The 57671-nt window shown below is 47.7% G+C and carries 51 protein-coding genes and 1 tRNA gene (2 of these 52 cut by a window edge); 28 read left to right on the plus strand and 24 right to left on the minus strand.

Translation table 11 applies throughout. The features are described from left to right. Nucleotides 1-49, plus strand: the final stretch of a protein-coding gene (locus ACE6F3_RS00310) for an iron ABC transporter permease (protein ID WP_279115471.1). 1031 nt of this gene lie to the left of the window's left edge; the window shows 49 of its 1080 coding nt (coding positions 1032-1080); its start codon lies off the left edge, out of view; the stop codon is at nt 47-49. Further along, nucleotides 42-860, plus strand: a complete 819-nt coding sequence (locus ACE6F3_RS00315) for an ABC transporter ATP-binding protein (RefSeq protein ID WP_041342549.1) — start codon at nt 42-44, stop codon at nt 858-860. The genes ACE6F3_RS00310 and ACE6F3_RS00315 overlap by 8 nt, the downstream gene beginning before the upstream one ends. 97 nt (nt 861-957) lie before the next feature. Here ACE6F3_RS00315 and ACE6F3_RS00320 read toward each other — a convergent pair whose 3' ends face one another. After that, nucleotides 958-1749 carry an alpha/beta fold hydrolase gene (locus ACE6F3_RS00320; RefSeq protein ID WP_279115469.1) on the minus strand — a complete coding sequence of 264 codons (792 nt, stop codon included), beginning with the start codon at nt 1747-1749 and terminating at the stop codon, nt 958-960. Between the two features lie 133 nt (nt 1750-1882). Here ACE6F3_RS00320 and ACE6F3_RS00325 point away from each other — a divergent pair, with 133 nt between their 5' ends. From ACE6F3_RS00325 to ACE6F3_RS00350, 6 genes are all read left to right on the plus strand, one after another. Continuing rightward, complete coding sequence (locus ACE6F3_RS00325) at nt 1883-2362, plus strand: MarR family winged helix-turn-helix transcriptional regulator (protein ID WP_324664406.1); 480 nt, start codon at nt 1883-1885, stop codon at nt 2360-2362. A 43-nt stretch (nt 2363-2405) separates the two neighbouring features. Continuing rightward, on the plus strand, nt 2406-4631 hold the full coding sequence (locus ACE6F3_RS00330; RefSeq protein WP_279115467.1) for an ABC transporter ATP-binding protein: 2226 nt from the start codon (nt 2406-2408) through the stop codon (nt 4629-4631). Further along, nucleotides 4628-6541 (plus strand): ABC transporter ATP-binding protein, encoded by a 1914-nt coding sequence (locus tag ACE6F3_RS00335; RefSeq protein WP_096476806.1) that lies wholly within the window; start codon nt 4628-4630, stop codon nt 6539-6541. Before ACE6F3_RS00330 ends, ACE6F3_RS00335 begins: the two co-directional genes overlap by 4 nt. Before the next feature lie 420 nt (nt 6542-6961). Continuing rightward, nucleotides 6962-7882, plus strand: a complete 921-nt coding sequence (locus tag ACE6F3_RS00340; protein WP_279115465.1) for an ABC transporter ATP-binding protein — start codon at nt 6962-6964, stop codon at nt 7880-7882. Then, nucleotides 7879-8619 carry an ABC transporter permease subunit gene (locus ACE6F3_RS00345; RefSeq protein WP_279115464.1) on the plus strand — a complete coding sequence of 247 codons (741 nt, stop codon included), beginning with the start codon at nt 7879-7881 and terminating at the stop codon, nt 8617-8619. The genes ACE6F3_RS00340 and ACE6F3_RS00345 overlap by 4 nt, the downstream gene beginning before the upstream one ends. 328 nt (nt 8620-8947) lie before the next feature. Continuing rightward, nucleotides 8948-9808: an EamA family transporter gene (locus ACE6F3_RS00350; protein ID WP_279115462.1), complete on the plus strand. Its 861-nt coding sequence runs from the start codon at nt 8948-8950 to the stop codon at nt 9806-9808. Between the two features lie 325 nt (nt 9809-10133). Here the strand turns inward: ACE6F3_RS00350 and ACE6F3_RS00355 are convergent, their stop codons facing one another. From ACE6F3_RS00355 to ACE6F3_RS00370, 4 genes are all read right to left on the minus strand, one after another. Continuing rightward, nucleotides 10134-11618, minus strand: coding sequence for a hypothetical protein (locus tag ACE6F3_RS00355; protein ID WP_324664411.1), 1485 nt, complete (start codon nt 11616-11618; stop codon nt 10134-10136). 70 nt (nt 11619-11688) lie between these two features. Beyond that, entirely contained in the window at nt 11689-12384 is a 696-nt protein-coding gene (locus ACE6F3_RS00360) for a hypothetical protein (RefSeq protein WP_279115459.1), read from the minus strand. 114 nt (nt 12385-12498) lie between these two features. Continuing rightward, the gene (locus ACE6F3_RS00365; protein ID WP_279115458.1) at nt 12499-14058 is read right to left on the minus strand and encodes a hypothetical protein; all 1560 of its coding nucleotides are present in this window, start codon (nt 14056-14058) and stop codon (nt 12499-12501) included. Between the two features lie 293 nt (nt 14059-14351). Beyond that, entirely contained in the window at nt 14352-15386 is a 1035-nt protein-coding gene (locus tag ACE6F3_RS00370; protein ID WP_279115457.1) for a hypothetical protein, read from the minus strand. A gap of 834 nt (nt 15387-16220) precedes the next feature. Between ACE6F3_RS00370 and ACE6F3_RS00375 the strand changes: the two genes are divergently transcribed. From ACE6F3_RS00375 to ACE6F3_RS00385, 3 genes are all read left to right on the plus strand, one after another. Next, on the plus strand, nt 16221-17234 hold the full coding sequence (locus ACE6F3_RS00375) for a hypothetical protein (RefSeq protein ID WP_279115456.1): 1014 nt from the start codon (nt 16221-16223) through the stop codon (nt 17232-17234). An 860-nt stretch (nt 17235-18094) separates the two neighbouring features. Then, nucleotides 18095-18409 (plus strand): hypothetical protein, encoded by a 315-nt coding sequence (locus tag ACE6F3_RS00380; protein ID WP_392654725.1) that lies wholly within the window; start codon nt 18095-18097, stop codon nt 18407-18409. Between the two features lie 20 nt (nt 18410-18429). Further along, nucleotides 18430-19965, plus strand: a complete 1536-nt coding sequence (locus ACE6F3_RS00385) for a recombinase family protein (protein WP_279115451.1) — start codon at nt 18430-18432, stop codon at nt 19963-19965. Here the strand turns inward: ACE6F3_RS00385 and ACE6F3_RS00390 are convergent. The 3 genes from ACE6F3_RS00390 to ACE6F3_RS00400 all read right to left on the minus strand — a co-directional run bounded on the left by ACE6F3_RS00390 (nt 19953) and on the right by ACE6F3_RS00400 (nt 21009). Beyond that, a tRNA-Val gene (locus ACE6F3_RS00390) sits at nt 19953-20029 on the minus strand. The two genes, ACE6F3_RS00385 and ACE6F3_RS00390, sit on opposite strands and share 13 nt — an antisense overlap. Before the next feature lie 47 nt (nt 20030-20076). After that, nucleotides 20077-20724 carry a biotin transporter BioY gene (locus ACE6F3_RS00395; RefSeq protein ID WP_279115450.1) on the minus strand — a complete coding sequence of 216 codons (648 nt, stop codon included), beginning with the start codon at nt 20722-20724 and terminating at the stop codon, nt 20077-20079. A gap of 48 nt (nt 20725-20772) precedes the next feature. Further along, a complete protein-coding gene (locus ACE6F3_RS00400; RefSeq protein WP_010936875.1) occupies nt 20773-21009 on the minus strand; it encodes a hypothetical protein in 237 nt (78 codons plus the stop codon). Between the two features lie 143 nt (nt 21010-21152). On the opposite strand from ACE6F3_RS00400, the gene ACE6F3_RS00405 reads away from it, so the two are divergent. Continuing rightward, entirely contained in the window at nt 21153-21404 is a 252-nt protein-coding gene (locus ACE6F3_RS00405) for an EF-Tu/IF-2/RF-3 family GTPase (protein WP_011929242.1), read from the plus strand. Here ACE6F3_RS00405 and ribE read toward each other — a convergent pair. The 5 genes from ribE to ACE6F3_RS00430 form a co-directional block, all read right to left on the minus strand. Further along, nucleotides 21401-21868 carry a 6,7-dimethyl-8-ribityllumazine synthase gene (gene ribE / locus ACE6F3_RS00410; RefSeq protein WP_023652493.1) on the minus strand — a complete coding sequence of 156 codons (468 nt, stop codon included), beginning with the start codon at nt 21866-21868 and terminating at the stop codon, nt 21401-21403. The two genes, ACE6F3_RS00405 and ribE, sit on opposite strands and share 4 nt — an antisense overlap. Nucleotides 21869-21894: 26 nt before the next feature. Continuing rightward, complete coding sequence (locus ACE6F3_RS00415; protein ID WP_279115449.1) at nt 21895-23106, minus strand: bifunctional 3,4-dihydroxy-2-butanone-4-phosphate synthase/GTP cyclohydrolase II; 1212 nt, start codon at nt 23104-23106, stop codon at nt 21895-21897. 32 nt (nt 23107-23138) lie between these two features. Then, the gene (locus ACE6F3_RS00420) at nt 23139-23756 is read right to left on the minus strand and encodes a riboflavin synthase (RefSeq protein WP_096476808.1); all 618 of its coding nucleotides are present in this window, start codon (nt 23754-23756) and stop codon (nt 23139-23141) included. 2 nt (nt 23757-23758) lie between these two features. After that, entirely contained in the window at nt 23759-24856 is a 1098-nt protein-coding gene (ribD, locus tag ACE6F3_RS00425) for a bifunctional diaminohydroxyphosphoribosylaminopyrimidine deaminase/5-amino-6-(5-phosphoribosylamino)uracil reductase RibD (RefSeq protein ID WP_010936880.1), read from the minus strand. Between the two features lie 147 nt (nt 24857-25003). Continuing rightward, nucleotides 25004-25768 carry an SIMPL domain-containing protein gene (locus tag ACE6F3_RS00430; RefSeq protein WP_041342567.1) on the minus strand — a complete coding sequence of 255 codons (765 nt, stop codon included), beginning with the start codon at nt 25766-25768 and terminating at the stop codon, nt 25004-25006. A 122-nt stretch (nt 25769-25890) separates the two neighbouring features. On the opposite strand from ACE6F3_RS00430, the gene lepB reads away from it, so the two are divergent. From lepB to ACE6F3_RS00445, 3 genes are read left to right on the plus strand one after another with little or no spacing between them, the layout of a single operon-like run. After that, on the plus strand, nt 25891-26451 hold the full coding sequence (gene lepB / locus ACE6F3_RS00435; RefSeq protein WP_171973453.1) for a signal peptidase I: 561 nt from the start codon (nt 25891-25893) through the stop codon (nt 26449-26451). A gap of 2 nt (nt 26452-26453) precedes the next feature. Further along, nucleotides 26454-27017: an orotate phosphoribosyltransferase gene (gene pyrE / locus ACE6F3_RS00440; protein ID WP_010936883.1), complete on the plus strand. Its 564-nt coding sequence runs from the start codon at nt 26454-26456 to the stop codon at nt 27015-27017. Between the two features lie 27 nt (nt 27018-27044). After that, nucleotides 27045-27572 carry a Holliday junction resolvase-like protein gene (locus ACE6F3_RS00445; protein ID WP_279115448.1) on the plus strand — a complete coding sequence of 176 codons (528 nt, stop codon included), beginning with the start codon at nt 27045-27047 and terminating at the stop codon, nt 27570-27572. Here ACE6F3_RS00445 and mutL read toward each other — a convergent pair. Continuing rightward, a complete protein-coding gene (gene mutL, locus ACE6F3_RS00450; RefSeq protein ID WP_279115447.1) occupies nt 27569-29269 on the minus strand; it encodes a DNA mismatch repair endonuclease MutL in 1701 nt (566 codons plus the stop codon). The two genes, ACE6F3_RS00445 and mutL, sit on opposite strands and share 4 nt — an antisense overlap. Before the next feature lie 92 nt (nt 29270-29361). Then, entirely contained in the window at nt 29362-31578 is a 2217-nt protein-coding gene (locus ACE6F3_RS00455; protein ID WP_279115446.1) for an ATP-dependent helicase, read from the minus strand. Nucleotides 31579-31844: 266 nt separating this feature from the next. On the opposite strand from ACE6F3_RS00455, the gene pyrR reads away from it, so the two are divergent. The 7 genes from pyrR to ACE6F3_RS00490 all read left to right on the plus strand — a co-directional run bounded on the left by pyrR (nt 31845) and on the right by ACE6F3_RS00490 (nt 40563). Beyond that, nucleotides 31845-32393 carry a bifunctional pyr operon transcriptional regulator/uracil phosphoribosyltransferase PyrR gene (pyrR, locus tag ACE6F3_RS00460; RefSeq protein ID WP_010936888.1) on the plus strand — a complete coding sequence of 183 codons (549 nt, stop codon included), beginning with the start codon at nt 31845-31847 and terminating at the stop codon, nt 32391-32393. 2 nt (nt 32394-32395) lie between these two features. Further along, nucleotides 32396-33391 (plus strand): aspartate carbamoyltransferase catalytic subunit, encoded by a 996-nt coding sequence (locus tag ACE6F3_RS00465; RefSeq protein WP_279115445.1) that lies wholly within the window; start codon nt 32396-32398, stop codon nt 33389-33391. Nucleotides 33392-33393: 2 nt separating this feature from the next. Continuing rightward, complete coding sequence (locus ACE6F3_RS00470) at nt 33394-34677, plus strand: dihydroorotase (RefSeq protein ID WP_279115444.1); 1284 nt, start codon at nt 33394-33396, stop codon at nt 34675-34677. A 38-nt stretch (nt 34678-34715) separates the two neighbouring features. After that, entirely contained in the window at nt 34716-35810 is a 1095-nt protein-coding gene (gene carA / locus ACE6F3_RS00475; protein WP_279115443.1) for a glutamine-hydrolyzing carbamoyl-phosphate synthase small subunit, read from the plus strand. 55 nt (nt 35811-35865) lie between these two features. Continuing rightward, entirely contained in the window at nt 35866-39105 is a 3240-nt protein-coding gene (gene carB, locus ACE6F3_RS00480) for a carbamoyl-phosphate synthase large subunit (RefSeq protein ID WP_392655073.1), read from the plus strand. A gap of 9 nt (nt 39106-39114) precedes the next feature. Beyond that, a complete protein-coding gene (locus tag ACE6F3_RS00485) occupies nt 39115-39900 on the plus strand; it encodes a dihydroorotate dehydrogenase electron transfer subunit (RefSeq protein WP_392654726.1) in 786 nt (261 codons plus the stop codon). A gap of 177 nt (nt 39901-40077) precedes the next feature. Beyond that, a complete protein-coding gene (locus tag ACE6F3_RS00490; RefSeq protein ID WP_392654727.1) occupies nt 40078-40563 on the plus strand; it encodes a hypothetical protein in 486 nt (161 codons plus the stop codon). Between the two features lie 3 nt (nt 40564-40566). On the opposite strand, the gene folE is transcribed toward ACE6F3_RS00490, so the two are convergent. Genes folE through ACE6F3_RS00510 form a run of 4 tightly spaced genes read right to left on the minus strand, consistent with a single transcriptional unit; the run spans nt 40567 to nt 44812 of the window. After that, complete coding sequence (gene folE, locus ACE6F3_RS00495; protein WP_340713320.1) at nt 40567-41136, minus strand: GTP cyclohydrolase I FolE; 570 nt, start codon at nt 41134-41136, stop codon at nt 40567-40569. A 33-nt stretch (nt 41137-41169) separates the two neighbouring features. Continuing rightward, nucleotides 41170-42216, minus strand: coding sequence for a threonine synthase (gene thrC, locus ACE6F3_RS00500; RefSeq protein ID WP_324664431.1), 1047 nt, complete (start codon nt 42214-42216; stop codon nt 41170-41172). A gap of 8 nt (nt 42217-42224) precedes the next feature. Continuing rightward, complete coding sequence (locus ACE6F3_RS00505; RefSeq protein WP_324664433.1) at nt 42225-43526, minus strand: homoserine dehydrogenase; 1302 nt, start codon at nt 43524-43526, stop codon at nt 42225-42227. Nucleotides 43527-43546: 20 nt separating this feature from the next. Further along, nucleotides 43547-44812: a peptidylprolyl isomerase gene (locus ACE6F3_RS00510; RefSeq protein WP_010936897.1), complete on the minus strand. Its 1266-nt coding sequence runs from the start codon at nt 44810-44812 to the stop codon at nt 43547-43549. Nucleotides 44813-45117: 305 nt separating this feature from the next. Here ACE6F3_RS00510 and ACE6F3_RS00515 point away from each other — a divergent pair, with 305 nt between their 5' ends. The 4 genes from ACE6F3_RS00515 to prmC all read left to right on the plus strand — a co-directional run bounded on the left by ACE6F3_RS00515 (nt 45118) and on the right by prmC (nt 50207). Then, complete coding sequence (locus ACE6F3_RS00515) at nt 45118-46203, plus strand: NDP-sugar synthase (protein ID WP_041342604.1); 1086 nt, start codon at nt 45118-45120, stop codon at nt 46201-46203. Nucleotides 46204-46227: 24 nt separating this feature from the next. Next, complete coding sequence (gene acs / locus ACE6F3_RS00520; protein WP_324664436.1) at nt 46228-48186, plus strand: acetate--CoA ligase; 1959 nt, start codon at nt 46228-46230, stop codon at nt 48184-48186. Between the two features lie 120 nt (nt 48187-48306). Further along, entirely contained in the window at nt 48307-49374 is a 1068-nt protein-coding gene (gene prfA / locus ACE6F3_RS00525; RefSeq protein ID WP_278532729.1) for a peptide chain release factor 1, read from the plus strand. Continuing rightward, nucleotides 49374-50207 (plus strand): peptide chain release factor N(5)-glutamine methyltransferase, encoded by an 834-nt coding sequence (gene prmC, locus ACE6F3_RS00530; protein ID WP_279115435.1) that lies wholly within the window; start codon nt 49374-49376, stop codon nt 50205-50207. The genes prfA and prmC overlap by 1 nt, the downstream gene beginning before the upstream one ends. Before the next feature lie 78 nt (nt 50208-50285). On the opposite strand, the gene fusA is transcribed toward prmC, so the two are convergent. The 4 genes from fusA to xerD form a co-directional block, all read right to left on the minus strand. Beyond that, nucleotides 50286-52337, minus strand: a complete 2052-nt coding sequence (gene fusA, locus ACE6F3_RS00535) for an elongation factor G (protein ID WP_279115434.1) — start codon at nt 52335-52337, stop codon at nt 50286-50288. A gap of 79 nt (nt 52338-52416) precedes the next feature. Beyond that, the gene (locus ACE6F3_RS00540; protein WP_279115432.1) at nt 52417-52974 is read right to left on the minus strand and encodes a stage II sporulation protein M; all 558 of its coding nucleotides are present in this window, start codon (nt 52972-52974) and stop codon (nt 52417-52419) included. Between the two features lie 112 nt (nt 52975-53086). Then, entirely contained in the window at nt 53087-53353 is a 267-nt protein-coding gene (locus ACE6F3_RS00545; RefSeq protein WP_278532727.1) for a hypothetical protein, read from the minus strand. A gap of 33 nt (nt 53354-53386) precedes the next feature. After that, entirely contained in the window at nt 53387-54295 is a 909-nt protein-coding gene (gene xerD, locus ACE6F3_RS00550) for a site-specific tyrosine recombinase XerD (RefSeq protein ID WP_010936905.1), read from the minus strand. A gap of 166 nt (nt 54296-54461) precedes the next feature. On the opposite strand from xerD, the gene uvrC reads away from it, so the two are divergent. Further along, nucleotides 54462-56285: an excinuclease ABC subunit UvrC gene (gene uvrC / locus ACE6F3_RS00555; protein WP_023652520.1), complete on the plus strand. Its 1824-nt coding sequence runs from the start codon at nt 54462-54464 to the stop codon at nt 56283-56285. A 77-nt stretch (nt 56286-56362) separates the two neighbouring features. Next, entirely contained in the window at nt 56363-56854 is a 492-nt protein-coding gene (locus ACE6F3_RS00560; RefSeq protein ID WP_023652521.1) for a GNAT family N-acetyltransferase, read from the plus strand. An 11-nt stretch (nt 56855-56865) separates the two neighbouring features. Here the strand turns inward: ACE6F3_RS00560 and ACE6F3_RS00565 are convergent, their stop codons facing one another. After that, nucleotides 56866-57671, minus strand: the 3' portion of a protein-coding gene (locus tag ACE6F3_RS00565) for a Cof-type HAD-IIB family hydrolase (protein WP_278532725.1). It continues 10 nt past the right edge of the window; the window shows 806 of its 816 coding nt (coding positions 11-816); its start codon lies beyond the right edge, outside the window; its stop codon occupies nt 56866-56868.

Consider the following 57671-nt stretch of genomic DNA (forward strand, 5'->3'; position numbering starts at 1 on the left):
TCCGCTATTTCTGTTCCTTTTATTCAGGGGGTTTAAGAGCAATGATTGAAATAAATGATGTCAGCTTTGCCTATAACAAGGCCGGCAAAAACGTGCTGGAGGATATCAGCTTTGACATTCAGGATAACCGCTGTATTGCCATTCTGGGCACCAACGGGGCAGGTAAAAGCACTCTGCTAAAGTGTATAAACCGTATTTGCCCCGCCCAGAAGGGGGTGGTAATGGTTAACAGTCAAAGTATTTTTGATATGAGCAGTAACGCTATAGCCCAGAATATTGCTTATGTGCCCCAGAACAACCGGGCTATAAACATGACCGTATTTGACACTATTCTGCTGGGGCGTAAACCCTACATCAAGTGGGATGCATCTTTAGAAGACCGGCGGATTGTATACGATATAATGCAGAAAATGAAACTGGAAGACTTTGCCCTGCGTAATGTCTCCAGCCTTTCGGGCGGTGAGGCTCAGAAGGTCATGCTGGCAAGGGCATTGGCTCAAGAGCCGAAACTGCTGCTGCTTGACGAACCTACCAGCAACCTTGACCCGCGTAACCAGCACGAAGTACTACGGATAGTAAAAAGCATTGCAAAAGAACATAATACCTGTGTTGCCATAATTCTGCATGACCTTAATCTGGCTATCCGCTACTGTGACCGTTTTATCTTCCTGAAAAACTCCCGCATATTCTCTTACGGCGGGCTGGAGACCATGACACCCGAAAATATTGAATCGGTTTACCGTATTCATGTCCATATCATGGAATACATGAATATCCCGGTCATAGTACCCTTTCCAGATGAGAAAGTAGCACCGGAACTGCCCAGCCAAACTCTGCCTGAACCAGTCAGCGAAGCCTGATTGGAATAACTATCCTGGTTGCTCTGTCTGTTTTTACAGGGTTTTTTGAAGTACCGAAGATGCCGCTCTGGCGTCAATTTCAGGCATGTGAGTAATATCAGATTTCCTGTTTCAGTACAGCCATAAATTCTTGCCGCGCATACTGCTCATGCCACGGGCAGTGACCGCACCGTCTGAGCAAAACCGATGAAAACCCGGTCAGATTGTCTCCTAAATATTCAAAGACCGGTTTTGCCGGGTGAGAGTCATAATCCCCGTGGATAGCAACCACCGGGCATTTCAGCAAAGCCAGATACCCTGCAAATTTATTTCCCTGCCGCAAAGCAAGTGCTTCCTGCCAGACAGATTTATATGTGCGGTAACTGCACTCTGCCGCTGTATCAGGCAGATTCAGAGAAGAATAGGTATCCGCCTGCAGAAACAATTCCCCTATTTCGGCCATAGCCCCATCGGCAACAGCAGTATTATCAGCTTCAGCTAGCAGCCGGTTTAAAGCTGTTAATCTACTCTTCTGTTCTGTATTCAGCCGCCCCAGGCGGATATCAGCAATGCCATTTGCCTCTGCCTGACCGAATGGAGGGCAAGATACCAGTATCAGTTTTGAAATATACTGCGAGTAAGCCGCTGCCAGCATAATGCCCAGCCACGCCCCCCATGAATAACCCAACAGCACTACTTTTTGTTGCCCCGTACGGGCAATGTCCCGCAGATAATCTATCTGCTCCTTTATGCTGAGACTGTAAAGACGCGGCTCAATAACCCCCTTGATTTGGCTTATATCCTCTGCCAAGTGAGCCAGTTCCCCGCCTGCACCCGGCCCGCCGTGCAAAAACATCAAAGCGTACGGCGGTTTTCCGTGCAGAACAACCCGGTCAGTCAAATCACCCATACCAGAATATTAGCACTACCTGCCTTTAAACCAAATGATTTTTTGCTCAAACCAAACATTCTCTTGACAAATATCTGTTTAGATACTAAATTATATAGTAACTAAACTATAAAGGGCGGGTTTTTAAAGGGAGATGCCTGAAAAACAGTTTCCGGGAGAATCCGATACTGCAAGGTATGAGCTGTTACAGCGGCTGCTGCTCCGTATGTTTTCTTTAATGAAAAATGTTCAGCGGGATGCTTCGGTCATAAAGCCCTCCCTCAGCCCTCCCCAGGCCAGATTGGTCTTGATAATAAGCAGGTACAGTGATTCGGGGATATCCGTCAAGGAGCTAGCCCGCCTGACTTCAGTAACCCCCGGTGCTATTACCCAATTTATAAATACCCTGGTTGACAAAAAACTGATAACACGGGAAACAGACCCGGCTGACAGACGCAGTATAAAGATAAAGCTGACCCCGTCTGCCAGAAATGAAATCCATCAGTTCAAAAATGTACTTTTCAACTTTGCAGCTAAAAAATTTGATGCCCTGAATACTGATGAACTTAAAGAAATTACCAGAATAATGGCCAAGGTCAACCCCGAAATAATTCCCAAAGAAGAAATGTTTTAGCCCAGTAACAGATATATTGCCTTTGTATCAGAAGGAGATACCCTTGTGGAAATTAATTAAGTCACTCAAGCCGTTTACCCTGTCTGTCATATTTATTTTTATCCTGCTGCTGGGTCAGGCCATGAGTGACTTGTCCTTGCCGGACCTTATGTCAAAAATTATAAACATAGGCGTACAGCAACAGGGCATTGAAAACGCTACCCCTACAGCCATACGTTCCAGCGAAATGTCCCGCATACTCCTTTTTGTAGACAGTGAAGACAAGGCAGCAGTCACCGGGTACTACATACTGCTGGATAAAAATTTATTGTCTGCCGCCGAATATAACCAATACCTGGAGTCCTATCCCGATTTGGCAAACGGACCTATATATAAGCTGAATACTGATGATGAAAATGCCCTGAACCGCTTAAACACCGTTATGCCTCTGCCGATACTGATGGTATCGTATATTGAAAACGGGACGGCGGCTGATATTCTGGGCGGCCAGTTTGAATTGCCTGACGGAGCAGATATATTTGAGGTACTGGCAAATTTACCGGCAGAACAGCTTGATGCCATTATCCAGAGTGCCAAAAGCCATCTGTCCGCTATACCCGAAAGTATGGTTGCCCAATCCGCCGTAAGTTATCTGGCCACAGAGTATCAAACTATCGGCATTGACCTGAACAGGCTGCAAATGAACTATATGTTCAGAATCGGCGGGCTGATGCTACTGCTTACACTGGTCAGTGTAACCCTTTCGGTTACGGTAGGGTTTCTGTCCGCAAGGGTAGCCGCAGGCTTCGGGCGGGACACCCGCCGCAAGGTTTTTACTAAGGTGGAAAGTTATTCCAACAGTGAATTTGATAAATTTTCTACGGCCTCGCTGATAACCCGCTCTACCAATGATATCCAGCAGATACAAATGATACTGGTCATGCTGCTCAGAATCGTGTTCTACGCCCCTATTATGGGTGTAGGCGGCATAATCAAAGCCCTGGGGCAGGATGTATCCATGTCATGGATTATTGCCTCCGCCGTAATGGCAATACTGGCTATGATAGGCGTGGTTTTCGCAGTAGCAATACCCAAGTTCAGAATAATCCAGAAGTTTGTTGATAAATTAAATCTGGTTACCCGTGAGATGTTAAGCGGGCTGATGGTTGTGCGCGCATTTAACAAGCAGCAACTGGAAGAAACGAAATTTGAAAAAGCCAACGCAGACCTTACTAAAACATCTCTGTTTATCAACCGGATAATGGTATTTATGATGCCGGCCATGATGCTGATAATGAACGGGGTGGGGGTGCTGATTATCTGGGTGGGAGCACATCAGATAGATGCAGGTGCCATGCAGGTAGGCAATATGATGGCATTTATGCAATACTCCATGCAGATTATTATGGCCTTCCTTATGGTCTCCATGGTATTTGTCATGATGCCCAGAGCTACCGTATCCGCCCAACGCATTGCGGAGGTACTGGAAACTGAACCGGCCATCAAGGACCCCGAAAACCCCATAAGTTTTGATACCGACACCAGAGGCAAAGTGGAATTTCAAAAGGTAGGTTTTAAATACCCCGGCGCAGATGATTATGTCCTGAAGGATATTTCTTTTGCTACCAAACTCGGGCAAACTACCGCCATTGTAGGCGGCACAGGTAGCGGCAAATCAACTCTGGTTAATCTCATTCCCCGCTTTTACGATATAACTGAAGGCCAGATTTTGATAGATAACACGGACATCCGCAGTGTCACCCAGTATGCCTTGCGGGATAAAATCGGATACATCCCCCAAAAAGCCAGCTTATTCTCCGGCACTATAGAGAGCAATATAGGATATGGAGATGAAAATGCGGATGAAGACCGGCTAAAGAAAGCCGCCCGGATAGCCCAGCTGACAGAATATATTGACACCGCCGAAAACGGCCTCCAAACACCTATATCGCAGGGAGGGGCAAATATATCCGGCGGTCAAAAACAAAGAATGGCTATTGCCAGAGCCATAGCCAAACAACCTGAAGTATATATCTTTGATGACAGCTTTTCCGCCATTGATTTCAAGACAGATGCAGCTCTGAGAAAAGCCCTTAAAAAAGAAACTCACAATGCTACGGTCTTGATTGTAGCCCAAAGGATAAATACCGTTATGCATGCCGAGCAGATTATCGTGCTGGACAACGGGCGGATTGCCGGAAAAGGCACCCACAAAGAATTGATGGAAAACTGCACGGTATACCGCGAATTGGCCCTCTCACAGCTATCCACGGAGGAGTTATCAGCATGAGCCAGAACAGAAATACCCCTCAGTTACGAATGCCGATGGGCGGCAGACCTATGGGCGGCGGCATGCACATGGGCGGCGGGCCTATGGGCGGAATGCGGATGGCGCAATCAGGTGAAAAGGCCAGAAATTTTAAGGACACCATGGCCAGCCTTTTGAAATACCTGACACCATACCGTTTTCCGCTTATTATTGCTCTGGTATTAGCCATTTTGGGTACGGTATTTACCATTATCGGCCCGAAACTGTTAGGCAATGCAACCACCAAGCTTTTTGAAGGTTTGGTCAGCAAAGTTACTAATGCAGCCGGTGCCGGCATTGATTTTACCTATATCGGCAATATTGTACTGATTCTGGTCGGGCTGTACGTAATCAGTGCCATATGCAGCTATATTATGGGCTACATAATGACCGGCGTATCCATCAAGGTTACCTATGACCTGCGCAAGCAGATAGCTGAAAAAATAAACCGCCTGCCAATGAAATTCTTTGACAACAAGACCTACGGCGAAGTGCTGAGCCACGTAACCAACGATGTTGATTTGATATCCAACACCCTGACCCAAAGCATGTCGCAAATGGTTACCTCTATAGTTACCATACTGGGCGTGCTGGTGATGATGTTTACTATAAACTGGATTATGGCACTGGCTTCGCTGATAATAGTCCCCATCTCTATAGGCCTGATTTCCATGATAGTCGGGCGGTCCCAAAAATATTTCCGCAAACAACAGGACTATCTGGGTCATATAAACGGCCATGTGGAAGAAATGTATTCCGCCCACAATGTCATGAAAGCCTTTAACGGTGAGGCAAAATCTATAGCCAAATTCAAAGGGCTGAATGAAGAGCTATACGGTGCATCCTGGAAAGCCCAGTTTTTATCCAGCATTATGATGCCCATGATGAACTTCATAGGCAACCTGAGTTATGTGGTTGTATGTATTCTGGGCGGCTTTTTGGCCATACAAAAAACTATTCAGGTAGGTGACATACTGGCCTTTGTCCAGTATGTCAGGTCATTTACCCAGCCGCTGGCACAAACCGCCAATATTGTGAACGTACTCCAGTCTACAGCGGCAGCGGCCGAGCGTATTTTTGAATTTCTGGGAGAAGACGAGGAAGTACCCGAACCGTCTAACCCGGTTAGCCTGAAGGATATTTCAGGTGCTGTCAGCTTTAAAGATGTGTCCTTTGGCTACAGCCCGGCTAAAACTATAATTAAAGATTTTAATGCGGATATAAAACCCGGCCAGCGGGTAGCCATTGTAGGCCCTACGGGTGCGGGGAAAACCACCATGGTCAAACTGCTGATGCGCTTTTACGACGTAAACAGCGGGGCGATTCTGGTAGACGGGGTAAATATCCAGGATATAAAGAGACAGGAATACCGGAGTGCTTTCGGCATGGTACTTCAGGATACATGGCTCTTTAATGGTAGCATTATGGATAATATCCGCTTCGGCAAGCTGGACGCAACTGACGAAGAGGTTTATACCGCAGCCAAAACTGCCTACGTAGACCATTTTATACACACCCTGCCCAGCGGGTATGAAATGATAATGAACGAGGAGTCCAGCAATATTTCCCAAGGTCAAAAACAGTTGCTGACCATTGCCAGAGCCGTTTTGGCCAACCCCAAGATTTTAATTTTGGACGAAGCTACCAGCTCGGTAGATACCAGAACCGAAATGCTGATACAGCAGGCTATGGAAAATCTGATGAAAGGCCGTACCGCATTCATAATTGCCCACCGCCTGTCCACAATCCGTAATGCAGATATCATACTGGTAATGAAAGACGGTGCAATTGTAGAACAGGGCAGCCATGAAACACTGCTTGAAGCAAACGGATTTTATGCTTCGCTATATAACAGCCAATTTGAAGCAGGGCCGGCAGAAGCAGACACTTAATCCGGTTGTTACCCCGGCACAGCCGCTCTTACAAGCTTTGCGGTGAGTTAACTATATATTGAAAAGGCAGAACGTGCAGTCTATAGGGGTTTTGTAAAAAAATACGCATCAGAGATAACGAAGTTAAGCTGGAATGCTTTGCACAGGCGGCGGAAATAAGTACGGATAAGAGGGTGCTGTCTATAGTACAGAATGGTGGGCGGTACTGTACGATAGACAGAACAATGACGTTCGAGTTAGTATTTAGCCTATGAATACTTTAGTCAGTTCGAATCCACCTAACAGGAACAGATTGTTTGAAGTATGTTCAATATTTACTTAACTAACGACTAATTTAATCTGATTACTTTATCGAGTATACTACTAATAGTAACATTGATGGCTCAGAAACAAGCAAATTGATGGTTTTAGTGAGAAACCATGATAACTGTTGAAAACCTTACTAAAAAGTTCGGCGAAATCACAGCGGTGGAAGGGCTTACCTTCCAGGTTAAAGAAGGGGAGGTCTTTGGCTTCCTTGGGCCCAATGGCGCTGGCAAGACTACCACCATCAGGATGCTTTGTTGTTTGATATCAAAGACCAGCGGAGAAGCCAAAATAGACAACTACGATATAAGCAAAGCAGCCGACTCTTTGCAGATTAGAAAAATGATTGGTCTCGTCCCAGATAATGTAGGTCTTTATGAGGATTTGACCGCTTTTGAAAATCTGGACTTTTACGGAAAACTGTATGAAGTTCCCGAAGGACACAGGAAAGAGAACATCGAGCGGTTTCTCAAGATGCTGGACATCTGGGATAGAAAAGATGCTCGGGCAGGTTCATTCTCTAAAGGGATGAAGCAGAAGCTGGCGCTAGCCCGCGCTCTGGTCCATGAACCAAAGTTGCTTTTTATGGACGAACCTACGGCTAACCTAGATCCTGAATCAGCCAAGACCGTCAGAGATTTCATTCTAGAAATCAAGAAGCAAGGCAGAACTATCTTCCTTAATACTCATAACCTTGACGAAGCACAGAGAGTCTGCGACCGTATCGGGATAATAAAGACGAGATTGTTGACTATCGGTAGTCCTGAACAATTAAAGGAATCACTTACGAGGCCCAAAACAGAAATCAGGCTGGCTCAGGTAAACGAAGCCTTGCTTAATTCCTTAAAAAAACTCATTCCAAACAAAATTGAAGCCTTGGATAACAAGTTGCTTATTGATGTGACCGATCCTGACAAAGAAAATCCGCTTATTATTAACGCCATCACATCATCCGGTGGTCAAGTTAGAGAGGTCACACAAGTTGTCCCAACGCTCGAGGATGTATATCTGCAAATTGTGAAGGAAACAAAATGAGAATTTCAAAATCCTGGACTGTTGCTGCCAAGGATATTAAAGTATTCTTCAGAAAAAGATATACCTTATATTCGCTGGTTGTTTTCCCGATTATCATCGGTATCGGGCTTCCATTTGTGCTTAATTTCGTGATTTCCAGACAGGGAGCTCTCTTAAGCACACAGCACTTGACAGATTTAATGAGCGCCTTTGCTTTCTTCTTCGCCATCGGAGCATCTGCAATTCCTACTCTCCTAGCGTCTTACAGTCTGGTCGGTGAAAAGGTGGAAAAAAGCCTTGAACCGCTGCTGGCGGCGCCCGTCACAGACAGCGAACTCCTTCTGGGTAAAGCTATCGGTGCCTTCATTCCCTCTATTTGTTCCCTCTACATCGGCTCCATCGTTTTCATGGTGCTATCTGACCTGTTTACACATAGTACACTGAACTATTATTTTTTCCCCAACTGGACTATTGGGATAGAACTCCTGATTTTATTACCGCTGTTGTCTATCCTTTCCGTCGAGTGGAGCGTCATTGTTTCTGCACGGGCCACTGACCCACGCGCTGCCCAACTACAGGGTATTTTGATAGCAATTCCACTTTTCTTTGTTTATGTCGCAACCGAAACTGGCCTAATACAGCTGAATACCACTACTATCTGGCTTGTCTCAGGCACTGCCCTTATTGTAGATATATTTCTTTTCTTCATCAGCACAAGGGCATTTCAGAGAGAAGTAATATTGACGAAGTGGACGTAATAAACTCTTTTTCACAGGGAGAAGCCGAAATTGACTACATAACATATCCTCATAATAGTTATACCTACGGTAATTATTATGGTCATCGGGTATTTTGTGCGCCGTATAATATCAGGCAGGAAGAAGAAATGAGCGTAAGAAAGAGGATTATCATAATAGTCGTTGCTACGATAATAGTTATCGCCATCGTGTTTGTTGTTCGTCAAATTCTCGGACTTGGGCATCCCAGAATTTAGCACTTAGTAGAAGAGTTCTATGCATCGTTCGCTTAGAAGAATGAAGCATCTCTAAATAGATTGTCATCAAACGGGAGTGATACAATATACCAATGTGGATTACGTTGGCGTTTGGCTCAGCGGTATTTGCAGGTTTGACCGCTATTTTAGCCAAAATAGGCCTTAAAAATGTTGATTCCAATCTAGCAACAGCCATTCGTACAATTATTGTGCTGATTTTTGCTGTCCTCATGGTCTTTATCGTCGGGTCGCAAGACACGCTCAGTGAAATCAGCAGCAAAACCTTTGTATTCCTAATATTATCTGGACTGGCGACCGGTGCCTCGTGGCTGTGTTATTTCAAAGCTCTACAACTTGGAGCGGTAAACAAAGTGGCACCTATCGACAAGTCCAGTGTTATTTTAACTATTATCCTGGCAATGATTTTTCTTAGTGAATCTGTCACTGCAAGTAAAATTCTGGGTATCATTGTTATTGGCATCGGCACCTATTTAATGACTTTTAATAAATGGATTTGTGCAAAAGGAAACACCGGCGCTCAATGGCTTATTTATGCGTTTCTTTCAGCATTATTCGCCAGTCTTACATCCATTCTAGCCAAGGTGGGAATTGAGGGTGTGGAATCTAATCTGGGAACTGCCATCCGAACAGCAGTGGTATTAATTATGGCTTGGATAATGGTATTCATCGTAAAAAAGCAGGGTAAAGTAAGGCATATCGATAATAAGAGTTGGATGTTTCTCATTTTATCCGGGATGGCCACTGGTGCGTCCTGGTTATGTTTCTATCGAGCCCTGCAAATCGGCCCAGTAGGAATTGTAGTACCCATTGACAAGCTTAGCATCGCCTTTACCGTTGCTTTTTCGTTTTTCTTCTTGAAAGAACAGTTGACGAGGTGGGCTTTAGCAGGTCTGGTGCTGATTGTCGGCGGGACACTTGTGTTATTGATATAACCTAATTGTTTTTCTTAAGGATACTTCTGCTATAATTTGGAAAGCCCAAAGGAGATGACCATGCGAAACTTAATAACGGGGCCTTTAGGTACGGTTATTCTTTTCATTTTCATCTTAGTTGGCATTGGCTTAATAATAGCCGCAACTACAAATGATCAAAGAATACTTTGGACACCACTAGGGATTGTATTCTTATTTTTAGCGGCTGGAATAAGAATACTAAAACAACTTCTGAAACCTGAGGTCCACAGATAATAAACTGAGCGATACTGTACGGTAGGCAGAACCAAAATCTTTGGACTTAGCTTCAAACTGACTGTTTAACCTAAATGGTAGAAGTCTTATCCTCTGTTTCAGACAGTATTTCTTCCAGATATTCATCTCGCTTTTTCGATAGCAGTGTCTTGTCTATCTGCGTGATGCCCTTCCTTTTGGCTCTGACTCCCACGTACTGCCCCACTGACAGGTCCTTGCTAGCCACATCATTTCGCATTTCTTGCAATACACTCACAGGATCCTCGTGCTGTACCCAGGCGAGAAGCCACTCAAGGTCATCGGTAGACATCAAATTAAAGTGAAAGTCTTCAGCGTTAATTCGCTTTAGCTCTTGCCTAGCCAGATATAACGTTAAAGCTGTAGGATACCACTCCTGGTAGGTTATTATCACTGGCAGGTATGCCTTTACCTTATCGGTGGGTATTCCTGATGTACCTTTTGCAATCTTTTCAATCTTTCCTGGTAGCTTTTCGGCAGGATCAACTATGTTACGTTTTATCATTTCTGTCACTTCTGTGCGATCTGTATGGCTGCGGATCTTCTTCGGTAGACGGCCTGAGCGACATTCTAACACCAAGGCTGAGTCCCCCAGGATAACGAGCCAGTCAACACCGGCTGCTTCTGAGTACACTTTGTCAGCACCGAAGGTTTCCTTGAGTAGTTTCCCTATGTACTCTTGAAAGGCGTAGCCAAACCAATCTGAGAACTTATTCCCCTTAGGCTGTCGATTTGCATCCAATAAATCATAGTAGATACCCTGAGTGATACGGTAGATGAGCAATCGTGGAATCGGCACGCACAATGAGCCGTTTGGCAGCTTTATGACCGGGCGTGATAACAGTGGATTAAAGGTAAATCGGCCAAGTTCTGGAGCAGTCTTTTCTTCTTCAAGGCGACGGTTTCTAAAGTCTCGGAAGTCAGCAGCAACCGCTGCTAGAAATGCATCTATCTTGTCGGGGGTCACATATGGTCTGACTGATGTAACTTGGGTATTTTCTATGAAAGCACGCTCAAAAGAATGAAAGGGAATAGCGGCTGCATAAAATATGAAACCAATCATCATGAACTCTTTAACGGAAAGGCCAGTTACTTTGCGAAACTCTCCATCAAGGTCAAATGATGGTTGCGGGGGATTTGACTCAAGATAAAGCATGATATGACGCGGAACCAAATATTGCAGTTGCTCTTGATAAGGGAATTGTTCATATGCCGTGCGAACCAGGGTCATAATCCCACCAGCATTAGTGCCCCAAAAGGGGTCTTGGATGCTGTAGATATTATTCGCCAACCGAACTACGTCCTGAGGCAATGGTTTCCTAGTACCAGCTGACTCGTGATTTCTGATAGCCCACATACACAGTTCAGCGAAAGTATGCTGGGTGACAATTGCATTCTGGCCATTGAGAGTAACCTGTCGCATCGCCTGATGTGCCTCGTCAAGCTTCCTACAAGCAGCGGCACACATCTGCACTAAAGTCATTGGGTCGAACAGTTCGACTTCTTTTCCAAATTCGTCAGGTGGAATCATGCTCATAACCTTTACTCTTAGACATTATTGCAATTGGGCTATTAGTAAAGCCTTTAAGTTTGCTTTATACATCAGTCTAAGAATGCCTTGCCGCGTCTCGGTTTGCAAGTTCAGCTTGCCAACATTCATAAATCCCGCAACTCCAACCATCTAGGAACTGATTAGCCCATCCAAGTATCTCTCTAAGATGAACCATATCAATTTTCATGGGTGGTAAGGAGACTTTTCCAACTTTGTCAACAGGATACCTTAGTTTCTGCGAGTTCTTGTCAATTTCATCAAATTGAGTAATTATCTTCTCGACTACATTAATATCCCTAAAGTTTTCTTCTGATAATTCTTCTGAATTAAGATTGTATTCCTTACAAAATTTTTCATATCGCTCATAAAAAATTCTCCACAGCATCAGTAGTGAGTGCTCATTTTTAATTGTTTCAAGGATACCTTCACAGGCGATAAAAAGTTGTTTGAGTCTCAATTCTAAATGATGGCGATACAAATATAGTATGCTATAAGCTATGGATTCCCAATGTTCAGAGTAATCATGCCTCTCTAAGAGATCAGATTGAACTAGATGGTCAACCAACACGTCAGCCGCTCTCCAATACCCGGTACAGTATGCATACCAATCCTTATCCTCACCCCCAACAATAGCTTCGTTTCTTCTTTGCCCGGAAAGAGCGAACAAATCTATATCGCCCTCAGGGAGTTTATGTGGTTTGAGATGATTGTAATATTTGTCTGTGATTTTGTTTTCTTCTTGCTGTTCCATAAATATCCACCATAAAATAAAGTATTCATCAAGCTTGTATTCTTTATTTACATACGGCAATTGTTAGAAAATAATAACCACCTGCTTATCGAGCCTGTGTCATATATAGATTTCCTAAAAGCAGGTCCTAACGATAAAATCTATGCTTCCACCTTGTTTAGTATCGATAAGCACGCTAGTTTTTTCCAAAGGGGGTAACTCCTTTTCAGCAATATAACTTCCAGCGCTCGCAAACCATTTAACTGAAGGTAGTTCAGATCGTACCAGTTCCCATGCAGCAGCCCACGTGTGTGAGGAATGAGTTGTATGTGGATGCTGGAGAATTATTGATGGTTTCTTTGCTTTAGAAAGCATCCGAAAACTATTTTTTAAGGTTTTTCGTGTTGAGCCGGTATGGTCCATATTTCTATTGTTGAAAATAGTCAGGTCGTGACAGCCTAAGACCATGATATTGCCCAGATTAGGTAGACTGAAAAAGTGCGTTTCCAAATCTGGGACACGTACCAAACCGCTTTGTTGCGCATTTGTAGGATATGATTTACCCGTCCAATATAATTGTCCAGTTTGTGTATCAACAAGCGCCACCAACTCCACGTGTGGGTCGTGGATGTAATTCTGCGTCGTGGAAACAAGTGTTTTTGAAGAATCGACCCCTATTGTAAGGTAATCAGTAAGTCTAGCTAGTCTTTTCAGCGTTTCTTTAGTCAGAACTTTCTGGAGAGCTACTTCGGCAGCCCCCAAAATAGCAGATAAAGCTTTTGGGTTTGGATTCCAGAAGTTGCCGATTAAATCCCTCGTAACTTGGTGTGGCCATTCAAACTCAAGGAAACCGCCGCAGGTCATCAAAAAATGGGCCCGGATATTTTTTATTTCCTCATCATTACCCCAAATATCACAAATTTCATTTAGGAGCTTCACCGAATCTTCGGGCTTTTTGGACCAAAAACCATCAATAATAATTCGAGCAACCCATGGCTCCGGGTCAAATAATGTGCTTATGTCCCAATTAGACATACCACTCATCAGTACTTTTTCAAACCATGCTCTATCTTCAGCACTCTCGGGATCCAATCCACACCACTGACAGTCATTGCTATACAGCCGTACTGTCGGTTTCAACCCTCGTATTATGGGAGCAAAATCCCTAAGGGTATCGTACCAGGCTCGCTGCTCGTCCCTGTATATTGGGCTATTATCCTCGGCACTTATCTCCAAACACAGTTGAATCCATCTATCAATATTGAATTTTGCAGGTATGTCTTTAGGATATAAAGACAACGCTAGCTTTCGGCAAGCTGTAAAGTGTTGACTCTCATCAAATTCAACAACAAATCCAGGATTCGGAATGAAATAATCAACAGGCGGTAAAGAATGTGTTTTGATAAAGTCACGATTCCCCCTAAAGCGTTGGAGGGCCAAATACACCTCTTTAAGTGCTGAATATAACGGTGAATTTGCATAGTCTTCATATGAAACCCCATAAGGCAATGAATGAGCAGGTCGAACCTCTCCATAAATACGCTCTAACATCGCCTTTATTGTTGCTTTACATTGAGGACACCGTTCGTCATGCTGTTTAGAAGTATATTCGAGCTGAGAATTTTTATTTAGTTTAGCTTGGAGTATCCTGGTCATCCCAATAGTATTCCCAACAATTTCGAAACCCAAATTCATTAAGAATGTATTAGATTCCTTTCCCCCGTTGAACATCGATGGAGATAGCTCAATGCCGTTGGCATACCTATTCGCTAATGAAATCACATATTTAGGGGGAAAGGACTGCCCTGAAAATACCAGAAAGAAATCCCTCGATTGTCGACTAGGCGGAACTCCTTCCTGACAAATTGTTTCTATTGCCTTAATTACATTTTCCCGCGTTATATTGCTGGGGTATCATCCTCTATCCTCTTTGCATCTTCTCATGTTAACTTATCATTGATGATTTATGAATACGAATGTTTGGAGAATTAAACCTTATACTCAATTCCAGCACCAAAATAATTTTGCAAGTCATTATTCCAAACAAAGTAGGCACAGACTAAATTAGTCCATTGCTCTGTACTTATTTTTCCCCCAACTTCGAAAATCTTTACACGCTTTCCTATTTTACCTATTCTCCGCACGTGAGCTCGATGGCGAGATATGAGTTCTTCTCGTTCATATATTCTAATTGCTCCATCGCAGTGGATGAAAGTCCGTGTAGCGGGTACGAATATACCATGAAAATAACGACTAGCTCGAATTTCACACACTTCAAGTTTAGGAACTTCTTCGCAAATGAAATGAATTCCATCATCCCTAGGACTCCAAACCAAATCTGTAAATTCTACCTCTTCCTGGCAATATGGACCCGGCATCCATCTGGAATGTTCTTCTTGTTGGAGCCCTGCAAGAGAATTCCAATCTAGTGGCTTACCCCAAACCAGCATCTTAAACAAAATTGGATGATATGCTTTTGCATCATGAACAAGCAACGGGTCTAGCCTAACCTTGATTTTTGTTGTTACAGCTATGTCTTTTAATTGACTGAGTGCCCAATGCATAGAACTTATAGATTTTGCAATGGGAGGTACGACTTCAAAAACTGTATTACTTCGGTTTAATCCCGGGAAAAAATGATCGTTATAGCGAAAATGATCAAGCTCTACTAGACCATTGGAGTCAAGGCAAATCCCAACAAGCTCAGGATTATCATAAGGTTTTACTTTACATTGCGATGGATCGTTTCTAAGGGATTGCATACGTTTAGCTGCTACCGCATCACCTATGACCTGTATAGTGACCTCTAGTTTAAGATCTGCACGATCTAAACACTCTAACTGCTTGGCCCAGATCGGAGCTGCATCTCCTTGCGGTATATTTTCCAATTTGATCTCGTCTGAAAATTTTCTTAAAATATCACCGAAATAGCCCTCTTGTGCCAGAGTTTGCGGAACAAGCCAACGTATTGGAACATTCGAGCTACCAAAATACTCTACTATCTCTTCAGGAATCTCGACCATAAATCCCCCAATCTAACTTATAATATACTTACTATGGACCTATAATACCAAGAATATTAAATTTGTCCATATAAAATAGTCACTTACCATTCTCGAATACTAGTTGTACGAATACCACAAAGCCAATCAGTATTATAATGCTTAAATAGAGAATGTACCCCAAGGTTGCTATGTAGAGTCTAGGGCATACCTCAATCCAGATTACCCTGGATACTTATAGCCATGAACCCATAGCTTACAACAAGTTGCCACCAGTAAGTTTGACGATATTGTTTTGACAAGGAGAAGCGTGACAGATGAAAAAGTATTGGTGTCACCAATAAAAACAGCCCCCATGAATCTAACATCACGAGTAATCTTTTATGTTTAAATGATGAGGGCAGTATTGTTTAATGCACAATTCACACTTATAAATTTAGCTTCAAACTGGTAAGTAAAAAACCAAAACGCTTGTAATTTATGTGAGAATATGGTTTTAGTACAATAGAAAATAAATAGTGCAAAATATCCGTTTCTTTCATAATAAACCACCTAGGCGTTGCTCGACCAACTCTATAACCAAACTTTAGTATTAATTATTCTAATATTACTTATAGTCGGCCCTCATTCCTCAGGGCTCTTATTTAACAGATCTCCTACCTTATTGATATACTTAAATAAACACCATATAATTTAATTATAGATATGCGAGGCTAGTCCTGATTTCGTTTGTATTTCTTAGTTGGTTAGTTTCAAAATAAGTAATTTTCTTTTATATAATGCCGAATTACACGATTATTTGAGCCGGTTAAATTTATTCAATATAATCTAGAATTTAAAATACTGAGATCTTAAATGACGCGCAGAGATGATTTTTCAAAAAATAGCATCGATATTCTTGCGAAAAGAGCGGGCCAACTGTGTTCTAATCCAGAGTGTGGACTGGCTACAAGTGGTCTTCATTCATCCTCAAATAAAGCTATAATTACAGGTGTCGCTGCGCACATATGCGCTGCGGCACCTGGTGGAAAACGTTATGATGTCGAAATGACATCAGAAGAACGCACTTCCATAGATAATGGTATATGGCTTTGCGCTACTTGCGCCAAACTGATCGATTCCGACGAGAAAATCTACACGGTTAAACTACTAAAAAAATGGAAATATGACCACGAACATAAAAGACGTAAAAGTATGTTGCATGCTTCAAAAGACACCACAATTCTTTCAGATGAATTAAGCAGACTTTCAAAATCTGCCTCACCAAAATCTTCTTTGAATCCCGATTTTCGAATCCAAGTAACTACAAATTCCGAAAATCTACCTGTATATTCTCATATTAGTACTAGCGGTAGTAATCCGGTCGCGATATCATTCACCATTAATTATTCTGGTTCGAAGCTAATTGAGTATCTTCAAATACATACCTGGTTACTTTATGGACGTGTTGTAAGGAGTCCAGAGGTTTGGGAATCTTCTTCCTGGCAACCTCAAGAGATAGAATGTTTACCCAGAGAGCTAACAATGTTCGCAGAAATCGGCTCTTTTAAACGATACATGCTTAGTCTTTCGCCACATGACAAATTCTATCTCATGGCGAGTCAACATCCAAAATATTTGCCCGAATTGGATATTGAGTGGATGACTTTTATAGGGATGATACCTATACCCTGGCAAATTGAGATCCCTGGAGAAAAACCTATCTTCGGAGTGATTCTTTTATGGGTTTCTGAACATGGAATCCTGACAAGCGAATCCGTACCTGTTGACACTGACTGGAATAGTATTGACAAACGTCTCAAAGAAATTATTAAAAAATATAAACCAGATAAGTCGGAGATGCAATATACTGGCATTACAGAGTATTAGTCATTATTGTCTACTGAATAAAAATACCAGAACTGTAATTTTTCTGAAGAGCAAATGGTTAGCTATATTAGCTAATTTGTTTGATGTAAGCCATTAAGCATTATCAAAATCAAGCATAACCAAAACTAGTTCAATTAGTTCAAATGAAATGGGTGAAATGATTGGTAGCTTGATTCCTGTTTTAAGTTAGGTCAACCACTCTCGTGTTTCCATATCTAACATTAAAACTCATTCTGGAGAGTCAAGGCAATGATACTTCTAATGCTTAGTTCTGCTGCACATAAAAACTACAAAAAAGCAGCTTAAAGCACTCATAAAATATAATCCGTGCGTAAATCGCGTTATATTTACTCAAAATAGCGCTTTAAGCGCTATTTTGAGTATACTCCGAAACCCTTTGAGCACCCTCTATTAATTATTCGTAAGAAGCAGCTTGAAGTATCACCAAGTATACCCTTAAAAGATGCTCGAAAGGCTGCTCCAATTGGGTTATTTTTAGTGCATTTTATAGCAGAAAATGATCGTAAATGCTTAAGGCTATGTAGCCGTGTACTCAGCTATGAGAATAACAATCTTATCATCACATTTTTTAACCTCTGATGAAGTATTGCTCCGAGCACACTAAATTTTATAACCCTTTCCAAGTTCTTTATTTAAACTGATCCATCCACCTGGCCATTGCTTCCCCCTGTCTCTCTTGGGGGAATAGTGAAAAATAATCGTTAAGCGCTTTCTCAAACACTTCATAATCCGAAGCCCAGGAAGGGGTAAAAGCCACTTTATAAACCTCATATTCTAAATATACGGACGTATTAAGAGCATGGTTTTGAAATACAAGGCTATTGTTTAAACAGACTGAGATGCTCATAGTTCAAAAACCATTATCATTTAATGTAGAGAAGAACTTAACCATAGACGAAGAGCACTCAAGTAATATGGCACTGATAATAAAATATGCTTCCTACAATATAGGCACAATTACTCCTGCCAATGTAACCAATATAAAAAATGCATTATCTTACTTTGAAAAGAACCTCAGTGACATTATTTTAATCAAAGATTTACACGATTTGATTAAGGATAGGGAATCTGCAAGAGAAGCAATAATTGAGCAGTTAAATATCATCATATTAAAACGCGTTGTACCCGGGCATTGCAGGTATTGCCCGTTTTAATGGAAAACTAGGAGTACACAATGAGAGTTGCACTTTATGCCAGAGTATCCAGCGAAGCTCAGGATGTAGAATTATCCATTGCCGCCCAGCTAAGGGCGCTCAGGGATTATGCTAAATCCAAAGGGGATGAAATCATATGCGAGTATACGGATGAGGCAGAAACAGGCCGCACCGATGCCCGCCCTGCTTTCCGCGAAATGATTCACTTTGCCAGACGCAAACCCAAAGAAATTGACGCTATTTTAGTTTGGAAATACTCTAGATTTGCCCGTAATCGTGAAGATTCTATCGTCTACAAGACTCTACTCCGCAAAAATGGAATACAAGTAATTTCTATTAATGAAATCTTTGATGACTCTCCCAGCGGGAGATTATCAGTAGCTATAATTGAAGACATAGACGAATATTACTCTGACAACTTGGGAGAAGAGGTAACAAGGGGTATGAGAGAAAGTGTATCCCGAGGCTTCTATATTTCAGTCAATCCGCCTTATGGCTATTCTAAAGTTAAAGTGGCTGATGGCAACAAGACTCGATCCAAACTTAAAATTAAACCAGATGAGGCAAATATCGTAAAAAAGATGTTTGATGCCATAATCTCAGGCAAGGGCATAACAGAAATTGTTAAAGAACTAAATAACACGGGTATACCCAGTCCAAAGAACAAGCGTTGGGGTAAGACCAGCATATATTCCATTCTCTCCAATGAAGTCTATACTGGAACGGTTGTTTGGGGGCGTAATAGTAAACGCAACTTAGAGCCAATTCGGGTCACTAATAGCTGTGAACCAATCATAGATAAACAAATTTTCGATACAGTTAAACAGATTCTTAAACAACGGGCTCCGCAAGTTACCCACCCCCGTATAACCTCAAGCCATTTCCTCTTAAGCGGGTTGACCCGTTGTGCTTACTGTGGCAGGCCTATGACGGGCTGTAATGCCAAAAGCGGACATTTTTCTTACTATGTGTGCCAAAGCCTGCGACGGCATGGAGCTCAAACCTGTAAGGCAAAGTACATACCCGCACCTAAGTTGGAAAAACAGATATTAGAGAAAATAAGCGGAAATATCTTAACTGAAGACAATTTGAGAGAGCTTCTAGAACTAAGCAATCAAGAAATGGACAAGGCATTCGAAAGCGTAAAGTGCGAACAAAACATACTAGATGACAAAATAACCGATATTGACTATCGGTTATCCAATATCTACAAGGCAATCGAGAGCGGTAACTTTGACTTACCTGATTTATCTCCCCGTTTAAAAGAACTTCATAAACAAAAGGCTTTACTATCAACCAAACAAACAGAACTCAAAACAACGATATCCGAGTATAAAGTATCAAATATGAGTCCTGAGCAAATCGCTTTTTATATTAAAGACCTAAAGGAACTACTGGATGAAGCTGAACTGGGTGAACTCAAAGCCTTCATTAGGAATTTTGTGAAAGAGATACGCATCAGAGATAACGAAGTTACACTGGAATACTTTGCGCCGATAGCGGAAATGAACACGAATAAGAGGGTTCTGCCTATTGTACAGAATGGTGGGCGGTAGTGGGGTCGAACCACTGACCTCAGCGATGTCAACGCTGCGCTCTAACCAACTGAGCTAACCGCCCAAGAGACACATATTTTACTAGCTTAGCACCTTAGCGTCAAATAAGACTTAGAAGATATTCCAACCCGCCATTTTATGGGCATCCAGTTCATTACCGAAAGCCTTTTTAGGGGTGACACCCTTTACAATAAGGGCGGCAACACCTATCTTGATGATATCCCCGGCAATAAAAGGCACCAGCCCCATAGACAGCAAAGCAGTAAAGCTGACCGGCTGACCGACGACAGATGACAGCCAGTAATTAAGCCAGAAAATACCGGGTATATATACCAGGGCAAAGTTTGCAAATAGCATCAGGCCAAACATGGTGGTAAAGCTGCGCGCCCGGATATATCTGTCAGCAAAATAGCCCAGGAAAAGAGACAGGCAAACAAATCCCACCAGATAACCGGCTGTAGCGGTTACACCGGCACTCCAGCCGTTGAAAACAGGCATACCCGCCCAACCGGCCGCTGCGTATATGGCAACAGCCGCACCACCCCACCACCTACCCAGCAAAACAGCTGAAAGCAAGATGGCAAAAGTATGCAGTGTAACAGGTATGGGAGTCCACGGCAGGGGCAGTTTTATCTGGGCGGACAGGGCAATCAACCCCGCAGCCGCCAGAGTAAGGCCGATTTTAGCCCATATATTTAAAGCACTACGCCGCTTAAAGACATCATAACGGAACTGACTGAGCGTACCTGTCATTTGCATATGTACATACCTCCCATAACATGATAATGAAAAGTGATGCAGGAAAATCTACTTGGATACAGTGGGTCTGCGGTTGCCTACCAGGGCAATATCCAGATTCTTGCCGCAGTGGGGGCAAGTAGTGGATATAGTTATCGGCTGGCTCATCACCCGTTCAACCACTGCTGAAACTACCGAATCAATATTATCCAGCCTTTGGTCAAAAAGCTCCAGACGGTTGTTGATATCGTCCAGGCTTATATCGTCACTGTGCTTTTTCATGGAGGGCTTGTCTTTGTTTGCCAAGTGATACCTCCGTTCAGATTTAACCCATTATAAGTAAGAAAGCAGAACATGTCAAAACATTTAGCGGGTTTTCGGGCAAGGGTATTGCCTGCGGGTGTATGCGGTTTTATACTGAAAACGAGAGGGCGGAAACGGAGAAGGAAATGCCTGAACTGCTGGTAGGTACGGTTTCCGATTATTTTGCTCATCCCGGGGTGGCTGGTATAGACCTGATAGACCAGCTCAAAGTGGGGGATACTATACGTATAGAAGGCCATACCACTGACTTTGAGCAGGAAGTAGATTCCATCCAAATAAATCATGCCAACCTTACCGAGGCCAAAGCCGGCGATAGTGTTGGCATAAGAGTCTGCGACCGGGTACGGCCGGGAGACATGGTTTATAAAGTTACTTAGCCGAGGTTTTTCATCAAATTGGCCACTTCAATAGCCTGAGTAGCAGCATCAAAGCCCTTGTTGCCCATCTTGGTGCCTGCCCGCTCAATGGCCTGTTCAATGCTATCTGCGGTTATAACCCCGAATATCACCGGCAAAGACGCATCCAGCCCTACTCTGGCAATACCCTTGGAAACTTCGCTGGATACATATTCAAAATGGGGAGTACTGCCCCGGATAACCGCCCCCAGACAGATAACCGCATCGTAGCGGCCGCTCTTAGCCAGTTTCTGGGCTACAAGCGGAATTTCAAACGCCCCCGGCACCCAGGCTACGTCAGTATTTTCGGCACTCACCCCGTGGCGTTCCAGACTGTCTTTAGCCCCTGACAGCAGCTTTGAAGTAATAAATTCGTTAAAGCGGGACACTACCAGAGCCACTTTCAAACCCTGCCCGTTTAAAACACCCGAAAACTCTTTACCCATTTTGCCTACTCCTTAAGATGTATCTCTTAGTTTGTTTTGTCTACGTTTAACAGATGGCCCATTTTTTTCTGTTTGGTTTCCAGATAATGGCGGTTAAAACTGTTAGGTTCAACGATAATAGGCACGGTCTCAACTACCTGAATACCGTAGCCCTCCAGACCTACCACCTTTTTGGGGTTATTGGTCATCATCCGGATTTTACTTAAGCCCAAATCTACCAGTATCTGAGCACCTATACCGTATTCGCGCAGGTCAGGTGCAAAACCAAGTTCAATGTTAGCCTCAACCGTATCCAAACCCTTGTCCTGCAGGGCATATGCACACAGCTTGTTATGCAGGCCTATGCCGCGGCCTTCCTGCCGCATATAAAGCAGCACTCCCCGCCCGGCTTTGGCTATTTGATTAAGCGCCATATCCAGCTGCTCACCGCAATCACAGCGCTTGCTGCCAAAGACATCACCGGTAATACATTCGCTGTGTACCCTGACCAAAACCGGCTCCGGGCCGGAGATATCTCCCATTACCAGAGCAATGTGTTCGTCAGCATCAAACTGGCTTTTATAGGCAACCGCTTTAAACTGGCCGTGAGAAGTAGGCAGTTCGGCTTCAGTTATCTTTTTAACCATTTTTTCGGTACGGCGGCGGTAGGAAATTATGTCCTTAACACTTATTATCTTTATAGCCCATTCGGCGGCTTTCGCTTCAAGCTGGGGCAGACGAGCCATAGTGCCGTCATCATTCATAATCTCGCAAAGTACGCCGGAAGGGTACAGCCCGGCCATCCGGGTTAAATCCATAGAGGCTTCGGTATGCCCCGCCCGTACCAGCACCCCGCCCTCGCGGGCGCGCAGGGGGAACATATGTCCGGGCATGGCAATATCTTCACGGGTAGCCACCGGGTCTATCAAAACCTGCACTGTAGCCGCCCGGTCAGCTGCCGAAATACCGGTAGTAACTTTTTTACGGGCTTCCACCGAAACGGTGAACCCGGTGCTGTAAGGCGAAGTATTTTCCGTAACCATCATAGGTATTTTCAGCTGTTCAAGCCTTTCGGCAGTGAGTGAAACACAAATAAGGCCGCGGGCATTTTTTGCCATGAAATTTATGGCATCAGGCGTGACCATTTCAGATGCCATGACCAAATCACCTTCATTTTCGCGGTCATAGTCATCTACCACAATAACAAAACGGCCGGCCTTTATATCTTCAATAGCATCTTCAACACGGGCATTAGGCATAAAATATACTCCCCCTGAAAAACTAAAATAGCTTAAAAACCGTTTTCGGCCAGAAACTCCGGGCTTATGCCCCGTTCTGTCCGGCACAGTTTCTCCACGTATTTACCTATTATATCAGTTTCTATGTTTACCGTATCCCCCGGCTTTAGCAGACCCAGATTAGTTGATTTGCCGCTCAGGTTCACCAGCGAAATGGAAAAACGCTTTGCCTGTAAATCTGTAATAGTTAAACTGACCCCGTTGACCGCCACAAATCCCTTATGAACCATATAACGGGTAAGGTCTTGGTCTGTTTCAAAGGTAAGCAGGCGGGCGCTGCCGTCAGGTACGGAGGAAATTAACCTGGCAGTGCCGTCTACGTGCCCCTGCACCAGATGCCCGCCCATTCGGCTGTTTAGAGTAAGTGCCCGTTCCAGATTTAGAGGTGAATTAGAAGACAGTTTGCCCAGATTGGAAAGACGCAGGGTTTCGGGCATGATATCCGCATGAAAAGAAGAACTGTCAAAACTGGTAACTGTCAGGCAGACGCCATTGACCGCTATGCTGTCACCCACTTTCAGTGATTCCAGCACCAACTTTGCCCCAATGTGCAAATAAGCGGGGTTTCGGGCTTTTAAAAAGCCAAGTTCCTCAACTATGCCTGTAAACACGGTTACTCCTTAATAACGTAACCGGAAATCAACACGTCCTGTCCGAATGCGGTAGTGGTAATATCCCGAAGCTTGGCTGAGTCTGTAATCAGCTCCGCACCCAAACCTGCAACCGGTATCTTGGCGTCCTTGCCGCCTATTATTATGGGGGCGACAAATACCAAAACCTTGTCCACCAGTTTAAGGTCAAAAAGCGAACCCAGCACAATGCCGCCGCCCTCTACCAGCACACTGGTTACCCCGTTTTGCCCCAGATAACGCAGCAGGGATTTTAAGTCTACCAGCCCCCGTTCATCCGGCATTTCCACCACTTTTGCCCCGACCTCATCATACGCCTGTTTCTCTTCGGGAGTAAGCCCTTTGGCTACAGCTACAATGGTATTGCCGGGAACATGAAAAACGTTGGAACTCAAAGGTGCCCGGCCGTTATCATCAATAATTACTCTGGTGGGCTGGCAATGTGAAGTGCCGCCCCGCCCGCAGTTTACTCTGGCTGTCAGGTGGGGGTCATCTTTGAGTATAGTATTAAGCCCGGCCATAATCACATCTGATATATGGCGGATATAATGGGCAAAATGACGGGATTCCTCGTTGGAAATCCACTTGGAATCACCGGTGCGGGTGCCTGTTTTGCCGTCAAGGCTCATAGCGTATTTGGCAGTCACAAAGGGCATACCGGTGGTAATATACTTGAAATAGGCTTCATTCATCTGGCGGGCTTCACGCTCCATCATGCCCAGATGAACCTTTATGCCGGCATCTTCCAGCTCTTTTTTGCCCTTGCCGGAAACCAAGGGATTATCATCCAGGGTGGCAATATAAACCTCTTTGATGCCTGATTCTATAATAGCCACAGTGCAGGGCGGGGTCCGCCCCTGGTGGCAGCACGGCTCTAAAGTCACATATAAAGCAGCCCCTTTGGCCTTTTCAGCCGCCTGCTTCAAAGCTACTATCTCAGCGTGGTCACCGCCGGGCGGCTGGGTAAAGCCCTGACCAACCACTTCGCCGTTTTTTACAATGACAGCCCCCACCGCCGGGTTAGGACTGACCTGACCTATAGCCAACTTAGCAAGCGACAAAGCCTGAGACATATATTTCATAGCGCTGGCATTCTAGCATCAAATCTTCATTTTTTGCAAACCCGCACTGGTTTTAATGATTTACTATATATCAGGGTAATACGTATATAAAAAGCCGGAGCCGCCTAAAAAGCGGCTCCGAATCAGCTAGACTTGGATATTCCGGGTTTATTTTATACTGTAAACAGCCTGGACAGTTACCGTTACGGTGGTTTCCCCTGAACTAATGGGAGTAATTTCAGGAGCAGAGCTTACCATACCTGTATCTTTGGAGTAATCCCAGCGGGGTATATAGTTGCTGGTTTCGGTGATGTAGATAAGTTTACCTAAAGATATACCTGCTACCGAAGCCATCTGTTCGGCTCTGGCCTTGGCATCCTGAATAGCCAAAGTGCGGGCCTGTTCATAAGCGGCAGAGGGGTCATCTATTGAGAAATACAGCCCGTTTACCCGGCTGTCATCTCCGCCAGCCCTGACGGCCTCATCCAGAATACTGCCGGTCTGGGCAATCTGGCGGATTTTTACCTCAGCCTGATTGCTTACCCTGTAACCTATAATAGTAGATCTGTTATCAACCCATTCGGTAACAGGAGAGATATAGTAGCTGCTGGTCTTGATATCGGTTTCCAGCACTCCGTTGGCTTTGAGGGAGTTTATAATGGCGTTCATAGCCTGGGCGGCCTGGGCCTGGGCGGCATCAATACTGGCACCCATGCTCTCTACCCCCAGGGTCAAAATGGCTACATCAGGGCTTACAACTACCTCACCGCTGCCGTTTACCCAGACCCCGGTATTCTGCTGGCTCCAGATAACACCGGGGCTGTCCGTTGTATCTGTTTCATCAGTAGTGCTGGCAGCACAACCCACTACGCCTCCGGCTAGTGACACTACCAGTAACCCGCTTACTATAGGCAATAATATTTTTTTGTCCATCCTTACCTCCTTGATATTCAAATAATATAACGCCCCAACCAAAAAGAAGTTAGCAGCGTTTTAAAAAATTGGATGGATTTTTTGTAGAATGAATATCAGAAAGGTTGTATAATTTGCCCCAGATGAATGCTGCAAACTTGAAAAGCCTCCTGATGGAACTAGCCGGTATAATCCTGGTAGCTTTGGTTATCTTCGGAATATCAAAAGTCACCCTGTCCTACTCTATTGTAGACGGAAGCAGCATGGACCCCACCCTGAAAGACGAACAGCGCCTGCTGGTAAATAAGCTTGCATACCTGTTCGGAGAACCCCAGCGGGGCGATATTATCGTTTTCCCCCCTCCGGAACAGTATTCTTATGAAAATGACTTTATAAAGAGGATTATCGGGCTGCCGGGTGACTCCGTAGAAGTAAAAGAAGACGGTACAGTCTATATAAATGACCAACCCTTATCCGAGCCGTATGTTGTTTATCCCAAAGCCTTCCCTACCGCCAAGGTTTATGTGCCGGAAGGGCAGTACTATGTAATGGGAGACAACCGGGTAGTCAGCCTTGACTCCCGTTACGGGTTTTTTGTGGCCAGGGAAGATATTGTGGGCAAGGCCTGGGTATCAGTCTGGCCTCTGGGTGAATTTCACTTTTTATCTGTTTTGCCTATTTTACTCATAATGAAACGGGATTAGTTATGGAAGACGTAGAAACACTCTTTGAAAAGACCGGAGCAATACTGAAGGGTCATTTCCTGTTGACTTCGGGACTGCATTCCCCCATTTACTGGGAAAAATTCAGAATCATTGAAAACCCGGAATATAACCAGCAGCTTTGCGGCATGATAGCCGAGCATTACAAAGACAAAGGGATAGAACTGGTAGCCGGCCCTACCACCGGGGGTATAGTTCTGGCCCATGAAATAGCCCGCCAGATGGGGCTGAAATGTGTTTTTGCCGAAAAAATTGCCGACAGCGAGCGCGGTTTCCGGCGGGGTTTCGTAATAAAACCGGGAGCCAAAGTGCTGGTGGTAGATGATATATTAACCACCGGCAAATCTGTCCGCGAGGTGCTGGCTGCGGTTAAAAAAGCCGGGGGTGAAGTGGCAGGCATAGGCGTACTGGTAGACCGCTCTGATACCGCTCTGCAGTTTAACGCCCCTGTTTTCAGCTGTCTGCGTTCAGCCACCACTACTTACAAACCGGAGGATTGCCCGCTTTGCCGCCAGGGTCTGCCCCTGACCAAACACGGCAGCAGTTAAAACCCGCCTAGAAAGGTTTTAAAAAGTATGGATACTCCCCTAATCATAGCCCTTATTGTAGTTATTACCGCCATACTTTCCATTTTTGCGGTTTATTATTATATGCGCTGGTCTTTTGAAAAACGGTTTAAGCGCTGGCAGGATGCGGCGGTAATCCTCTGGCAGAAAGATATGGAGCGGGTACAAAAACAGTCTGTTGCCCAAAGCCGTGCCACTCTGGGAGGCCGCTTTGCCGAACAGTTAACCCCTTACCTGCCCGAATTCAAATATGACCCCACCGAAGCCCGTTTTCTGGGCAGCCCCATAGACCTTATAGTCTTTCCGGGACTGGCACAGGGCAATCCCCGTGAGATAGTTATTGTGGAAGTCAAAACCGGCAAGCACTGCCAGCTGACAGATTCCGAAAAGAAAATCCGCCAGCTTATAGAAGACGGCATGGTACGCTGGGAGCTTATCCAACCGGGGGTGTTGCTGGAAAGACCCCTGCAGGAAATACTTGAACGGAATACCCCTGAGGAAGACTGCCCCCAAGAGCCGCTGACAGATACCGACTAAGTACGCTTGAAGTCTTTTTCAAGCTGGCAAAAGTCTATTTTTACAATCGTGGGACGCCCGTGAGGGCAGTGGCCGGGTACAGCGGTTTTCTCCAGTTTCAGCAGCAGTTCACGCATCTCCGCCTCGTTAAGCACCTGTCCTGCCCGAACTGCGGTATGGCAAGCCATCAGCCGCTGTAAACGTTCCTTTATCTCTGCCGGGGCATCTTTGGGGTTATCAACAAGCTCTGAAAGAAGGGCTTTGGCCTGGGGTGCGGTAAAACCGGCTGGGATTGATTGCACACGGTAGACTCTGCGGCCGAATTCTTCTATTTCAAACCCCATTAAATCCAGCTCTGATTTGCATTTTTCAATCATGGCTTCCTGCACCGGGTTTAGCTCCAGTATAAACGGAGCAAGAAGGCTCTGGCGCGCATTTTCAGAGGGGGGTTGTGAGGCAATTTCTTCGTAACGGATACGCTCATGGGCAGCGTGCTGGTCTATTATGTAAAGCCCATCCGGCCCTTCGGCCAGCAGGTAAAGGCCGCCTATCTGCCCCACCAGCCGCAGCAGCGGCAAAACCGATGTTTTAGCACTCTGGATAACAGGCGAAAAATACTGCTGGGCAGTACCGGCGGGTTTTGGGGTCTCACCCCAGATTGGCTCTTGCCTGGCAGATTCCTGCCGGTAAACAGGCGCTTCTTCGGCTATATGAAGGATGGGTGGCTTCTCCACCAGTGCCGAACGGACTGCCCGCTGGACAGCGGTAAAGATAGCACTTTCATCTGAAAATTTAACTTCGGCCTTGGTAGGGTGAATATTTACATCTACCAGCGCCCCATCCAGCCATATATTTATAACCCCCAGAGGGTAACGCCCCACCATAAGCAAGCCGCTGTAGGCCTGTTCTGCCGCTTTTTGCAAAGCCCTGCTCTGAATAAGGCGGCGGTTAACAAAGAAATGGAGGGAATTACGGTTGGAACGGCTGATTTCAGGCGGGCTTACCAGACCGCTGATATTTATGGCAGATGAACGGTAAGAGTCTGTTTCCAAATCCAGCATTTTACTTGCAACGTCGTTTCCGTATATTTCCAGCACGGCATCACGCAGTTTGCCGTTGCCGGGGGTATTTAAGGTATTCCGCCCGTCAATGCTCAGAGTAAACTTGACCTCAGGGTAAGCCAAAGCGTAACTAAGCACCACTTCCGACACTTTGGAGGCTTCATGCTGGGGAGTTTTAAGGAATTTCAGGCGGGCAGGCACCCGGCTGAAAAGGCGGGCGAGCTTTATAGTAGTACCGGGTGAACGTGCCATACGGGTATGCTTAACCATTTCGCCGCCGGACAAAGACAAATAAGTGCCGCTTTCTTCAGTTCGGGCAGCCGTCAGCATTTCCAAATCCGCCACCGCCGCAATACTGGGCAGGGCTTCACCCCTGAAACCCAGACTGGAGATGGCATAAATATCTTCAAAGCTGGAAAGCTTGCTGGTGGCATGGCGTTCAAAGGCCAGCAAAACTTCCGAAAAAACTATGCCGCACCCATCATCACTTACTTCTATATAGCCAATGCCGCCTTCGCGGATAACAACATCCACCCGTTTAGCTCCGGCATCAAGAGAGTTTTCCAGCAGCTCTTTGACCACTGAAGACGGCCCTTCAATGACCTCCCCGGCGGCTATGCGGGCAATAGTTGCCTTGTCCAGCAGTTTTATAGGCATAAAATACTTTCTTTCTTAGAAAATATATTTAATTCTAAACTCTAAGCGGGGTTTGGTAAATAGGTGAAGGTGAAACAGGCGGCAGAAACTGCCTAGTTTTCCAGTTTGGTCAGGCGGGCAAAGCTGAGCATCAGGCGTTTCATGCCTACCGAATGAAAAGATATCATAACCTCGGCATCATTTTTCACCCGGTTGATACTGGTTACAATCCCTTCGCCAAACTGGGGGTGCAGCACCTTGTCTCCTGCTTCAAGTTCCAGCAGTTTGGGGGCGGGAGGAGTGGCTGACTTAATGGGCATGCCCGCACTTTGCAGATGCTGTTTGATAACGGGTGAAGCTGCCGAAGCGGCAGTATACTGCCCGGACAAGGGCTGTTTTTCACGGCCTTTGGTGATACTCTGGGGTATATCCTTAAGATAACGTGAGGGTTCGTTTACATTGCTCTGCCCCATAAGGGAGCGGCGGAAAGCCCGCACCAGGTAAAGCCGCTTGCGGGCACGGGTTACACCCACATAACACAGGCGGCGTTCTTCCTGCATCTGGGCGGGGTCATCAAACGAACGGCTGTGCGGCAGGACACCCTCTTCCATACCCACCATGAAAACCACCGGATACTCCAGCCCTTTGGCCTGATGCAGGGTGATAAGGGTAACAGCCGAAACACCTTCTTCAAGGCTGTCTAAATCTGATACCAATGCCACGCTTTCCAGAAAAGCCGAAAGCCCTTCGGGCGGGGCAATTTCCTGATACTGCTGGGCAACTGTCCGCAGTTCAAGTATATTATCCCAGCGCTCCTCCCCGTCTTCGGAGGCAAACAGGAATTCGCGGTAATTTATACCCTCAAGCAGCCTGTCCAGCAGGTTTAAAAGGGGCAGATTTTGAGCATCCGCTATAAGTGACTTCAGTAAAATACCGAAGTCAGTCAGGGGTTTTAAACCCCGGCTGGGTATGGGCGGTTTGGGGGCATTTTCATCTGATAAATTTACAAGTGATTCATACAGGCTGATATCCTGCTCTCTGGCAAACTGGCCCAAATCAGAAAGGGTTTTAGCCCCTATTCCGCGGGTGGGTATGTTTATAACCCTCTGGAGGCTGACGCTATCCTGAGGGTTTTGCAGCAAACGCAGATAAGCCACAATATCTTTAACCTCACGCCGCTGGTAAAAGCGGGTGCCGGAAACCAGACGGTAAGGCATACCGTAACGGATAAATGCCTCTTCCAGAGCCCGTGACTGGGCATTAGTGCGGTAAAGAATGGCTATATCACCGGGGCTGAACTTTTCATACCGGGTCAGTTTTTCAATTTCAGAAACCACAAACTGGGCTTCTTCCTGCTCGTTAAAGGTTTCAACAACCGCTATAGGCTGGCCGGATTCGTTTTCAGTCCACAAACTGATAGGTTTACGCCCGCTGTTCGGGGCAATTACACACGAAGCCGCTTCCAGAATATTTTTGGTGGAGCGGTAATTCTGCTCCAGCAAAATCACTTTGGCACCCGGATTGTCTGTCTCAAAGTTAAAGACATTTCTCAGGTCTGCCGAACGCCATGAATAAATGGACTGGTCAGGGTCACCCACCACACAGATATTTTTATACTTGGCAGACAGCATCTTTACCAGCTCATACTGAACCAGATTGGTATCCTGAAACTCATCTACCATTACATGCAGATAACGTTCCTGATATCTGGAGAGCACCTCAGGGTGCTGTTTAAACAGCTGAACAACCTTCAGCAGTAGGTCATCAAAATCCAGTGCCTTATTCTGCTTAAGGCGTTTTTCGTAGAGTTCGTAAACCCTGCCTACCACCTCTTCAAAATAGCTCCGGCCTTTTTCAAAGTAATACGCCGGAAGCACCAGCTGGCTTTTGGCCTGGCTGATGGCATTTCTGATGGAAGCGGGAGGATAACGCTTGGGGTCCAGCTCCAGCTCGGCCATAGCCTGCTTGATAAGGCTTTGCTGGTCATCATCATCGTATATTACGAAGTCAGCCGGCACACCTAAAGGCAGACCGTCCTGCCTGAGTATGCGGGCGCAGATAGCGTGAAAAGTGCCCATAGTCAGGCGTCCCGCCGCTGAGGGAGCCAGCAGGTTTAAGCGGGTCTCCATTTCGCGGGCGGCCTTATTGGTAAAGGTAACAGCCATAATGCGATGGGGGTTTATACCTACTACTTTAATCAGGTAGGCAATCCGGTGGGTAATAACCCTGGTTTTACCGCTGCCCGGACCGGCCAGTATAAGCACCGGCCCTTCCACGGCTTCAACGGCCTGTTTTTGAGCGGGGTTCAGCCCTGTAAGTATGTCTTGCATGAAACAGGGGTATTATAGCATTATTATCACCCCAAGGTCATTTCGCCCGCAGTCTGGCATAAACCTGAAGATAAACTATTTTTGCTGTTTAAATGTTTTTATAAGCTGAAAATAAATTTGCCCGTCTTGACCGGGGGTGTTATAATACTAACGGTAAATTAAATACAGGGTTACCTTTAAGCTGGTCCTGAGAGGCCGGTAAGGGATTTTAGACAAAGAAGTGTCTTTTGACCTCTTGCCGGCAAATGTTGGTAAGAGGTTTTTTTATGGCACAAAAAGTAATACTGGGCGCCGAAGATATCCGCCGCACTCTGGCCCGTATTGCCCATGAAATACTGGAAAGAAACCATTCCAGCCGTGACCTTGTTATTATCGGCATGTATACCCGGGGCGTACCTCTGGCAAACCGCCTGGCCGAAAATATCCTCCGCTTTGAAGGGCTGGAAATACCGGTGGGGACACTGGACTTTTCACTCTACCGTGATGACCTTGATTCCCAGCGTTTCCACCCCACCATCAAAAATACCGATATCCCTTTCAGCATAAACAACAAAATAGTGGTGCTGGTAGATGACGTCCTCTTTACCGGGCGTTCCACCCGGGCGGCTATGGATGCCCTGATAGATTATGGACGCCCCAAAGCTATCCAGCTGGCAGTGCTGGTAGACAGAGGCCACCGCGAACTGCCGGTACGGGCGGATTATATAGGCAAGAATATACCCAGCTCACGTGACGAGAAGATAAAAGTGCGCCTGACCGAAACAGACGGACGGGACGAAATACTTATACTGGATAATGAAGCAGGTGAGGTATAAACATGACGAACACCCCCAAAACCCCCGCAGAAACTGAAACCCTGCTTTCCGAGGTACAGGGCTGGAAACACCGCCATGTGCTGGATTTAGATAACTTCAGCCGCGAAGAACTGGACATGGTTATGCAAACAGCCAGCGTCATGCTGGATATTTTATCCCGCCCGGTAAAGAAAGTGCCGGCCCTGAAAGGCAAGACTATAGCCACCCTCTTTTACGAACCCTCCACCCGCACCCGTTCATCATTTGAGCTGGCGGCCAAAAGTTTATCTGCTGATGTATTAAACCTGAATGTCTCCCAGAGCAGCGTTTCCAAGGGGGAAAGCCTACTGGATACGCTGGATACGCTGGAAGCACTGGGGGCGGATATGGTAGTTATGCGCCACCCCCTGTCAGGAGCGCCTTATCTGGCGGCAAACCACTGCCGAGCAAACATTATAAACGCCGGTGACGGCTGGCATGCCCACCCCAGCCAGGCACTGCTGGATATATTTACCATACTAAGGCACAAACCGGCCCTGGAAGGGCTGAAAATAACCCTGATTGGGGATATAAAACACAGCCGGGTAGCCCACTCCAATATCTGGGGGCTAAGCAAAATGGGGGCTGAAATCACCCTTTGCGCCCCCTATACCCTGTTGCCGGAGGGCTTAAATACCGACAGCCAAATATTCCCCGAAGTAACGGTAAAAACAGATATAAAACAGGCAGTCAGCGGGGCTGACGTGGTAATGGGGCTGCGCCTGCAGCGTGAACGCCAGCAAAGCGGGCTTCTGCCGGGAATACGGGAATACGCCCAGTACTTTCAGCTGAATGCAGAAATACTCAAACTGGCCAAACCGAATGCGCTGGTGATGCACCCCGGCCCGGTAAATGAAGATATAGAACTTTCGCAATCTGTGGTACACGGAGAGCAGTCTGTCATAAACGAACAGGTAAAAAACGGGGTAGCCATACGCATGGCCCTCTTTTACCTGTGCAGCGGAAGCAAGGAAATATAGATATGAAAATACTGATTAAAAACGGGCGCATCATAGACCCTGCCGAAGGCACAGACCAAGTGGCAGACCTGCTGCTTGAAAACGGGCTGGTTGCCGGAATAAACAGTAATATACCTTCAGATAAAGCCGATGAAGTTATAGATGCCGCAGGCAAAGTGGTTTGCCCCGGTTTTATAGACCTGCACGTACACCTGCGTGAGCCGGGTTTTGAAGGCAAAGAGACTATTGAAAGCGGCTGCAAGGCCGCCGCAGCCGGAGGGTTCACCACTATCTGCCCCATGCCCAATACCAATCCCGCAGCGGATAATCTGCCGGTGATAGACTTTGTTAAAAACACCGCCGCCAAAGTTTCGCCCATACGGGTGCTGCCCATAGCCGCCATAACCAAGGGGCGCAAAGGACAGGAACTTTCCCCCATGGGAGAGCTGGCCGAAGCAGGAGTGGCCGGTTTTTCAGATGACGGTGACTACGTGTCAAACAGCTCCATGCTCCTCCATGCCCTGCTTTACAGCCGCACTTTTGGCCTGCCCGTTATGGAGCACTGCGAAGAGCCGTGTCTGGCGGAAGGCGGGGTAATGAACGAAGGGCTTTTAGCCTGCCGTTTGGGATTAAAGGGCATACCTGATGCCGCTGAAGAAATTGCCCTGAGCCGGGATATTGCCCTGGCCAAAGAAAGCGGCGGGCGGCTGCACCTTTGCCATATCAGCACGGCCGGTTCGGTGGAACTGGTACGCAGAGCCAAAGCCGCAGGCATACAGGTAAGCGCAGAGGTTACCCCCCACCACCTGACCCTGACCGAAGCTGAAGTAAGCGGCTACAACACCAGTGCTAAAGTTAACCCGCCGCTTCGCACCCAGAGTGATATTGAGGCATTAATAACAGGGCTGAAAGACGGCACTATAGATGCCATTGCCACAGACCATGCCCCCCACACCGCCAATGACAAACTGTGTGAATTCGGTCTGGCCGCAAACGGCATTTCGGGGCTGGAAACCGCATTTGCCAGCCTGATGGGGCTGGTACACTCAGGCTCTATCAGCCTAAACCTGCTTATAGAAAAGCTGACTCTGGGCCCCCGGCAGGTACTGGGCGAAAAATACAAAAATATCGGCAATTTGAAACCAGGCTCCAGTGCAGATGTGGTTATATTTGACCCTGACGAAGAATGGACGGTGAATACCGCCAGATTCTTCTCCAAGGGCAAAAATACTCCCCTTGAGGGACGCAGGCTGAAAGGCAGGGTAAAAGCCACCATTGCCTGCGGCCGGATAGCATACCGGGAATAACAGACTTGCCAGTTTAGAAAGTGAGAAGGATAGATTAAATGACAAATACAGCATACCTGGTACTGGAGGACGGAACAGTATTCAGCGGCAAAAGCTTCGGGGCGGAAACCGAAGCCATAGGCGAAGTGGTCTTTAATACCAGCATGAACGGATATCAGGAAATGCTGACTGACCCTTCGTATACCGGCCAGATTATTATCCCCACTTACCCTCTTATCGGCAATTACGGGGTAAACCCCTTTGATAACGAATCCGCCTGCATCAGGGCAACAGCCTTTGGGGTACACGAGGAATGCCTGCTGCCAAACCACTACCAGAATAACCAAACCATTCACTCCTTTCTGGAAGAATCCGGCATACCCGGCATAAGCGGCATAGATACCCGCGCCATTACCCGTAAGCTGCGCTCTGCCGGGGTAATGAGGGGCATGATAACCACTACCAAAACCCCTGAAGAAGCCCTTAAAACTATCCTCAGCGCACCAGACTACGGGCAGATTGACTTTGTACGCAAGATAAGCACACCCGCAGCCTACGAATGGCAAAAGGAAAAACCCTCTTTTGCCGGGTTTCATATAGCGGTACTGGACTGCGGGCTTAAGTACTCTATACTTAACCAGCTGAAATCCCACGGCTGCAAAGTAAGCGTTTTGCCCTGCACTGCCAGCCCGCAAGACATAGATGCCCTTAATCCAGACGGGGTGCTTCTTTCACCCGGCCCCGGCAACCCGGAACTGCTGGACTATCTGGTAAATACAGTCAGATACGCCTGTGAAAAATACCCGGTCATGGGCATCTGTCTGGGAAACCAGCTGATAGGCAAAGCCTTCGGGGCTAAAACATTCAAGCTGAAGTTCGGCCACCGGGGCGGAAACCACCCGGTTAAAGACCTTGCCAGCGGGCGGGTATATATAACCTCGCAAAACCACGGCTACTCCCTTGACCCCGCCACCCTGAAAGAAGGGCTGGAGGTCAGCCACATAAACCTGAATGACGGCACGGTGGAAGGGCTTCGCCACCGCGAACTGCCGGTGTTCTCCATACAGTACCACTCCGAAGCTTCACCCGGTCCGATGGATTCCACCTACCTGCTCAAACAGTTTGTGGAAATGATAAAACAAGCCAAAAAGTAGCTGACACCACTCAGAGATGGATTAGTTGAGAAAGCAAAAAGGAATATGCGAAGTGATGAATAAACCCCAAAAAGTTCTTATTATCGGCTCCGGCCCGATTATCATCGGCCAGGCTGCCGAATTTGATTACGCCGGTACCCAGGCCTGCAAAGCCATGCGCGAAGAAGGAGTGGAATCCATACTGGTAAACTCCAACCCGGCTACTATTATGACTGACGAAAATGTTGCGGACAGGGTATATATTGAACCCTTGACCGTTGAATCTATAACCAAAATCATTGAAAAAGAACGGCCTGACGGTTTGCTGCCTACTTTGGGCGGGCAGACCGGGCTCAACCTGGCGGTAGACCTGGCAGATGCGGGCGTGCTTGCCAAGTACAATGTCCGTTCCCTGGGCACACCCATAAATACCATCCGCACCGCCGAAGACCGCGAACTTTTTAAAGAACTGCTGGCTGAAATAGGCGAACCTGTTCCCCCTTCGGAGACAGTAACCACCGCTGAAGACGCACTCAAAGTTGCCCGTGAAATAGGCCTGCCGGTGGTAATACGCCCGGCGTATACCTTAGGCGGCACAGGCGGCGGTTTTGCCAACAACTGGGAGGAGGTAGAGGAAGTAGCTCAAACGGGACTGAATGCCTCACCCATCCACCAGATACTGGTAGAAAAATCGGTTGCCGGCTGGAAGGAAATTGAATACGAAGTAATGCGTGACGGGGCGGACAACTGCATTACCATATGCAACATGGAGAACTTTGACCCCATGGGAGTCCATACCGGAGACAGCATTGTAGTAGTCCCGGTGCAAACCCTTACCAACAAAGAATCCCAGATGCTGCGCACCGCTTCCATCAAGATAATACGGGCGCTGGGTATTGAGGGCGGCTGTAACGTACAGCTTTCTCTAAACCCGAACGGCAATGAATATTATGTAATTGAGGTTAATCCCAGAGTATCCCGTTCATCAGCCCTGGCCAGCAAGGCTACCGGCTACCCCATTGCCAGAGTGGCATCCAAGATAGCCATTGGCAAACGGCTGGACGAAATACCGAACGCGGTTACCGGAAAGACACTGGCCTGCTTTGAGCCGGCGGTAGATTATATAGTAGCCAAAATCCCCCGCTTCCCCTTTGACAAGTTTGCACTTGGTGACCGCGGCCTTGGCACCCAGATGAAAGCCACCGGCGAAGTAATGGCCATTGACCGCAGCTTTGAAGCGGCTATCCACAAATCTATCCGCTCTCTGGAATTCGGCAAGAAAACCATACTCTGGGAAGACCGAAGCTGGATAATGGGAGATGACCTTTCCACCTACCCCCTGCACGCCCATGATACCCGCTTATGGGCAATACTGGCCGCTCTGCGCCGCGGGCATACACCCGAAGCTATCCACGAAAAAACCAAGATAGACAACTGGTTTTTATACAAACTTAAAAACATTACCGATATGGAAAAACGCCTGCTTAAGGAAAACCTGACCCCGGAGCTGATGCTTCAAGCCAAAAAACTGGGTTTCTCAGATGAAGAAATAGCCACCCTGTCAGGCAAACTGGCCGAACAGATACGCCAGATGCGCCTGGAGTGGAATATAAAACCGGTGTTTAAAATGGTAGACACCTGTGCCGCCGAATTTGATGCCGCCACCCCTTACTTCTACTCCACTTATGACGAAGAAAATGAGGCTCTGCCTGAGAATATTAAAAAGGCCGTAGTCATAGGTTCAGGTCCTATCCGCATAGGTCAGGGTATAGAGTTTGACTACTGCTCGGTTCATGCCGCCTGGGCTTTGGAAAAGGCCGGCTTGCAGAGCATTATGATAAACTCCAACCCTGAAACAGTGTCTACAGATTTTGATACCTCAAACCGCCTTTATTTTGAATCTCTGGACGAAGAGAGTGTCCGGGATATACTGGAAAATGAAAACATTTCCGCCCCCGAATCCACCCCCAGCATTGTCCAGTTCGGCGGGCAGACAGCTATAAATCTGGCCTCACCCCTTACCCGCAGCGGCAACCCCATTATCGGCTCATCCGCCGAGGCTATAGATTTAGCCGAAGACCGCCGCCGCTTTGAACGGCTGCTTTCGGAAATGGGCATACCCCAGGCGCCGGGTGCCGGCATAACCACTCTGGACGAAGCCCTGAGCATAGCTGAAAGCATTGGCTACCCGGTAGTAGTCCGCCCAAGTTACGTACTGGGGGGACGGGCGATGGAAATAGTCAGTGACGCATCTGACCTGATACGTTATATGAGCGCCGCCATAGAGCTGAATACCGGACACCCCATTTTGATAGACAAATATCTGGTGGGCAAAGAAGTGGAAGTTGACGCCATTGCAGACGGGGAAACCGTGTTTATCCCCGGCGTTATGGAGCATATTGAACGGGCCGGCGTCCACAGCGGGGACTCCATGGCAGTCTACCCCACCCAAAACCTGAATGCCCATGACCTGGCCACCATTTCAGACTATACCATACGCATAGGCAAAGCCCTGAACGTACGCGGGCTGATGAATATCCAGTTTGTAGTCTCCAAAGACCCCGAGGGGGGAGATAATATAGTCTATATACTGGAAGTAAACCCCAGAGGTTCGCGCACCGTACCCTTCCTTTCAAAGGTTACAGGAGTGCCCATGGTAGATATAGCGGTGAACGTGATGCTGGGCAAAACTATTAGAGAGCAGGGCTATCAAAACGGGATTATGCCCCATACGGATTTGGTTGCCATAAAAGCCCCCGTTTTCTCTATGGCAAAACTAGTGGGGGTAGATACCTACCTGGGGCCGGAAATGAAATCCACCGGCGAAGTCATGGGGGTAGACCACACCTTCAATAAAGCTCTGGTAAAAACCCTTCAGGCGGCCTCTATAATGCTGCCCGAAAAAGGCACTCTTCTTTTCAGCGTAGCTGACCGTGACAAGGCTGAAGCTTTGCCCCTTATCCGCACCCTGCACGGGCTGGGATATAATTTCTACGCCACCGAAGGCACTGCCGCCATGATGACCGCCGCCGGTATAACCGTTAAACAGATAAGCAAAAAACTGGATGAGGGCCACCCCAATATTGTGGATATTATCCGAAACGGCACCGTCTGCGGGGTGATAAATACCATGACCGGCGGCCGGGTACCCCTTAGGGACGGCTTTTATATCCGCCGGGCAGCCGCCGAACGCAAAGTGCCTTGCTTTACCTCTATGGATACCGCTAAAGCCGCAGTGGAAGCTCTGGCAAACGGCAACCGCCAGATAACGGTCTTGCCGCTGAATGAATACCGCCAGGGTAAAAGCGGCAGTTAGGAAAGTATTGTGACAACTACCCAGCTAAACCAGCTTTCAGCCAGTGTAATTGAAAATGAAGAGGTCATGCCCGGCATCTGCCTGATGTGGCTTGAAGCACCCGAAATAGCGGCTTCTGCCCGTCCGGGGCAGTTTGTTATGCTATCCTGCGGCGGTGAAAACCTGCTCAGGCGGCCTATTTCCATCCACCAGTGCCACCGGGAAAACGGGCTTATCGCCCTGATGTATGCGGTAGTTGGAAAAGGCACAGACTGGCTCAGCAAACTTCAAACAGGAGACAGCCTTTCGGTGCTGGGCCCGTTGGGCAACGGCTTTCGGGTAAATGAGGACAGCCGTCACCTGCTGCTCCTGGGGGGCGGGCTGGGTATCGCCCCGCTCCGTTTTCTGGCAGACGAAGCTTTAAAACAAGGCAAGCGGGTTAGCCTGATACAGGGTGCAAGAACCGAGCTTCAGGTCTGCCCTTCCCATTTGCTGCCGGAAGACGCCAGCTGCCATGTCACCACTGAAAACGGGGCTATAGGCAAAAAAGGGCTTATTACCCACCATCTGGCGGAGTTTCTGCCGGATACAGACCAGATAATAGCCTGCGGGCCTATGCCCATGCTTAAGGCTCTGGCAAAAGAACCCCAGCTGGCAGGCAAAGATGTACAGGTTTCCCTGGAAGTACGCATGGCCTGCGGTCTGGGTATCTGCTACGGCTGTGCCGTAAAAACAATCAAAGGCATGAAAACTGTCTGCCATGACGGGCCGGTATTTGATATACGGGATATCCACTGGGACGAAGTAAAAATATAACACCGTCACTGATTACCTGATAAATAAAAAGGGGCTTTTAAAAGCCCCTTTTTAATTCCGCGAAATACTACGATTTTATCCATTCGTAAATATCTAAATATATTAGTATATACATGTATTGACTATTTTTTTATTTAATGTTATATTAGGATATCATAAATAATTAAGGAGGCATTCATGAATACATGCCATGGCTGCGAGGGGAAAGGCTGGGTTGATGGACAGTACTCAGGAATAGTTAAGTGTCCAATTTGCGGGGGTACCGGGAAATTAAATACTACTATTCAAACTACGTACCCCTCGACAAAACAAACCAAGCAAATGGTCAAAAAACAAAGTATTCACATGCAATCACTAGAGGCCTGGTTACAAACTTGTTCTGACGTGAAACTTAAGCAGCACAATAAAACTATGAACACTTATGCATCATTCTCAAAAATAAAGGGGCGTTGGATAGGACTAGTTTGGGTTTCAACTACGCATGACAATCGGATATACTTACGCAAGGGCGACTATACATCTGTGGATAAATTGAATAGAGTTATATATCAATCAGCCTCTGGAGGTGACACTTGGGGCGGATATCCTCAATTCGTAATCCAAACACAAGCTGACGTTGCATACGCAATAATATTAATAAATTATGCAAAAAATAATTTTTAAACCCTAGTGCTTTTGCTGGATAAGTGAAAGAAACTCTGCTCTGGCAGCGGGTGACTTATGGAAACTGCCCCGAAGCGCCGAGGTTATCACCCGGCTGCCGGGCTTTTTGATACCCCGCATCACCATGCACATATGTTCAGCCTCTATTACCACCGCCACCCCGTCACACTTCAGCCCGTCTATAATGGCATCTGCAATCTGGGTGGCCATGCGTTCCTGTATCTGGGGGCGTTTGGCATAAATTTCCACTACTCTGGCCAGTTTGCTTATACCCACTACCCGCCCGTCAATATTGGGTATATATCCTATATGGACTACCCCTGAAAAGGGCAGCAGGTGATGCTCGCACATAGAGTAAAAGGGTATGTCTTTTATAATCACCATCTCACGGTGGCCCAGTTCGTAACCTACCCGCAAAACTTCGGCCGGGTCCTGGTTCATACCTGAAAACAGTTCGGCATACATCTGGGCGACCCGTCTGGGAGTTTCCTTAAGCCCTTCCCGCTCAGGGTCTTCGCCAATAGCTAAGAGCATGTTTTGCACCGACTGTTTTATTGTCTGTTCATCAAACATTTATCAGTTCTCCAGAATTATTAAGCCGGAAACCTACCAGCCCAGTACTTTTTCAACTGCCCCAAGGCTAGCTTCGGTTTCGGAAAAACCGCCCGCCCCTTTTATGGCAATATCGCTGTCCTTAAGGCCGTTTCCGGTAACCACACATACAACCTGGCTTGAGGAGAAATCCTGCCCGCCCTTAATACGTTTTATCAGCCCGGCCAAAGGTGCGGCCGAAGCCGGCTCACCGAAAATACCGGCTGATGCCATTTTGTGATAAGCGGCCATTATTTCGGCATCTGAAACCATGTCTATAATCCCGCCTGACTGGTCTCTGGCTTCCTCGGCCTTTTTCCAGGAAGCAGGGTTACCTATGCGGATAGCGGTGGCCAGTGTTTCGGGTTCGGCAATAGCATGGCCGCGGACAATGGGGGCGGCCCCTTCGGCCTGAAAACCCATCATTTTGGGCAGGGAAGCGGCTTTACCCAGCTGGTGATATTCTTTAAAACCCTTCCAATAGGCAGTAATATTGCCGGCATTGCCCACCGGTATAAATAAAAAGTCAGGCGCTTTGCCCAGAGCGTCTACAATCTCAAAAGCAGATGTTTTCTGGCCTTCTATACGGTATGGATTAACCGAGTTAACCAGCGCCACCTTGTGCTTCTCAGTCAGTTTGAAGACTATCTGCAGGGCTTGGTCAAAGTTGCCCTTTATCTGAATGATTTTTGCCCCGTAAACAATTGCCTGAGCCAGTTTGCCCAGGGCTATTTTGCCGGACGGGATAATTATAATGGACTCAAGCCCGCTGGCAGCCGCATAGGCGGTAGCCGAAGCGCTGGTATTGCCGGTGGAAGCACAAACCACCGCTTTAAAACCATCTTCAATAGCCTTGGCAACCGCCATGACCATGCCCCGGTCCTTGAAAGAGCCGGTGGGATTGCAGCCTTCCAGCTTAAAATAAAGCTCGGCTATCCCCAGTTCCTTTTCCAGCTTTGGGCAGCGCACCAGAGGCGTATCACCCTCACCCAGCGTAAGCGGGGGGGTTTTATCTGTAACCGGCAGATATTTCCGGTAATGATCAATGACACCCTGTTTCATATATTCTCCTAAATACCTACCCGAACAAAATTATTTATATCCTTTACTTTATCCAGCCCGCCCAGCTCTACCAGCGCCTGCTGGACAGAGGCTTCTTTGGCAGGGTGGGTCATGATAACTATCTCGGCAGTCAGGTTTTCTTCGTCTGTTTCTTTCTGGATTACCGACGAAATGCTGATATTATGGTCACCCAGTACTCTGGCAATAAGGGCCAGCACACCCGGTGAATCGGTCACTGTCATCCGCAGGTAATAACGGGTGAGAATATCGCTCATGGGTTTTACGCCCAGAGGTTTGTCCATATTCCAGCGCATCCGGTTACCCACCCCCAGGTGGATATCCTGCGCCGCCGCCAGCACATCCGCCACCACCGCACTGGAAGTGGCCGAAGCACCAGCCCCCTGTCCCTGAAAGAGCACCGGCCCGACTAAATCACCCTCTACCAATACGGCATTGAAAACCCCGTCCACCTTAGCCAGCCATTCATCCTTGGGCAAAAAGACCGGGTGAACCCTGGCTTCTATCTGGCCGTTGCCGGGTTTGGTGATAGCCAGCAGTTTTATGTTAAACCCAAGCTCATCCGCATAGCAGAAATCACGGCTGGTCAGGCGGGAAATACCTTCACGGTAAATATCTTCCGGTTTAACCTTACACTGAAAGTTTATGGAAGCCATAATGGCCAGTTTATAAACAGCATCCGTGCCTTCTATGTCATTAGACGGGTTGGCTTCGGCATAACCCAGAGACTGGGCCTGTTTCAGGGCAGTCTCAAAGTCCAGCCCCTCTTTGGACATACGGGTCAGGATATAGTTGGTAGTCCCGTTGATAATGGCATAAATGCCGTTTATATGGTTGGCGGCTAAATCATACTGAAAGGGAGAGATAAGCGGTATTCCCCCACCCACGCTGGCTTCGCAGCGCAGTCCGGTATTATTTTCCCTGGCCAGTTTGACCAGTTCCGGAGCATGCTTGGCAATAACCTCTTTATTGGAGGTAACCACGCATTTACCCATCTTCAGCCCGCGGGAAAGCAGGTTGAAAGCGGGGTATTCCCCGCCGATAGCCTCAACCACAATATCCAGACCGGGGGTATTAAAAAAGTCATCTTCATCAGTAGTCAGCACCCCTTCGGGCAAAAGCTTTGCCAGGGGGCGGTTCATATCCTGAGGGAGAACCTTTACCTTTTTCAGTTTCAGGGGGAAGCCCAGCTGGGCAGAAAGGAATTCCTCCCTCTCATGGAGCACTTTGGACACCTGTCCGGCTACTACTCCCAGACCTATTACTCCTACCCCTATATACTCTTTTTCCATTGAAATTGTCCTTTATCCCGTTAGTCCAGCTGGTCTATAGCAAAAGTGATAAGGTCATCACTGAAAGTATTGGTCAATCTATCCAGATTGGCATTCTTAAGGTCAGTCGTCCACTCATCTACTTTATCATTTATAAGAAGAGTGCGGTCATCTTCGCTAAGCTCACGGTTTTCGTCAACACTCTTCAGCCGGACTATCCAGCACCCGCCGCGGGTAGTATTGGTATCATCCTGTATAGGGTCAAGAACAGTATTCAGTTCTGCGTCATCGGCAAATATAATATCAGCCACATTCTCAGGTACGCTTGTTGAGGATATCCAGTCCATATCCCCCCGGTTATCCTCAACATTGGCCAGCTGTGAATACTCAACTGCCAAATCCCCCCAGTCCTCACCGGCCTCCAGTTTGGCCTTAACCTCAAGTGCTACCTCCTGTGAAGGCAGGAGCATACCCAATGCATGAATCTGCCCGGAGTCAGCGTTGCGTTCCAGCACTTCTATCAGCCAGTAAGCCCTTTGCTTGCTTACGTCAGCATCCTGTAAAAGGGTATAGTCATAGCTATCGGTAGAGAAAATGTACTGTTCCAGTATCTCTGAGCCATAAAGAGATGAAATAGTATTGGCAGGCCTGAAATCTATAGTACCCTCGTCAGTTTTGGTATTAGATTCCAAAGACAATTCGGCGGCCTTAGCGGCAAACTCTTCATCAGTGGTTATACCTGCCAGTACTTCACTGGCGGCGCTTTCGCTTTCAAGCAGCATGGCCAGAGCTTCACGCTGTTCGGCATTCTGGGGCACCTGCGGGTCAAAATACTCAGTCTTCAGGGTGCTAATCAGCAAGCTTGCCCGGACAATATCCCTCACGGCGGGCACATCATCCAGACTGTTTTCCTCTATGGAGGCATCTATTTCATCTTCGGATACGGTGTAACCCATTTCGGCAGCTTTTTCCACAATAAGCTGGTTCAGCTGGATTCTTTCGGCTACTGCATCTATAAAGTAGTAAGCATAAGTGGAATCACCGCCGGTAAAATGCTTGAGGGCATCTACGAAATAAGATACGTTGTATTTAGTGTCACCCACCGTCAGTACGACCGTATGCATGGGTTTATACTGGTCTACATACCAGCCCTTGTATACGCCCATTCCCACCAGTACCAGCACGATACCTATCACCGAAAGCCCGGTGGCGAAGATTATCCTCTGGCGTTTCTTCTGGGATTCAAATTTTGCTACCTGATGTTTACTGTAATGCCGTTTTACGGGTTGTTGCGGTTTCTTGGCCAATTTTGTTTATCCCCCTAATATTATCCTGGTACTTAAAACAACCCCCGTTTATAAAAAGGGTAGTTTGTTGTCCATAAATCCCTTCCCCGCCAATGTCTTAAACCTCTGCGGAAAGAAAGTCACATAATTATAGATTCTACCAATATATAACGCAACGCATCAGTTTTGGTTAAACTTGATTTAACCGCCCCGAATATATTAAGATAAGTCCTTATTGCTAATATATACTTATCCGTCTGTGATTCATTTTCCTGTACCCTATCCCTCTTAGCTTGTAGAATTTGCTCAGAAGAGAACAAGAACCTATGAAAGCTATTATTCTGGTCGGCGGGCAGGGCACAAGGCTTCGGCCGCTAAGTATAAACACGCCCAAATCCATGGTTCCGGTACTTAACGTACCTTTCTTAAGCCATGTTTTGCGTTACCTGTCTTCCTACGGCATCAAAGATATTATCCTTACCCAGGGGCATCTGGCCGCCCCCATTGAGCAGTATTTCGGCAATGGACAAAGCCTGGGTGTAAACCTGGTATATTCGGTTGAACACGAGGCTTTAGGCACAGCCGGGGCTATCAAAAATGCCGAACGCTACCTTGATGACACTTTCATTACTTTGAACGGGGATATATTTACCCATCTGGATTTGTCTGCCATGCTGCGCGCCCACCGGGATAAAAAAGCGCTGGTCAGCATAGCCCTGACGCCGGTAGATGACCCTACCAAATACGGGCTGGTGGAAACGGCAGACGGCGGCAGAGTAAGCCGCTTTCTGGAAAAGCCTTCACCCGCCCAGATAACAACCAACATGATAAATGCCGGTACGTATATCATTGAACCCGAAGTACTCAAATACATACCTGCGGGTGAAAACCACAGCTTTGAAAGACAGCTTTTCCCCCGCCTGCTGAATGAATGTCAGGCGGTTTATGCCTACCCGTCCAGTGCGTACTGGATAGACATTGGTAGCCCCGAAAAATACTCCCAGCTAAACAGGGATTTACTCTGCGGCGAGGGCGGAGATTTTGGTTTCAGCCGGGGTAATGAGATAGTCATTGGCCGCGGTTGCCAGCTTCACCCCACAGCCCGAATCAGCGGGCCGGTACTGGTGGGAGAAAACTGCATTATAGGCGCAAATGCCTGTATTGCAGGGCCAGTAGTTATCGGCGCGGAATGCCGGATTGAAGATGAGGCTACCCTTACCGAATCTGTTATCTGGCAAAATGTGACCATAGGAGCCGAATGCAAAGTTGTTTCGTCCATCATTGCCAATCATTGCCACCTGAAGGCAGGCGGCAAATATGAGAATGTGGTGTTGGGAGACAATGTGACCGCCGAATGCGGTTGCGCGCCGGAACCCGGCAGCAAAATCAGCCCGGGTATCCTTATGATCTAATCAGATACAAGAGGAGGAAAAGACATGAGTACCGAAGAAAAGAAGTTTGAAACCCAGAATCTGCCTACCAAAACTTATTTCTGGCCATTAAAAAGATACCAGGACCTCTACAACAGTGCCCTTACTGACTCCGAGGGTTTCTGGGCAAAACATTCAGACGTGCTTTCATGGGAAAAACCATGGGAAAAAGTACTGGACTGGAATCCGCCTTATGCCCGCTGGTTTGTAGGCGGCAAGCTGAATATGTCTTACCAGTGCGTAGACCGCCATGCCAAAAGCTGGCGCAAAAGCAAGGTGGCCATATACTGGGAAGGCGAAAACGGAGATACCCAGACCATAAGCTATTCTGACCTTTACGAAAACGTAAACCGCTATGCGTCTGTCCTGAAAAAGCTGGGCATAGGCAAGGGAGACAGGGTAACTGTCTACCTGCCCATGATACCCGAAATGGTATATATCCTGCTGGCCTGCAACCGGGTCGGGGCAATCCACAACGTAATCTTCTCCGGCTTTTCTTCCCAGTCTATTGCAGACAGGGTAAATGATTCCGGCTCTAAAATGGTTGTGACCGCCAGCGGAGGCCACCGCCGCGGCAAAATACTGCCCCTTAAAGAAATAGTGGACGAGGCCGTAAAATCCACCCCCAGTGTGGAACACGTGCTGGTTATCAAATACACCGGCCACGAGGTAGTCATGGACCCCGCCAGAGACGTCTGGGCTCATGATATGCTGAAAGATGCCGACAAATACGTAGCCCCTGAAGCTATGGATTCCACTGACCCGCTTTTTATCCTGTACACCTCCGGCACTACCGGCAAACCGAAAGGTATTCTGCACGGCACCGGCGGTTACGGTGTCTGGGCTTGCAATACCCTTAAATGGGCTTTCAAACCCACTGACGAATCAGTCTTCTGGTGTACGGCAGACGTAGGCTGGATTACCGGCCACACTTACGTAGTCTATGCCCCGCTGGCTCTGGGTCTTACCCAGGTTATTTACGAGGGAGCACCAGATTATCCTTCGGTAGACCGCTGGTGGGAAATTATTGATAAATACGGGGTAAGCATATTCTATACCTCGCCTACCGCCATCCGCATGTTTATGCGCCACGGTGAGGAACTGCCCGCCAAGCACAACCTTGGCACTCTGGAAATGCTGGGAAGCGTGGGCGAACCCATTAACCCCGAAGCCTGGGAATGGTATTACAAGAATATAGGCCATGAGAACTGCCCCATTTCCGATACCTGGTGGCAGACCGAAACAGGCGGTTTTATGATTACCCCCTGCCCCGGCATCCAGTCATTCCCGCTCAAACCGGGCTCAGCCACTCTGCCCTTGCCGGGTGTTGACCCGGTAGTGGTAGATGCCGAAGGCAAGGAACTGCCGGCTAATGAAACCGGGTTTATTGCCATCCGCAAACCCTGGCCGGGCATAATGCTGGGCATATATAACGGGGATGAACTTTATAAAAAGACCTACTGGAGCCGTTTCCCCGGCTGGTACTGCCCGGGTGACTTCTCCATGAAGGACTCAGACGGCTATCTGTGGCTGCTGGGACGGGCTGACGAAGTTATCAAGGTGGCCGGTCACCGCATAAGCACCGCCGAACTAGAACATGCTTTGGTAGGCCACAGTTCAGTAGCCGAAGCGGCAGTGGCTTCCCGCCCTGACGAAGTGAAGGGTGAAGCTATTGTGGTTTTTGTTACCCTGAAGAAAGATGTGGAAGCCTCAGCAGAGGTAAAGAGAGAGCTTACCCACCACCTCCGCACCGCCATCGGCACTATTGCCACCCCGGAGGAGATTATCTTCGTGGAAAAACTGCCCAAAACCCGTTCGGGCAAGATTATGCGCCGCCTGCTGAAGGCCGTTGCCAACGAAGTACCCATTGGTGATACCACCACCCTTGATGACGAAACTTCGGTAAACGAGGCCAGAGCAGCTTTTGACGAACTGCTGGCGGCACGCAAACACCACAAACACTAGCATACGGTCTTAGAGGGCAATCCGGCGGGTACAGTTTCGGCTGTACCCGCTATCTTTTGTAAAATTTTTGGCTATAGGCTAATATTTTAACTGTCATCAAAGAAATAAGGGTTTGGGACAATGCTTGAAAGATTAGAAAACTGCGAAAAACGCTTCCGGGAAATTGAAGAAGAAATAAGCAAACCGGAAGTTATAAATGATGCCCGGCTGGTGCGTACTCTGGCCCAGGAGCGGGCTGATTTGCAGACCAAAGTGGAAATGTACCGCCGCTATAAAGCCATGTCCAAAGAGCTTGAAGAGGCCAAAAACCTGCTTGAGAACGAAAAAGACGAAGATATGAAGGACATGGTACGCAGTGAGATTGCCAGCCTTGAGAAATCTATGGCAGACCTCTACACCCAGATGACCCTTGAGCTTCTGCCCAAAGACCCCAATGATGACAAAAGCATTATTATGGAAATACGGGCAGGCACAGGCGGTGACGAAGCCGGGCTGTTTGCCGCAGACCTGTATAAAATGTACACCCGCTATGCCCTGCTGAAAAACTGGAAAACCGAAGTTATTGACATAAACGGCAACGTAGCCGGCATTATCAAAGAAGTGGTCTTTGAGGTAAACGGCAAAGGGGCTTTCAGCCGCTTGAAGTATGAACGGGGTGTCCACCGAGTACAGCGTGTCCCCCAGACCGAGGCTTCCGGCCGTATCCATACCTCTACCGCCACTGTCGCTGTCCTCCCCCAGGTAGAGGAAGTAGACATAGATATAAATATGGACGATGTAAGGGTGGATATCTTCCATTCCAGCGGCGCCGGCGGACAGAACGTCCAGAAAGTGGCTACCGCTATCCGCCTGACCCATATACCCACGGGCTTGGTTGTCTGCTGTCAGGACGAACGCTCACAGCTGAAAAACAAAAACAAGGCCTTTGCGGTGCTGCGTGCCAGACTGATGGAACTGGAACAAAGCAAGGTGGACGAAGAACGCACTGAAAGCCGCCGTGCCCAGGTGGGACAGGCAGACCGCAGTGAAAAAATACGCACTTACAATTTCCCCCAGGACCGCCTGACAGACCACCGGATAGGGCTTACCGCCCATAATCTGCCCCACATACTGGAAGGATATTTAGACGAAATTATTGATACTTTGGCTACTCACGAACAGACCGAACTTCTAAAGGGCGAAGATTAATGAAATACCGGGAGGCATGGCAGAAAGCCGCCGGTCTCCTTGAGGACAGCGGGCTGGAAGAAGCCCGTCTGGAAGCTGAAATCCTCCTGCGGCATACCCTGGGCATCAGCCGGGTGCAGCTTCATCTGGAACTGGAACGGGAACTACACCCGGATAAAGAAGCCGCCTATTTCCAAACCCTAAAGCGCCGCCTTGAGGGTGAGCCCAGTGCCTATATCACAGGTGCAAAGGAGTTTTACGGCCGCACCTTTCAGGTGGATAAACGGGTGCTGATACCCAGGCCTGAAACCGAACACCTTATAGAAAAAGCCCTTCGGATTGCCCGCAGTTATGAAAGCCCCTATATTGCAGATATCGGCACAGGCAGCGGGGCTATTGCCATAACGCTGGCACTGGAGCTGAAAGATGCTTATGTATATGCCACTGACATATCCGCAGAGGCTCTGGAAGTAGCCCGGAATAACGCCGCTGAATACCGGCTGGAAAAGCGCCTTATGTTTTACCGGGGAGACCTGCTGGAAAGCCTGCCCGAAATGGTAGATATACTAATGGCAAACCTGCCCTATGTACCCACCGCCGAAGCCGGGCTGCTTAAGGGCGAACCTGTCTTGGCCCTGGACGGGGGTGCAGACGGGTTGGATATCTACCGCCGCCTGATACCCGTTTTACCAGGGAAACTTCGCCCCGGCGGTACAGCCCTGCTGGAAATAGGCATACACCAATCAGAAGTACTTGCCGAATATATAAAAGAGTACCTGCCTCAGGCGGCAGTTGAGATAAGCCCTGATTATGCCGGCATACCCAGAGTAGCCGGTATAACCCTACCCACCTGAAAACTGCACTTCTAACATATTCCTCTAAATAAAAAGAGGGGCTTTCGCCCCCCTTGAAAAATCCCAGACCCTGAAAAACTAAACTTTTTCTGCTTCCATCTGTACCTGCCTGTCAGCCACCAGTTTTTGGGCAATATGAGCTGGCACCTGCTGGTAATGGGCAAAATCCATCTTGAAATGTCCCCGTCCCTGGGTGATGGATTTTAAATCTATGGCATATTGCTGGACTTCGCCCAGCGGTGCCTGGGCAATAACTACGCTCTCGTCACCCTCGGTGTCCATACCCTGCACCTGAGCCCGCTTGGTATTCAGGTCACCTATAACCGCCCCCATATAGTCTTTGGGAACGATAATCCGCATGTTTTCAATGGGCTCAAGGAGGACAGGCTGAGCCTCTGACAGCCCTTTCTTCAGCGCCCCTGCGGCCGCAATCTTGAAAGCCATTTCAGAGGAGTCCACCGGGTGTGAACTGCCATCCACCAGCGTTACTTTGACATCTACCAGGGGATAACCTGCCATCGGGCCTTCATGGGCGGCTTCACGGATACCCTTTTCAACTGCCGGAATAAAGTTGCGGGGTACAGAGCCGCCTACCACCGCATCTACAAACTCAATCCCGCTGCCCGGCTCTACTTTGATAACCACATGACCGTACTGGCCATGGCCGCCGCTTTGTTTTTTATGTTTGTAATCCGCACCGGCTGCACCCAGTATAGTCTCACGGTAAGGCACGCGGGGAGCAGCCAAATCAACCGCCACCCCAAACTTGCGCCCCATCCGCTCCGCCATCACTTCCAGCTGGGCCTCACCCAAACCGGCGGCAATAGTCTCACCGGTATCCGCATCACGATGCACATGCAGGGTCAAATCTTCTTCGCTGAGCCTGGCCAGAGCATTGCCCAGTTTATCCACGTCAGCCTTGCTCTTGGGGAAAACAGCCACCTTGTAGCTGGGTAAAGGCATTTCAAAGCCGCAAAGCAGGGCGGTATGTCCCTGAACACCCAGAGTATCCCCGGTAGCGGTTACCGTCAGTTTGGCTACCGCCCCCATATCGCCGGGGCCTATCTCATTTAGCGTTTCCTGAGTTTTACCCCTAAGTGAAAACAGCTGCCCCACCCTTTCGGGGGCATTTTTATTTATATTCCAAACCTGCGAATTTGAATGCAAAACACCGGTAATCACCCTGAGGTAAGTCAGTTTGCCCACATACGGGTCAGCCGAAGTTTTGTAAACCAGCACCGAAAGGGGTGCTTCGGCATCCACTTTTATATCCTCACCCTCGGCTGTCTGGCAAAGACGCTCAAGCGGGCTGGGTAAATATTTGCAGATGTCATCACATAAAAGGTCTATGGCAGTGTTTGCCAGGGCAGAGCCGCACAGCACCGGTGCCAGCTTACCCTCCAGTATGGCCTTGTTGAGGGCAGTTACCAGCTCATCCTGACTTATCTCTTCTCCGCCCAGGTATTTTTCTATCAGGCTGTCATCTGTTTCAGCCACGCTCTCCAGCAGTTTATCCCGCAGGGTATCTATTTCGGCTTTCAGTTCTTCAGGCACCGTTATTTCCGCCGAGGGCGTACCGGCATAAGCCTTAAGGTTAACCAAATCTACTATACCCTTAAAGTCTTTAAATGAACCTATGGGCAGCTGAACGGCTACGCAGCGGTTACCGAAATGGCTGTGCAAACTGTCCATCACCCGCTGGAAACTGACATTCTCGCGGTCCATTTTGTTGATAAAAATAAAGCGAGGCATTTTCTGTGCCTCGCAATACTTCCATGACTGTTCTGTACCTACTTCCACCCCTGAGGACGCCGCAGCCACTATCACAGCCGCTTCACAAACCCTTAAGGCGGCTAGTACCTCTCCCGCAAAATCTGCGTATCCCGGAGTGTCCACTGCATTTATTTTAAAGTCTTTCCACACCAAGGGTATGGGGGTCAGGTTTATGCTTATTTTCTTTTTTATTTCGTCTGGGTCATAATCTGAGGCGGTTGTACCTTCGTCTACCTTTCCCATCCTGCCCAGTATCCCGGCGCTGTAGAGCATAGCCTCTGACAAAGAAGTCTTGCCTGCACCGCTGTGTGATAGTAGGGCTACATTCCGTATCTTTCCCGGATTGACACTTGTCATATAGTTCACCTACCGATAAAAATTAAGTAATTATAACATACAAATATCGGTAAACAAGGTTTTAAGAAAATTTTTAAAGTCAGATACCAAGTGTTTTTTCGAGCAAAAACGGGGTGACAAAGGTCTCAATAGCCGCCGCCGGTATCAGCAGAGCCATACCCAGACCCAGGTAACGCAGATTCTGGCGGAAATTAGCACCAAGCTGTGAACGGGCATCCCGGCTGAATACCGAACTGATAACCATAGCACCGAAGCTGAGAGCGGCCGCCTGGGCTATCACAAAGGCACTTAGCTCAAAAATACCATGGGGAATAATACCGGCTATTACCGCCAGCAGGGACTCTTCTCTGGCAAAGAGAACTCCCACCGCCGACAGTATCCAGCCGTTTAAAAACAGAGTGACCACAGGATATATAAGCAGGACAGGGGCAAAGGCGAAGGCCATCAGGAAGACAAGTGCATTCTTAAGAAGTATCGCCAGAAAAACACCCAGGCTGGAAAACCCCTCTAAAGCATTAGCCGTTTCCTCAAGCCCGGACAGCTGGCCTTCAATCAGGTCTGCCGGGGCAAAAAACCCGGTAATTATGCCGGCAGTAAATATAGATGCCGCCAGAATAAGCCACTTTTTATAGTCCATAATACCCTATACCATGCTTTTGAGATTAAATAAACCCGTATCTGCCCTTTCAGGCAGGTAGCCCACCAGAAAGTCCGGATATGAGGTATCTGCCATTTTCAGGCTAAAGCCGCTACATTACCAGCGCAAGCACTACAAGGGCAGCTGCAATAACCACCGCCAGTACACCCACCAGCCTAAGCTCAGAGCCGATTTCAGGCGGAGTCAGCACAGGCACTGCCCGCCTGGCAGTTTGGGTAACTGGTGCGGCAGCCGCACTTTCGGTTTTATTTATACCCGCTGCTTCAGCCTTAGGCGGTTCCGAAGCCGGCTGCTGCCGGGTGGTTTTATTCTTTTTATCTTGATAGGCCAGTTTGCCTACGCCGCGTTTTTTAGACATCTTTAGAAAGTTCCTCCCTGTATATTAGAACGCCTATTTAGCCCGGGGATGGGCTTTTTCATAACTCCGCTTTATATGCTCGGAAGTAAGGTGGGTATATATCTGGGTAGTAGAAATATTGGCATGACCCAACAGCTCCTGCACCGAACGCAAATCTGCCCCGCCGGAAAGCATATGGGTGGCAAAACTGTGGCGCAGGGTGTGGGGGGTGACCACGTCATCCAGACCGGCTTCACGGGCATAACCCTTTAAAATCTGCCACAAACCCTGACGGGTTAAGCGGTCTCCCCGCCTGTTTAAAAACAAAGCTTTTTCGGTTTCAGCCCGCACCAGATTGGGACGGATTTCAGTTAAATATTCCTGTATGCTCTGGGCAGCCTGAGGATAGATGGGTATCATCCGCTCTTTGCGCCCCTTGCCGAAACAGCGCACAAAACCTTCTTTCAGGTCTACATCCAGCACGTTCAGGTTTACCAGTTCGGTAACCCGCATACCCGAAGCATACAAAAGCTCCAGCATGGCCTTATCCCGCTTGGCTTCCGAACTGCCAGACTTGACGGGCTGGTTTAGTAAAGCCCTGACCTGGCTTATGCTGATGGCATCAGGCAGCGGCTTGCCCACTTTGGGGGTGCTGATATTTTCGGTGGGGTTTTCTTTTAGCTTGCCCTCGGCAACCATGAAGTTAAAAAAGCTCTTGGCGGCCGCCATTTTGCGGACTACCGTAGTTATAGCGTAATTCCGTTCCTTAAGGTCCAGCATATAGGCCAGCATGGTCTGGCGGGTGAAGTTTTCCCAGCCGGGTATCTTGCCGGACTTGGCGGCTTCTTTATCTGCAAAGGTCATCATCTGGCGAAGATCATTCTCGTAAGCTTCGGTGGTATTTTCTGAAAACCCCTTTTCAACCATAAGGTAGTTCAGAAAACTTTGTATATCATCACGCATCAGAGTCCTCGCTAAACGTTTAGAATTTTATTTATGTATTGTAACATAACTTTTGCCGCCGTCAAATACGCCCGAAAATGATTTAGCTTTATTTCCCCCCCGAAAAAAATATATCGTTTTTTACTGCCCCTTTGCTTACCTGAGCTGCGGTTGCTACAATTTATCTATGCCAAGCGAAACCCTGCAAAACCAGATAGCCAGTTTACCCGAAAATCCCGGCGTTTACCTGATGAAAAACGCCCAGGGAGAAATTATTTATGTAGGCAAAGCGGCTGTTTTAAAAGACAGGGTCAAATCGTACTTTGTACCCCCCTCCCGCCTTGAACCCAAAACCCGTCAGCTGGTCAGCCAGATAAACGAACTGGAATACCTGATAACCGGGTCTGAACAGGAAGCTTTGATACTGGAACTGAACCTGATAAAGAGGCACCGCCCCTATTTCAATGTCCGCCTGAAGGACGATAAGGGTTTTCCGTACCTGAAAATAACTTTAAACGAAAAATGGCCGCGTATATATATAACCCGCAGTATGGCAGATGACGGCGGCAGGTATTTCGGCCCGTTTGCCAGCACCCGTTCCGTCCGCCATACCCTGCAGGTGCTAAAAGAGCTTTTCCGTTTTCGCTCTTGCAACCGCACCGAACCGGAAAAACGCAGCCGCCCCTGTCTGGAATACGATATCCACCAGTGCCTTTCGCCCTGCACCGGCAAAATAAGCAAGCAGGATTATGACCACCTTATCTCGCAGGCCATACTCTTTCTGGAGGGCAAACAGGATAAGGTGCTGAAGCTGCTTGCCAAGCTTATGAACGAAGCTTCAGCCCGGCTGGATTATGAAACCGCCGCCCTCCGCCGTGACCAGATATCATCTATAAAAGAGGTGATTGAAGGACAGCAGTTGGCCGCCAGGGTAAGCGGCGAACAGGACGCCATTGCTTTTGCCCAGGAAGGAGACCTGTCCATGGTGCAGGTTTTCTTTATCCGGCGGGGCAAACTTATCGGGCGGGAAAGCTTCAGCCTGCAGGGTACCCGCGAAGAAAAACCGGGTGATATCCTTTCGGAATTTGTAAAACAGTTTTACCACTCCTCCACCCAGATACCGCCCAAAATAGTTACCCAGTACCCGCTTTCAGACCGCGAAATACTGGAAAAGTGGCTGTCTGAAAGGCGGGGTGGCAAAGTGCAGATAACGGCGGGGCTTCGGGGACAGCCCAAGGACCTTATAAATATAGTAGCTGAAAATGCCAGGGAACAGCTGAAACAGGCACGGATAAAAAACCTGTCTTCAGCCGTTACCCTGACAGATGCGCTGGAGGAACTGCAAACCGCGCTGGGGCTGCCCCTGCCGCCGCAGCGGATAGAAGGCTACGATATATCCAATATACAGGGCACCAATGCCGTAGGCAGCATGGTGGTTTTTGAAAACGGCAAACCCCAGAAAGCCCATTACCGCCGTTTCCGCATTAAGACCGTAAAGGGCGCGGATGATTTTTCCATGCTCAAAGAAGTCATCAGCCGCCGCTTCGGCAGGCTAAACAAAGACAATGCCGGTGAAAGTTTTGCCCGGCGGCCCTCACTCATGCTGATAGACGGCGGCAAAGGGCAATTAAGCTCGGTCAAAGAAACATTAGACACCCTGGGGCTTGAGGGGCAGGCCGTAATAGGTCTGGCTAAGGAATTTGAAGAAATCTATCTGCCCGGAAAATCCGAACCCATCAGGCTTACGGCCAACTCCCCCGCCCTTCAGCTGCTTCAGCGGGTGCGTGACGAAGCCCACCGCTTTGCACTGGGGTATCACCTGAATATCCGCCATAAATCAGGGCTGGCTTCGGCACTGGACGGGATTCCCGGAATCGGCCCAAGCCGCCGCCGCCTGCTTATCAAAACATTCGGTTCGGTTTCAGGTATCCGTCAGGCCAGCCTTGATGAGCTTTCACAGGTAAAGGGTATAAATCAGGCACTTGCCCTGTCTATTAAGGAACTGCTCTAAACAAAGGCTGCCACAAAGAAGCAATCAACTACCTGATAGTGGTATAATAGGTTTCAATCTAACGGTAAGAGGTTTATATGCTGGAAATACGTACTCAAACCCCCGAAGATGCCGAAATGGTAGCCGCCCTGACTGAAGCTACCAATAGCCCCATACTGGGAGTGCTGTTTAAAAAACTGGAAGAAGAAGACCTGACCGCATTTAACGAAGTAGCCGTATGGGACGGCAAGATAGTGGGCAAGGCAGTAGCTATAAAAGCTGAGATAGAATCTGAAGAAGCGTCTCTGCCGGTTTTGTACCTTATGCCGCTGGTAGTTATGCCGGAGTACGTCAGGCGGGGCATTGCCCTGGTGCTGGTACGCAAAATACTGGAAAACTGCAAAACCCAGGAAACAGGGGCACTGCTGGCTCACGGCAACCCGGAGTTTTTTAAGCATCTGGATTTTCTGCCGGCTGAACTTCACGGCATTAAAGATACCACCGGCGAAGCCACTGACAAGCTGATGGCCAAAGAAATAACCGAGGGCTATCTGGCAGAAAAAGGCGGAAACCTGATACTGCCCTTCTAAATATCCTGTATCTAAATAAGAAACTTACGGAAAGCGGCTGCAAGGCCGCTTTCTTCTACATCTAAGGTGACGTAATCTGCTATTTCCTTCAGTTCGGCTCTGGCATTCCCCATTGCCACCCCGAAACCAGCCGCCCTGAAGAGCGGCAAATCATTGCTCCCGTCCCCGAAAGCAATCACATTCCTGAGTGAAATACCCATCTGGGCGGCCATTTTCTCAAGCGCCTGCCCCTTTGAAACACCCAGGCTAAGCACATTTACAAACTCCACTTCAGGATAAGCCGGAGCACGGGCTATGGAGAAATGAAAATCATCTTCAAAACGGGACATAAAAAGTTCCGCCCCGCTGCGTTCCGCAGTATTATGTACCATCAGCTCTATCTTCTGCACGTCCTGCCGCAAGGCTATCTTCTTAAAATCAGTAACCGTGGGAGAAATATGGAAAAATTCGCGGTGCATTTGGGCAGACCAGTTTTCATACTCCACGTAATAGTCCAGTATAGTATAAAGTTCCAGATAAATACTTTGTTCCCGTACAAAATCAATAGCCGAAAGGAGGGGCTCACAGCTAAGGGGCTGGGAATAGCAGGTCTGGGAGGTATCAGGGTTGTACACCAGCGCCCCGTCACAGAAAATATGAAACCCGTCTAGCCCCAGTTCTTTCAGCAGATAGGTGCAAGCAGGCACGACCCTGCCGGTTGACAGGGCAACCGTAATCCCCTTTTCCCTGGCCTGGGAAATAGCCTTTTTATCCGCCTCGGATATCCTGCCCTGTTTGTTTATCAGGGTTCCGTCCACATCTATAACAGCCAGTTGAA

Origin of the sequence: Dehalococcoides sp. THU4, from assembly GCF_043231265.1 — a bacterium.
GTDB lineage: Bacteria > Chloroflexota > Dehalococcoidia > Dehalococcoidales > Dehalococcoidaceae > Dehalococcoides > Dehalococcoides mccartyi.

What these genes read in the sequence shown, in the direction of transcription:
- ACE6F3_RS00315 (WP_041342549.1), top strand. Translation starts at nt 42, where the DNA reads ATGATTGAAATAAATGATGTCAGCTTTGCCTATAACAAGGCCGGCAAA.
- ACE6F3_RS00320 (WP_279115469.1), bottom strand. Translation starts at nt 1,749, where the DNA reads ATGGGTGATTTGACTGACCGGGTTGTTCTGCACGGAAAACCGCCGTAC.
- ACE6F3_RS00325 (WP_324664406.1), top strand. Translation starts at nt 1,883, where the DNA reads ATGCCTGAAAAACAGTTTCCGGGAGAATCCGATACTGCAAGGTATGAG.
- ACE6F3_RS00335 (WP_096476806.1), top strand. Translation starts at nt 4,628, where the DNA reads ATGAGCCAGAACAGAAATACCCCTCAGTTACGAATGCCGATGGGCGGC.
- ACE6F3_RS00340 (WP_279115465.1), top strand. Translation starts at nt 6,962, where the DNA reads ATGATAACTGTTGAAAACCTTACTAAAAAGTTCGGCGAAATCACAGCG.
- ACE6F3_RS00345 (WP_279115464.1), top strand. Translation starts at nt 7,879, where the DNA reads ATGAGAATTTCAAAATCCTGGACTGTTGCTGCCAAGGATATTAAAGTA.
- ACE6F3_RS00350 (WP_279115462.1), top strand. Translation starts at nt 8,948, where the DNA reads ATGTGGATTACGTTGGCGTTTGGCTCAGCGGTATTTGCAGGTTTGACC.
- ACE6F3_RS00355 (WP_324664411.1), bottom strand. Translation starts at nt 11,618, where the DNA reads ATGAGCATGATTCCACCTGACGAATTTGGAAAAGAAGTCGAACTGTTC.
- ACE6F3_RS00360 (WP_279115459.1), bottom strand. Translation starts at nt 12,384, where the DNA reads ATGGAACAGCAAGAAGAAAACAAAATCACAGACAAATATTACAATCAT.
- ACE6F3_RS00365 (WP_279115458.1), bottom strand. Translation starts at nt 14,058, where the DNA reads ATGAATTTGGGTTTCGAAATTGTTGGGAATACTATTGGGATGACCAGG.
- ACE6F3_RS00370 (WP_279115457.1), bottom strand. Translation starts at nt 15,386, where the DNA reads ATGGTCGAGATTCCTGAAGAGATAGTAGAGTATTTTGGTAGCTCGAAT.
- ACE6F3_RS00375 (WP_279115456.1), top strand. Translation starts at nt 16,221, where the DNA reads ATGACGCGCAGAGATGATTTTTCAAAAAATAGCATCGATATTCTTGCG.
- ACE6F3_RS00380 (WP_392654725.1), top strand. Translation starts at nt 18,095, where the DNA reads ATGCTCATAGTTCAAAAACCATTATCATTTAATGTAGAGAAGAACTTA.
- ACE6F3_RS00385 (WP_279115451.1), top strand. Translation starts at nt 18,430, where the DNA reads ATGAGAGTTGCACTTTATGCCAGAGTATCCAGCGAAGCTCAGGATGTA.
- ACE6F3_RS00395 (WP_279115450.1), bottom strand. Translation starts at nt 20,724, where the DNA reads ATGCAAATGACAGGTACGCTCAGTCAGTTCCGTTATGATGTCTTTAAG.
- ACE6F3_RS00405 (WP_011929242.1), top strand. Translation starts at nt 21,153, where the DNA reads ATGCCTGAACTGCTGGTAGGTACGGTTTCCGATTATTTTGCTCATCCC.
- ribE (WP_023652493.1), bottom strand. Translation starts at nt 21,868, where the DNA reads ATGGGTAAAGAGTTTTCGGGTGTTTTAAACGGGCAGGGTTTGAAAGTG.
- ACE6F3_RS00415 (WP_279115449.1), bottom strand. Translation starts at nt 23,106, where the DNA reads ATGCCTAATGCCCGTGTTGAAGATGCTATTGAAGATATAAAGGCCGGC.
- ribD (WP_010936880.1), bottom strand. Translation starts at nt 24,856, where the DNA reads ATGAAATATATGTCTCAGGCTTTGTCGCTTGCTAAGTTGGCTATAGGT.
- ACE6F3_RS00430 (WP_041342567.1), bottom strand. Translation starts at nt 25,768, where the DNA reads ATGGACAAAAAAATATTATTGCCTATAGTAAGCGGGTTACTGGTAGTG.
- lepB (WP_171973453.1), top strand. Translation starts at nt 25,891, where the DNA reads ATGAATGCTGCAAACTTGAAAAGCCTCCTGATGGAACTAGCCGGTATA.
- pyrE (WP_010936883.1), top strand. Translation starts at nt 26,454, where the DNA reads ATGGAAGACGTAGAAACACTCTTTGAAAAGACCGGAGCAATACTGAAG.
- ACE6F3_RS00445 (WP_279115448.1), top strand. Translation starts at nt 27,045, where the DNA reads ATGGATACTCCCCTAATCATAGCCCTTATTGTAGTTATTACCGCCATA.
- mutL (WP_279115447.1), bottom strand. Translation starts at nt 29,269, where the DNA reads ATGCCTATAAAACTGCTGGACAAGGCAACTATTGCCCGCATAGCCGCC.
- ACE6F3_RS00455 (WP_279115446.1), bottom strand. Translation starts at nt 31,578, where the DNA reads ATGCAAGACATACTTACAGGGCTGAACCCCGCTCAAAAACAGGCCGTT.
- pyrR (WP_010936888.1), top strand. Translation starts at nt 31,845, where the DNA reads ATGGCACAAAAAGTAATACTGGGCGCCGAAGATATCCGCCGCACTCTG.
- ACE6F3_RS00465 (WP_279115445.1), top strand. Translation starts at nt 32,396, where the DNA reads ATGACGAACACCCCCAAAACCCCCGCAGAAACTGAAACCCTGCTTTCC.
- ACE6F3_RS00470 (WP_279115444.1), top strand. Translation starts at nt 33,394, where the DNA reads ATGAAAATACTGATTAAAAACGGGCGCATCATAGACCCTGCCGAAGGC.
- carA (WP_279115443.1), top strand. Translation starts at nt 34,716, where the DNA reads ATGACAAATACAGCATACCTGGTACTGGAGGACGGAACAGTATTCAGC.
- carB (WP_392655073.1), top strand. Translation starts at nt 35,866, where the DNA reads ATGAATAAACCCCAAAAAGTTCTTATTATCGGCTCCGGCCCGATTATC.
- ACE6F3_RS00490 (WP_392654727.1), top strand. Translation starts at nt 40,078, where the DNA reads ATGAATACATGCCATGGCTGCGAGGGGAAAGGCTGGGTTGATGGACAG.
- folE (WP_340713320.1), bottom strand. Translation starts at nt 41,136, where the DNA reads ATGTTTGATGAACAGACAATAAAACAGTCGGTGCAAAACATGCTCTTA.
- thrC (WP_324664431.1), bottom strand. Translation starts at nt 42,216, where the DNA reads ATGAAACAGGGTGTCATTGATCATTACCGGAAATATCTGCCGGTTACA.
- ACE6F3_RS00505 (WP_324664433.1), bottom strand. Translation starts at nt 43,526, where the DNA reads ATGGAAAAAGAGTATATAGGGGTAGGAGTAATAGGTCTGGGAGTAGTA.
- ACE6F3_RS00515 (WP_041342604.1), top strand. Translation starts at nt 45,118, where the DNA reads ATGAAAGCTATTATTCTGGTCGGCGGGCAGGGCACAAGGCTTCGGCCG.
- acs (WP_324664436.1), top strand. Translation starts at nt 46,228, where the DNA reads ATGAGTACCGAAGAAAAGAAGTTTGAAACCCAGAATCTGCCTACCAAA.
- prfA (WP_278532729.1), top strand. Translation starts at nt 48,307, where the DNA reads ATGCTTGAAAGATTAGAAAACTGCGAAAAACGCTTCCGGGAAATTGAA.
- prmC (WP_279115435.1), top strand. Translation starts at nt 49,374, where the DNA reads ATGAAATACCGGGAGGCATGGCAGAAAGCCGCCGGTCTCCTTGAGGAC.
- fusA (WP_279115434.1), bottom strand. Translation starts at nt 52,337, where the DNA reads ATGACAAGTGTCAATCCGGGAAAGATACGGAATGTAGCCCTACTATCA.
- ACE6F3_RS00540 (WP_279115432.1), bottom strand. Translation starts at nt 52,974, where the DNA reads ATGGACTATAAAAAGTGGCTTATTCTGGCGGCATCTATATTTACTGCC.
- ACE6F3_RS00545 (WP_278532727.1), bottom strand. Translation starts at nt 53,353, where the DNA reads ATGTCTAAAAAACGCGGCGTAGGCAAACTGGCCTATCAAGATAAAAAG.
- xerD (WP_010936905.1), bottom strand. Translation starts at nt 54,295, where the DNA reads ATGCGTGATGATATACAAAGTTTTCTGAACTACCTTATGGTTGAAAAG.
- uvrC (WP_023652520.1), top strand. Translation starts at nt 54,462, where the DNA reads ATGCCAAGCGAAACCCTGCAAAACCAGATAGCCAGTTTACCCGAAAAT.
- ACE6F3_RS00560 (WP_023652521.1), top strand. Translation starts at nt 56,363, where the DNA reads ATGCTGGAAATACGTACTCAAACCCCCGAAGATGCCGAAATGGTAGCC.